The organism is Microbacterium sp. (genome assembly GCF_049650565.1).
Taxonomy (GTDB): Bacteria; Actinomycetota; Actinomycetes; order Actinomycetales; family Microbacteriaceae; genus Microbacterium.
Genome location: NZ_JBASAK010000080.1, coordinates 1 through 56,310, shown reverse-complemented (window position 1 = coordinate 56,310; position 56,310 = coordinate 1). Strand labels below are relative to the sequence as shown.

Sequence of the window (56,310 nt, the reverse complement as noted above, 5' to 3'; positions counted from 1 at the left end):
CTGTGGTGGCTGCGCACGCACCGACCCCAGGAAGTCCCCGCATGATCATCTTCCGCGACCCGGCCGGCGTTCCCGCGGACTTCGGCCCCAGCGTCGTCGCCATCGGCAAGTTCGACGGCGTGCACGTCGGGCATCGCGCGGTGCTCGAACGGCTGAAGGCGGATGCCGCTGCGGCAGGCGCTCGCTCGGTGGCGGTGACCTTCGATCGCAACCCCCTGGAGGTGCTGCGCCCCGAGCTGTGCCCGGAGAACGTCGTGGCCACCGACCGCAAGCTGGAGCTGCTGGGCGAGCTCGACCTGGACGCCACACTGCTGCTGACGTTCGACCGTGCGCTGGCAGCCCTGGAAGCCGAGGACTTCGTGCGCACGATCCTCGTCGGCGCGCTGCACGTGGTCACCGTGCTGGTGGGCCGCGACTTCCGGTTCGGGAGGGGCGGTGCGGGAAACCCGGAGCTGCTGCGCGAGCTGGGACCCGTGCACGGCTTCACCGTCGACGTGGTCGACGATGTGCACCCCGCGGGAGCCGATCGCCGCGTCTCGTCGACCTGGGTGCGCGAGCTGCTGGCCGCGGGTGACGTGGTGGAGGCGGCGAAGGCGCTCGGGCGTCCGGTCACGGTGTCCGGCGAGGTCGTGCACGGCCTCAAGCGCGGGCGCGAACTGGGCTTCCCGACGGCGAACCTGTCCGAGATGATCGACGCATTGGCTCCCGCCGACGGGATCTACGCCGGCTGGTTGGACGACCACGACACCGGCATCCGGCATCCCGCCGCGATCTCGGTCGGCACCAATCCCACCTTCGACGACGTCGACCGCCGCCAGGTGGAGGCGCACGTGCTGGACGAGTCGGGGCTGGATCTGTACGGTCATCACGTCACGGTGGAGTTCACCGACCATCTCCGCGGCATGGTCGCATTCGAGGGGATGGACGCGCTGATCGCGCAGATCGCCGCGGATGTCACCGAGGCGCGCGGGCGTCTCGGGCTCGCCTGATCGCGCTGCACGCCCCGGATGCCGTAAACTAGCGCCTGGCACCCGCCGGCAGACGCATATCGCGCAGGCGCGGAGCCACTCCGCAGGGTCCTGGCTGGCGCCACACGCGGAACCCAAGACGAATCGAAGGCCTCTTCGGCGCTTCGGCACTCACGCTCAGGAGGAGCATGCCGACCACGGCGACTGCCGCATCGCGGCGCAAGAAGACCTCTCGTCGAGACGAAGAGGCACCCCTCATCCCGATCCTCGCGCGCAAGGTGCGCGAGATCGAGGCGAAGGCACAGAGATCCAAGCTCGGCCCCACGAACCGCGTCAAGTTCCAGGTCATCGCCTTCCTCGTGCGCGAGGAGCGCGCCCGGGTGAAATCGGATGCCGAGCTCAGCGACTCCGCGCGCTCGGAGTTGCTCAAGCGGCTCGACGGCGTGGCCACGATCCTCGCCAAGACCGCCGCGCGGGACACCTCGCTGATCCAGCTGCTCGAGGCCGACCAGGCCACCTCGCCGGTGGCCAAGCGGATGCGCCGCGACTGGCTGCTGGAGTCCGGGGCAGAGCTGCCGCCGGAAGAGCTCATCATCACCGATGTCGCTCCGGTGCGCATCACGCAGGTCGTCCCGGCAGCCCTCGCCGAGAAGCAGGTCACCCCGCCGTCCGTGGAGGCCCGCGAGCTGGCGAATCCGTTCCTCGCTCCGGATCTGACGCCGCGCCCGGCCGTCGTTCCGCGTCGCCGACTGGACGGCTGGGAGCTGATGGGGCCGCTGTACAAGGCATTCGAATCCGGAGCCGGCGGCAGTGCCGCCACCATGCAGCTCCCGCCGGTTCCCGAGTACGATCACATCTCGCCCAAGGGTCGCGAGGTCATGGTGCACCAGTCGCGCTTCGTCGAGGCAGTCCGCGCCGGGCACCGCAGCTTCCTGCTGGCCGACGAGCCGGGTCTCGGCAAGACCGCGCAGTCGGTGCTGGCGGCATCCGTCGCGAACGCCTACCCGCTGCTGGTGGTCGTCCCCAACGTCGTGAAGATGAACTGGGCCCGCGAGGTGGAGCTGTGGACGCCGCAGCGCCGCGCGGCCGTGATCCAGGGCGACGGCGACGACATCGACGCCTTCGCGGACGTGTTCATCGTGAACTACGAGATCCTCGATCGGCACCTGTCCTGGCTGGGCGCCATCGGTCTTCGGGGCATGGTCGTCGACGAGGCGCACTTCATCAAGAACCTGTCCTCGCAGCGGTCGCAGAACGTGCTGGCGCTGGGCGCCCGCATCCGCGAGCGCCAGCCGAACCCGCTCATGATGGCGCTGACCGGCACCCCGCTGATCAACGACGTCGAGGACTTCGACGCCATCTGGCGCTTCCTGGGCTGGACCAATGGAGAGAAGCCCGAGCCCGCGCTGATGGAGAAGCTCGACGCCACCGGGCTCACGCCCGCCGACAAGTCGTTCTACGCCGAGGCGCGCGAGGCCGTCATCTCGATGGGCATCGTCCGCCGCAAGAAGAAGGACGTCGCAGCCGATCTGCCCGACAAGCTCGTCGCCGACCTTCCCGTGCAGCTGGACGACGATTTCGGGCGCAGCATCCGCCAGGCCGAGCACGAGCTGGGCGAGCGGATGGCCGCCAAGTACCGTGGCATCGTCGAGGCCCGTGCGGCGGCGCACGGCCCGTCGAGCGTCGCGGGCATCGACGACGACATCGTCCGCCTTGTCGCGCACAACGAGCTCGAGGAGTCCAAGGCCGCCGGCACAGGAGGGGACAACGTCTTCACCATGGTGCGTCGCATCGGCCAGGCCAAGGCGCATCTGGCCGCCGACTACGCCGTGCAGCTGCAGCGCTCGGTCGACAAGGTGGTCTTCTTCGCCAAGCACATCGACGTGATGGACCAGGCCGAGGAGCACTTCGCCGCATCCGGCATCCGGGCCGTGTCCATTCGAGGCGACCAGACCTCGACAGTGCGCCAGCAGGCCATCGACGCGTTCAACAACGACCCGTCCGTGGGCATCATCGTCTGCTCGCTGACTGCGGCCGGCGTGGGCGTCAACCTGCAGGTGTCCTCGAACGTGGTGCTGTCCGAGCTCAGCTGGACCGCCGCCGAGCAGACCCAGGCCATCGACCGCGTGCACCGCATCGGCCAGGACGAGCCGGTCACGGCCTGGCGGATCATCGCGGCGCACACCATCGACACGAAGATCGCCGAGCTCATCGACCAGAAGCAGGGGCTGGCCGCCCGCGCGCTGGACGGCGAGTCCGTCGAGGAAGGCGGAAGCGAGTCCGTGCAACTGGCGGCGCTCATGCACCTGCTGCGAGAGGCGCTCGGCGCGAGCTGATCGTCATCACCTCGAAGGAGGGCGTTAAGAACGAAAGTTCTTGGCGCCCTTTTTCGTCGGAATTCCCGAGAGCTCGCAAGATCACCGCAGATGCCGGTGATCCGGCGTCAAGATTCTCGGTTTTCGAGTGGTTCCGGATGGCATCGGCCCTGCTTCCCCAGTAGGGTCGGAGACGGGCAGCGTCGCCTCTCTTGTTCTCACCCCACCCGACACGCACGAAGGCGGCAGCATGAAGATCGGCATCCTCACCAGCGGCGGCGACTGCCCCGGACTCAACGCCGTGATCCGCGGCATCGTGCTCAAGGGCACCACCTCGTACGACCTCGAGTTCGTCGGCATCCGGGACGGCTGGCGCGGTGTGGTCGACGGCGACTTCTTCCCGCTGACCCGCCACGAGGTCAAGGGCCTCTCGCGCGTGGGAGGCACGATCCTCGGCACCAGCCGCACCAACCCGTACGAGGGCGCCCGAGGAGGAGCGGAGAACATCGCGAAGACCCTCGCCTCGCACGGCATCGACGGCATCGTGGCGATCGGCGGCGAGGGCACCCTGGCGGCGGCTGATCGTCTGTCCAAGGACGGCATCAACGTGCTGGGCGTGCCGAAGACCATCGACAACGATCTGCAGGCCACCGACTACTCGTTCGGTTTCGACACCGCGGTCAACATCGCCACCGACGCCATGGACCGGCTGCGCACCACCGGCGACTCGCATCAGCGCTGCATGGTCGCGGAGGTCATGGGCCGTCACGTCGGGTGGATCGCCCTGCATGCAGGGATGGCCGCCGGCGCCCACGCCATCTGCATCCCCGAGGTGCCGATGTCCATCGACGAGATCTGCGCGCTGGTCACCCGCGCGTTCGATCGTGGTCGAGCGCCGTTGGTCGTCGTGTCCGAGGGCTTCACCCTGACGGGAATGGACGAGGCCTACAGCGACAAGGGGCTGGATGCCTTCAACCGGCCCCGCCTGGGCGGCATCAGCGAGGTGCTGGCGCCCGAGATCGAGCGGATCACCGGCATCGAGACCCGCTCGACCGTGCTCGGCCACATCCAGCGCGGCGGATCGCCCTCGGGCTTCGACCGCGTGCTGGCCACACGCCTCGGCCTGAACGCCGCTGACGCCCTGGTGGACGGGAGCTGGGGGCAGATGGTGGCACTCCGCGGCACCGACGTCGTGCGCGTGCCGTTCGCCGAGGCCCTCGGCGAACTCAACACCGTGCCGCTGAGCCGCTACGAGGAGGCCTCGGCGCTGTTCGGCTGAAGCCCGCTGGCGCGCTGTCTCAGTCCGCCAGCCCCAGCACGTCCAGCATCCACGCGATCTCGAAGGCGCGCTCGCGCCAGGCGTTGTACCTGCCGCTCACGCCGCCGTGTCCGGCGGACATCTCGCACTTCATGATCACGTCGGGCGCTCCGGCGTGACGCAGCGCCTGCACCCACTTGGCCGGCTCCACGTACAGCACGCGGGTGTCGTTCAGCGAGGTCATGGCGAGGATGCGAGGGTACGTCGATGCATCGGCCGCGATGTTCTCGTACGGCGTGTACGACTTCATGTACGCGTAGACGTCGGGATCGTGCAGCGGGTCACCCCACTCGTCCCACTCCACGACCGTCAGTGGGAGCGACGGATCCAGGATCGACGTCAGCGGGTCCACGAACGGCACCGCCGCCAGCACCCCGGCGAACAGTTCGGGGGCGAGGTTGGCGACGGCACCCATCAGCAGACCGCCGGCGCTGCCGCCCTCTGCTACGAGCTGGGCGGGCGTCGTGACGCCGGTGTCGACCAGATGGCGTCCGGCGGCGATGAAGTCGGTGAAGGTGTTGCGCTTGTGCAGCTCCTTGCCGTCCTCGTACCACTGCCGGCCCATCTCTCCGCCGCCGCGGACGTGCGCCACGGCGAAGGTCACGCCCCGGTCCAGCATCGACAGACGCATGACCGAGAACCCGGGGTCGATGGAGTGCTCGTAGGAGCCGTAGCCGTACAGGTGCACAGGGCGCGGTTGCGCACCAGGGTCGCCGAACGAGCGCTTCCACACCAGCGAGACCGGCACCTGTGCGCCGTCCGGTGCGGTGGCCCACACGCGCCGCTGCCCGTAGTCCGCGCTGTCGTAGTCGCCGCGCACGACCTGCTGCTTGCGCACGTGCTTCTCGCCCGTGGCGAGCTCCAGCTCCAGCACCGTGGACGGCGTCACGAATGAGGTGTACCCCATCCGCAGGAACGGTGCGTGCCATTCCGCGTTGCCGCTGAAGTACGCCTCGTACAGCGGCTCGTCGAAGGTGATCTCGTCCAGCGCGCCGCTGCGGTAGTCCAACAGGGCCGCGTGCGGCATCCCGTCGCGGCGGTACTCGGCGGTCGCGAAATCGCGGAAGCAGTCCACGTCGATCAGCCGACGACCCGGGGTGTGGGGGAGCAGCACCCTGCGCTCGCCCTGCGGATCGGATGCCGCGACCTCGACCAGCTCGAAGTCCAGGGCGTTCTCGTTGTGCAGGATCAGCAGCCGGTCCTCGCCGTCGACGACGGCATGATCGGCGGAGTACTCCACGCCCTCGCGGCGGGGCCAGACCACCTGCGGAACGGCGGCGAGGTCCGACACGTCCAGCAACAACTGCTCACTGGTGATCTTCGAGCTCAGGTCGATCACGAGGTACTTCCGGCTGCGGGTGATCCCCGCGCCCAGCCAGAATCGCTCGTCCGGCTCGTGGAACAGCCGCACATCCTCCGCTGAGGCGCCGATGGCGTGCAGCCACAGGGTGTCGGGGCGCCAGGCCTCATCCCTGGTCGTGTACACGATCGTCTGCCCGTCGGGAGTGAAGAAGGCCTGTCCCGTGGCCGGGATCACATCGGCGAGCTCGTCGCCGGTGATCAGATCGCGCACGTGCACCGTGTACAGCTCATCGCCTTCGAAGTCGACCGACCACAGCATCCGTGTGCCGTCCTCGGAGATGTCGAACGCGCCCATCGAGAAGAACTCGTGACCGGATGCCTCGACGTTTCCGTCCAGCAGAACCTGCTCGCCCGGCACGGGGACGCCGGGCTCGAGCACCGGGGGAGTCCAGTCGCCGGCATCCGCCGCGGTGCGGCACTGGATGCCGTACTGCGCGCCCTCCTCGGTGCGGCCGTAGTACCACCAGTCGCCGCGCCGCGACGGGACCGACAGGTCGGTCTCCTGCACGCGGTTCCTCACCTCGGTGAAGAGCGTCTCGCGCAGCGACGCCAGGTGTGCGGTGCGCGCGTCGGCGTATGCGTTCTCGGCGTCGAGGTGCGCGATCACCTCGGCGTCCTCCTTGCCGCGCAGCCATTCGTACGGGTCCTCGAAGACGTCGCCGTGGTGCGTGCGGGTGCGGGGGCGGCGGGCTGCGGCGGGCGGCTGGATGCGGGATTCACTCACCTGATGAGGCTATCGGAGCGCATCCAGGTGGCGGCCCGATTCCGCGCGGGTTTGACCATCGTGTGGCAGGGTGGGAGGATTCCAGCGGGTTCCATATACGGAATCTGAACCCACGGTGAACTCTTCGTTCGTCACGCCGCGCAGCCGGCACCCCTCCTGACACACTCCAACGGAAGAGAACGGTGGAAACCGCAGCCCTCATCGTCGTGCTGGTGATCGCACTGGCCCTGTTCTTCGATTTCACCAACGGATTCCACGACACGGCCAACGCCATGGCGACGCCGATCGCCACCGGAGCGCTCAAGCCCAAGACTGCCGTGCTGCTGGCGGCAGGCCTGAACCTGGTGGGCGCCTTCCTGTCGACAGAGGTGTCCAAGACCGTCTCCGGCGGCATCATCAACGAGTCGGCCATCGGTCACATACTGCTGCCCGAACTGATCTTCGCCGGACTCATCGGCGCGATCACCTGGAACATGCTCACCTGGCTGCTGGGCCTGCCGTCCAGTTCCTCGCATGCGCTGTTCGGCGGCCTCATCGGTGCCACGATCGTCGGCTTCAGCGCCAGCGGGATCAACTTCGGCGTGGTCATGTCCAAGGTGATCCTGCCGGCGCTGATCGCGCCGCTCACCGCGGGCATCATCGCGTACGTCGCAACCAAGGTCGCCTACGGCATCACCCGCCGCTACGACGGCAAGCCCGACGGGCGCTCCGGCTTCCGATGGGGACAGATCTTCACCTCGTCCATGGTCGCGCTCTCGCACGGCACCAATGACGCGCAGAAGACCATGGGCGTGATCACTCTGGCCCTGATCACGGTGGGCTGGCAGACCGGAGATCCCACCAGCGCCGATTATCACAACCCGGAGTTCTGGGTGATCGTGGCCTGCGCCGGCACCATCGCGCTGGGCACGTATCTCGGCGGATGGCGCATCATCCGCACGCTCGGCAAGGGCCTCACCGAGGTCAAGCCCGCGCAGGGCTTCGCAGCCGAGAGCTCGACGGCTGCCACGATCCTGGCCTCGAGCGCCTTCGGGTTCGCGCTGTCCACCACGCAGGTGGCCTCCGGATCCGTGATCGGCTCGGGCCTGGGCCGGCGCGGCTCCACGGTGCGCTGGCGCACAGCCGGCCGCATCGCCGTCGGCTGGCTGCTGACGCTTCCGGCCGCCGGCATCGTCGGCGCGGTGGCCGCCCTGGTCGTGCGCTGGCTGGGAGGCTGGGGCGTCGTCGTCGACGCGGTGATCGCGCTGGTCGTCATCGTCGGCCTGTTCCTGCGCTCCCGCAAGGACGCCGTCACCGCCTCCAATGCCATGAGCGACGTGGCCGAGTCCGGTCACGCCGTCGAGTTGCCCGACGTCCCCGGCCCCACCCGCCGCGCCAGCCGCATCGAGCTGATGCGCGCGCTGGAGAAGGCCGAGCGCAAAGCCGATGATGCGGAGCGCGCCGCCAAGAAGGCCAAGAAGCTCAAGAAGTCCGGTGCGAAGCCCAGCGAGGTCAAGGCGGCCCGAAAGGCGGCACAGCGCGCGGCGCAGAAGTACGCCGAGGCCGAGAAGGCCGCGGCGGAGTGGGAGCAGCTCAGCGCCAGCCGCAGGGCCCGCGCGAAGCTGGCCGAGTGGGATCTCGGCGTGGACGAGCAGGAGGACGCCCGATGAGCATCGAGATCGACTGGCTGGCCTTCCTGAGCGTCTTCGCCGGCGCGATCGTCGGCGCCGTCGCCATCGTGTTCTTCTACGCGCTCGGACTGCGGATGCTGGTGCGCGCCGGCCGCGTTCCCGTGGTGACTCCCGCGGAGTTCACCGACGCCATCACCGTCATCTCCGAGAAGGAGATCAAGCGCGCCGCCAAGCAGGCGGCCAAGGCCGCCCGCAAGAGTCCGCTGACCGAGGCGCAGAAGAACCTGGCCTTCCTCGCAGCGATCGGATGCTTCCTGCTGTGCGCGCTGGCCGTCGCGGGTGGCATCTTCCTCATCGTCTCCGGCGGCCACTGATCCGAGTCGGCGGCCGCCCCTAGGCTGGACGCATGAGCGATACGCCCGCGTTCGGTCGTCATCAGCCGGCGACGCACACGATCATCCATCTCAGCGACCCGCACTTCCTCGCCGGCGGTGCCCGCCATCCCGGCGGGTCCGACAGCGACGGCAACCTCTCACACACCCTCGCCGCGGTGCGGCGCGTGCATCCGCACCCTTCGGCGATCGTCGTGACCGGCGACCTGGCCGACCTCGGCGAGCCCGATGCGTACCGCCGCCTGCGGGCGGCGCTGGAGCCGGCAGGCCGCGACCTGGGATGCCCGATCGTCTGGGTCGCGGGCAACCACGATGAGCGGCCTGTGCTGCGCGCGGAGCTGCTGGACGCGCCCGCCACGCAGGAGCCGGTCACCGGCGTCTGGGACCTGGACGGGCTGCGCCTGATCGCCCTGGACACCAGCGTGCCCGGCTGGCACCACGGAGACCTGGATCGCGGCCAGCTGGACTGGCTGACGGGGATCCTCGCGCAGCCTGCTCCGCACGGCACGCTGCTGGCCATGCATCATCCGCCGCTGCCCGCGCATGTGCCGCTGTTCGACATCCTGGAGCTGCGTCATCAGGAAGAGCTGGCCGAGGTGATCGCGGGGACGGACGTGCGCGGCATCCTCGCCGGTCATCTGCACTACTCCTCGTCCGGGATGTTCGCGGGCGTCCCCGTGAGCGTGGCGTCGTCCACCTGCTACACGATGAACCTCGCCCGGCCCGCCGACGAGGTCAACGGCATGGATGCCGCGCAGTCGTTCCAGCTCGTGCACGTGCGCCCCGATGTGATCACGCACACCGTCGTCCCGGTGGCGCAGGCGCCCACGGGTGACTACTTCAGCGCGGAGTGGACGGCGCGGATGGCCGCGCTCTCACCCGCCGATCGTCTGGAGGTCTTCTCGAGAAAGCCGCCGCGCGCTCTGGCGTAGACTGGTGTCACCCCCCGGATTTCCATTCGCACCCCACCCACAAGGAAGTGACATGGCCGTCGACGCGCCTGCCCAGACCCGTACTGAGACCGACTCCATCGGAAGCCTCGAGATCCCCGCTGACGCGTACTACGGCGTCCATACCCTCCGGGCCGAGCAGAATTTCCCGATCACGAAGCGTCCCATCTCGGTCTACCCCGACCTGATCCGCGCGCTGGCCATGGTCAAGCAGGCCTCGGCGCGCGCCAACAACGAGATCGGCGTCCTCGACGCCGAGCGCGCTGACCTCATCGACCGCGCCGCGCAGCGCGTGATCGACGGGGAGTTCCACGACCAGTTCATCGTCGGCGTCATCCAGGGAGGCGCCGGCACGTCGACGAACATGAACGCCAACGAGGTCATCACCAACATCGCGCTGGAGATGGCCGGGCACGCCAAGGGCGACTACTCGTACCTGCACCCGATCGACCACACCAACCGCAGCCAGTCCACCAACGACGTGTACCCGACCGCGGTCAAGATCGGCTTGTCGCTGAACCTGATCTCGCTGCTGGACGAGCTCGACCTGCTGCGCAAGTCCTTCCTCGGCAAGGCCGGCGAGTTCCACGACGTGCTCAAGGTCGGCCGCACCCAGCTGCAGGACGCCGTGCCGATGACCCTGGGCCAGGAGTTCCACGGCTTCGCGACGACCCTGGGCGAGGACCACAGCCGCCTTACCGAGAACGCGTCGCTGCTCACCGAGATCAACATGGGTGCGACTGCCATTGGAACCGGCATCACCACGCACCCCGACTACGCGCCGACGGTGCTCAAGCACCTGCGTGCGATCTCGGGCCTCGACCTCAGCACCGCCACGGACCTGGTGGAGGCCACCAGTGACACCGGCGCCTTCATGTCGTTCTCGTCCTCGCTCAAGCGCAATGCCATCAAGCTCTCGAAGATCTGCAATGACCTGCGTCTGCTGTCCTCCGGTCCGCAGGCGGGTCTGGGGGAGATCAACCTGCCTGCCACGCAGGCCGGCTCCAGCATCATGCCGGGCAAGGTCAATCCCGTCATCCCTGAGGCCGTGAACCAGGTCGCGTTCGCCGTCGCCGGTGCCGACGTGACCGTCACGATGGCGGTCGAGGCCGGGCAGCTGCAGCTGAATGCCTTCGAGCCCGTCATCGCGCACTCGATCTACCAGTCGATCATCTGGATGCGCCAGGCCATGTGGACGCTGCGCGTGAACTGCGTCGACGGCATCACCGCCAACCGTGAGCGCCTCGGCGCGATGGTGGGCGCCTCGGTGGGCGTCGTCACCGCGCTGACCCCGTTCATCGGTTATGCGGCCTCCGCCGCCCTTGCCAAGACCGCGCTGCTCACCAACCGCAACATCGCCGACCTGGTCGTCGAGGCGGGCCTGATGACGCGCGAGGAGGTCATGAAGCAGATCTCACCGGCGCGCCTGTCCGGTCTGGAGACGACGACGGCGGCCATCTCGGTGATCGCCGCCGAGGACCTGCCGCAGAGCTGATCCCACCTCCTCCGTCCGCGAGACGCTCGTGAACGCCGAAACCCCTCCTGATCCACCGCGGATCAGGAGGGGTTTCGGCTGTGGTGGGGGGTCTTGGCGAGTTCAGTCGACGATTCGGCAGTGCGTGGTGAGCTCGCCGATGCCCTCGATCCCGACGGTGACCGTCGAGCGGTCGCGCAGGAAGATCTGCGGGTCGCGGGAGTAGCCGGCGCCGCCCGGGCTGCCGGTGGAGATCAGCGTGCCGGGCTGCAGCGTGATGGACGACGACAGGTGCGCGACGAGGGCCGCGACGGGCCGCACCATCTGAGCCGTTGTCGCATCCTGAACGGTGTGGCCGTCGACGACGGTCCAGATGTGCAGCGCCTGCGGATCGGGGATCTCATCAGCGGTGACGACCACGGGACCGGTGGGCGTGAAGCCGTCGAACGACTTGCAGCGACACCACTGCGCCTCCGCGAACTGGATGTCGCGGGCGGTGACATCGTTGACGGCCGTGTACCCCCACACCGCGTCGAGCGCGTTCTCGACGGAGACGTTCTTCGTCGACCTGCCGATGATCACACCGAGCTCGGCCTCGTAGTCCACGGACTCGCTGAGCGAGCGCGTCCACGACGTGGTCTGGCCGTGTCCTGTGAGGGAGTTGGGCCACAGGGTGAACACCGTCGGGTCCTTGTCGGTCTTCAGCCCCAGTTCGCTGGAGTGCGCGGAGTAGTTCAGTCCGACCGCGAGGATCGCCGGTGGGTTCAGCACGGCCGATCCGAACGAGAATCCATCCAGCGGATGCCTGGGAGCCCGGCCCTCGGCCAGCGCTGCGCGCAGGCGCTCGAGCATCTCGTCACCGCCTGCGATCAGGTCCTGGAGTGTTCTCGGGCTGGGGGAGAGGAGGTCGCTGACCAGGATGGCCTCCTCGCCGTCGACGACGGCGAGCTGGAGGTCCTGGGAGTCGCGAGCGCTCAGATGGGCAAACCGCATGGTTCTACGGTACCGGCCGATCTGCCCGTGATCGCTGAGGCTCCCTCTAGGCTTTGCATATGAGCTTTGGAGGAGAGCCCCCGGCACAGCCGCAGTCACCGCGGCCGAGCGGCGAGATGCCGCCGATCGCAGCTCCTCAGCCCTACGGACAGCCGGCGCAGCCGCAGCCTGTGCAAGCAGCTCCCGCTCCGCAGCATTACGGTCAGCCGCCCCGACCGCCGTACTCCACTCAGCCCGCGTCTCAGCCATACGCTCAGCCTGTGCCGCCGACGTACGCTCAGTCGGTGCCGCCGGCGTACGCTCAGTCTGTGCCGCCGGCGTACGCTCAGCCGGCTCCTTCGCACGACGCGCAGCCGGCGTCTGCACAGGCGTATCCGGCGTACGCTCCAGCGGCTCCGCCGGCTCCCGCTCCCGCGCCTGCCGTGCCCGCCCTGCCCATGCCCGTCCGCAAGGGCCGCACGGTGTCGATCTGGGTGTTCGGGGTGCTGGGCTTCGCCCTGCTGGCGATGATCGCGTACTTCGCGCTGTTCCTGGGCACCGGGGCGTCTGTGGTCGGCCTGATCCTCGCGTTCGTGCCGCTGGGGATCGTGCTCTTCGGCGTGCACCTCATGGACCGGTGGGAGCCTGAGCCCAAGAGCATGGTCGCGTTCGCCCTGGCGTGGGGCGGTGTGGCGGCGGTCGGCATCGCACTGCTGGTCGATCTGCTGCTGACCCTGGCGGTCGGCCAGCGCAGCGGCTTCTCGAGCGCGGTGATCCAGGCGCCCATCGTGGAGGAGACCGCCAAGGGCCTGGGCGTGCTGCTGGCCTTCGTCATCGGCAAGCGCGCGTTCGACGGGCCGGTGGACGGCGTCGTGTACGGAGCCCTGGTCGGCGCGGGGTTCGCGTTCACCGAGAACATCCAGTACTTCGGCATCAGCCTCATCAACGGCGGTGCGGGCACCCTCACGCTCACGTTCATCCTGCGCGGCCTGCTGTCGCCGTTCGCGCACGCCATGTTCACGGCGCTGACCGGGCTGGCGATCGGTCTCGCCGCGCGGCGAGGTGCGGGGGTGTCCGGCGCGATCAGCACCGGGTCGCTGGGCCTGCTGGGGGCGATGGCGCTGCACGCGTTCTGGAACGGCTCGTCGATGCTGGGCGACTTCATCGTGCTGTACCTCACCACGCAGATCCCGCTCTTCATCGGCTTCATCTTCGCGATCGTCGCGCTGCGGAAGGCGGAGTCGCGGCTGACGCAGCGTCGGCTCGCGGACTATGCGCAGGCCGGCTGGTTCACGAACGAGGAGGTCGTCATGCTGGCGACCCCGGCGGGACGCAGGGCGGGGCTGCGGTGGGCGGCCGGTCTCCCCGGCGACCGGCGCCGGCTGATGCGCACCTTCATCAAGGATGCGACAGCGCTGGCGGCCGTGCGCCAGCGTGCCATCACCGGTCACGACGCGTATGCCGCCGCCGACGAGCAGGCGCTGCTGCTGCGCACCAGGGCGACCAGGGCGCAACTGCTGGCGTACTGAAGTCGGGGTGAGGCTTCGACTTGCGAAGACCGCGCAGAGCGAGCGGAGCGAGTAGAAGTGTCGCTCAGCCTTGACACGGCTCGCTTCACCGCGCTTCGCGCAGGGATCCGAGCCGTGTCAAGACTCAGCGCCCGGTGCTGCGGCGATGCCTGCAAGCGAATCCGGGCGCTGAGTTGATCTGCTTTCAGCTTGCATGACGATCCCCGCGAAGTCAAGGGTCCTCGGCGAACGGGCTCACGCCCCGGATGGAGTCCGTTCGCCGAGGAGATTACGCCCGAGAGCCGCCGCGAGCCCGGCGCCCGAGAGGCCCGCGCGCAGCAGGGCTCCGAGCTTGCCGAGAGCAGCCTCGGTGGTCATGTTCCCGCCGGGAAGGACACCGGCATCCGCCAGTGCCGACCCGACGGCGTATCGGCTCAGCTCCACGGAGCCGTCCTCGCATTGCGTCACGGCGACGACCGCGGTGCCGCGATCCACGGCGGCGCGGATCACGGGGGCCAGTCCGCCGCATCCCACTGGCGCAGTGCCCGCGCCGTAGCACTCCAGCACGACACCCGCCGGGCACTCCTCGAGCACGGCCCGCAGCTGGGTCGCGGTGAGCCCGGGGGAGACCTTCACCAGTCCGACTCGCGGCGCGGGGCGACCGATCGCGGCGCGCAGCGCGATGCGCAGCTCCTCGTCGGCGCCCTCGGCTTCCGGGGCCCGCAGACGCGGGGCGGCGAACGCGTCCAGACTCTCGCTGGATCGCTTCACAGCGCGGACAGCGGGCAGCATCCGTCCGCCGAAGGCGATGCTCACCCCGGAGACGGCACCGTGTCGCACGGCATCGAAGGCATCGGAGAAGTTCTGCTCGGCGTCGCTGTCGGGCGCTCCCAGCGGAAGCTGGGCCCCGGTGAACACGATGGGAAGGTCCAGGTCGGCGAGGGCGAATGCGGCGTGCGCTGCGCTGTAGGCCATGGTGTCCGTGCCGTGGACGACGACGACGCCTGCGGGGCTCTCGTCCTGCACGATGTCGCGGATGCTGTCGGCGAGGCGCCCCATACCCGCGGGCTGCAGCTCGGCGCTGTCGATGGCCCGCGACGTCTCGTGGTACGCCCAGCGCGGGGCGGGAGCATCGTCGTCGCGCATCCGCTCGACGAGCTTCGTCAGCTCCTCGCCGAGATGCGGGTTGGGTGCCAGGCCGCGCGGGGTGGGCGTCATGCCGAAAGTCCCGCCGGTGTACAGCACCGCGACCGGACCGGTGTTCTCGGCGGCTGCGGTCGGCGCCCAGTTCACGGCGGCCCGGGCCAGGAGACGGGAGACGTCGATCGCCCCGGACTCCTCGGAAGCGGCGGGCCCCTCGAGCAGGGGCAGTTCCGTGCAGGCGAGCAGCACCGCGTCACTGTCCAGTTCGCGGCGGAGGGACGCGAACTCGTCCTCGAGCGCGGGGGAGGTGCCGCCGGCGAGCTTCACCGCCTCGATCAGACGGTGCAGCCGCTCGGGGTCCTCGGGCAGCTCGAGCTGCACGCGGTCGCGCAGCGTGCGGTACGACGACCAGCCGTCCAGGTCCATCGTCTGCCGGGACCCCAGCAGTGCGACGCGGGTCAGCCCGCGGCGCTCGATCTCGGCCAGCGCCGCTTCGGCGGGCGTGATCAGCGCGGCCGGCAGCTGCAGGGCCCGCAGGCGGTCGGCGAAGTGGTTGAGCGTGTTGCAGGCGATGACGAAGACGTCCACCTGTCCGGCCACGCGCCGGGCCGCATCCTGCAGTGCGGCCCAGACGCGGGGCTCCTGGTGCTCGAGGTCCATCGAGTATCCCAGCTCGGGGAGCGAGACGATGACGGTCTCGGGCGCGTCGATGTCGCCGCGGTATCGACTCCCGAGCGCAGCCCGGTGCTCTTGCAGCACCTTGCGCCACAGGTCGATCCCGGCCTCCGGGCCGGAGCCTGCGATGATGCCGATGCGGTGCCGTCTCGTCTCGTCTCCCCGAGCCACGGGTCACTCCTTCTCGTCGTCGCGCACGACGAGGGGAGGCACGTCGTCCGTGATGTCGATGGTCGACGTGAGCGCGGCGGGGTCGATGCGCCCTCGGACGCGGTACCAGCCGATCACCATCAGGATGACGACGACGATGAACGCCCCCAGCGTGATGCGCCCCACTCCGGGGTCCAGCGCCATCAGAAGCACGACCAGCACCAGGAACAGCAGGGTGATCACGTTGGTCACCGGCGCCCAGGGCAGTCGGAAGCCGGGTCGCTCTCGGCCGTCCTTCTTCATCTTCCGCACGAACAGCCAGTGGCAGATGATGATCGAACCCCACACGCCCACGATGCCCAGACCCGCCAGGTTCAACACGATCTCGAACACCTGCCCGGGGACGATGAGGTTGAGGAACACGCCGACGACGCCGAGGGCGGTGGTGATCAGGATGCCGCCGTAGGGGACGCCCGCCTTGTTCATCCGCTTGGCGAACTTCGGGCCGGTGCCGGCCATGGCCAGCGAACGCAGCGTGCGGCCGGTGGAGTACAGGCCGGCGTTCAGGCTGGACATGGCGGCGGTCAGCACGACCAGGTTCATGATGTCGCCCGCGTACGGGATGCCGATGGAGTTCATGACCGTGACGAACGGGCTCTCGTCGCCCTTGTACGAGGTCCACGGCATGAGCAGCGTGAACAGCACGACGGAGCCTGCGTAGAAGAGCATGATGCGCCACATGATGGAGTTCACGGCACGGGGGATGACCTTGCGGGCGTCCTTCGCCTCGCCGGCCGCGACGCCGACCATCTCGGTGCCGCCGTAGGCGAAGACGACGCCGAGGGCGATCACGAACATGGCGCCGATCCCGTTCGGGAAGAAGCCGCCGTTGTCGGCGATCATCGCGAAGCCGGGTGTGTGACCGTCGATGGGGGTCTGCGTCACGATGAAGTAGATGCCCAGGATGCCGAAGAGCACGATGGCCCCGACCTTGATGAGCGCGAACCAGTATTCCAGCTCGCCGAACAGCACGGCGGAGGTGATGTTCATGGCCATCACGATGACCAGGGCCACCAGCGCGAGCACCCACTGCGGGATGGGCGTGAAGAACGACCAGAAGTGCGCGTAGAGCGCGATGGCCGTGATGTCGGCGATGACCGTGGTCCCCCAGTCGAGGAAGAACAGCCAGCCGACCGAGAAGGCGCCCTTCTCGCCCATGAACTCCCGGGCGTACGACACGAACGCGCCGGAGGACGGGCGGTACATGACCAGCTCGCCGAGCGCGCGCACCACGATGAAGGCGAAGAGCCCGCAGATGATGTACACCACGGCCAGTGACGGGCCTGCGATCTCCATGCGGCTTCCGGCGCCGAGGAACAGCCCCGTGCCGATCGAGCCGCCGATGGCGATCATGTTCATGTGCCGGCGTTTGAGCGACTTCCGGTAGCCGCCGTCGCCGGCGTCGACGACGGCGGAATGCGTCGCTTCTGTGGGTCGAACACCGCTGTTGCGATCCATCTGAGTCCTTTCTCGGTGTGAACTCGGGGCGTGGGTGACAGGTGCTGTCCAGCTGTCATGCTGTCCGACAGCATGACAGGTCTGGCTGCAGAGTGCAATGACTTTCCCGTGACGCTCGCCTTCCCCTCTGGCGCGGGATGCCGGAATAGGATGGCTCACGTCCCACGAAGGTCTGAGGTGAGCCGTGTCAGAGTCCACGCAGCAGGTCCCCCTGCAGCGCGTCAGCGCGGCGGAGGTCGCGTTCCAGGCGCTGAAGACGCTCATCTCCTCCGACGACATCGAGGTGGGCAGCCGGCTTCCCGGTGAGATCGAGCTGGCCAAGCGGTTCGGCGTCAGCAGATCCATCCTGCGCGAGGCGCTCGGCGCCTGCGCCACACTCGGACTGGTCGAGACCCGCAGCGGCCGCGGCACGTTCGTGGTGTCGAAGGAGGAGCATCCGCAGCTGACCTTCGGCGGCTACTCGGCGGCAGACCTGGTCGAGGCGCGGCTGAACGTCGAGATCCCCGCGGCGGGGTACGCCGCCGAACGGCGCGGCGCCGAGCAGATCGCCGTGCTGCGCGGGTATCTCACGAGCATGCAGGATGCCGAGGATCTGCACGCCTGGGTGCGGCTCGACGGCCAGTTCCACCGCGCGATCGGGCAGGCCAGCGGCAACCCGGTGCTCGCGGCCATCATCGAGTCCATGCGGCAGGCGCTGGATCCGCAGTCCGAGTTCCTCAACATCACCAGGGCCCGACGAGCGGCATCCGACCTGGAGCACGCCCGGATCGTCGACGCCATCGAGGCAGGGGATCCCGAGGGTGCGCGCGCGGCGGCCGCCGATCACATCGAGCAGGTCTCGCGCGCCCTGGCGCGGTGACGGGCGGTATCAAGGCGCCCGTGCCGTGCGGTGTGTTCGCTCTCGGCGCGCGTCGTCACGTTGACCGTCGTGATCCCGGAAGGTTTGATGGAACCATGACAGATCGCACAAAGCCCGAGTTCGACGCCCCCACCGGACCCGCCCCCACCGAACTGGTCATCCGCGACCTCATCGTGGGAGACGGCGACGAGGCGAAGCCCGGCGACACCGTCACGGTGCACTACGCCGGCGTCGAGCACGACTCCGGCGAGGAGTTCGACTCGTCCTGGGGACGCGGCGAGACCATCCAGTTCCCGTTGCGCGGCCTCATCCAGGGCTGGCAGGAGGGCATCCCGGGCATGAAGGTCGGCGGACGCCGCGAGCTGACCATCCCGCCGCACCTGGCCTACGGGCCCGCCGGCTCCGGGCACTTCCTCTCCGGCAAGACGCTCATCTTCATCATCGACCTGGTCGCCGTCGGCTGACCGCCTCCGGCTGCCCGACGGCATCCGGCATCGACCTGGTCGCCGTCGGCTGACCGCCTCCGGCTGCCCGACGGCATCCGGTTGCCCGACAGCATCCGCAGACCCCCGTCCGCACCCCGCGGGCGGGGGCTTTCTGTGAGAATGCCGAGAGCGGGAATGCATGCAATCGCATGGAAGTTATGCCTGATGCAGCGCCCACGTGGCACCAACGACTTCAAGGAGAAGCGCATATGTCGATCGAGATCCCCGGTTACCGTCCTGGCACGTACGTTCTGGACCCCGCGCACAGCGAGGTGACCTTCAGCGTCCGCCACATGATGATCTCGAAGGTGCGCGGCACGTTCGGCGTCAAGGAAGCCACCTTCACCGCCCCGGAGAACCCGCTCGAGGTCGCCGTCGACGCCAAGGTCGACGTGACCTCGATCGACACCAAGGATGAGAACCGCGACGCGCACCTGCGCTCGGCCGACTTCTTCGACACCGAGAACCACCCCACGATGCACTTCGCGTCCACCGGCGCGCGCGTCGAGGACGGCGACTTCTTCGTGGACGGCGACCTGACGATCCGCGGCATCACCAAGCCTGTCACGTTCGAGTTCGAGTTCGGCGGCTTCGGCACCGACCCGTATGGCAACTACAAGGCCGGCGCCTCGGCCAAGACCGTCATCAACCGCGAGGACTTCGGCCTGACCTGGAACGCCGCGCTGGAGACCGGCGGCGTGCTGGTCGGCAAGGAGATCACCATCGGCCTCGACCTGCAGGGCGCCCTTCAGGCCTGATCGATCCGCATCCCGAGCCCCGGGGCCCCGACGCCATGCGTCAGGCCTCGGGGCTCAGTGCGTCGTAGCCGCGGAAGCGCGGACTCAACCGCGCCAGCGTCATGGCGATCCCGATCACCAGGAACCCGCCCAGCAGTGGTGGGAACCACAGGCTCGTGAGCGTCGCCAGCACACCGGCGTACAGCGCGCCCACGCGCGGGCCGCCGGCGACGACGATGATGAAGATGCCCTGCAGCCGCCCGCGCATGGTGTCCGGCACGGCCGCCTGCATCATCGTGTTGCGGTAGATGGAGCTGATGTTGTCGGCGGCGCCCGAGAGCGCCAGCGCGATGCAGGCCGCGACGATCAGGGCGACGTGCGGCACCTGCTCGGATGCCCCGGGCAGGAACACGCCGATCAGCAGGATGCCGCCGAAGACCGCGATGGCCGCGCCGTAGGCCTGCACGGCGCGCGCGATGCCGAGTCCGTGCCACCGGTAGTGCACCAGCTGTCCCGAGAACAGGCTGCAGGAGAAGGTGCCCACGGCGACCGCGGCGGTGAGGATGCCCGTGGTGAAGGCGCCGCCGCCCAGCAGCACCGTGCCGAGGGCGGGGAACAGTGCCAGTGGCTGGCCGAAGGTCATCGCCGTGATGTCCAGCAGGTACTGCATCCGGATATTGCCCGCACGGCGCAGGAACCGCCACCCGTCCACGAGCGAGGCCAGGCCGGGCCGCACGATCGTGCCCTCCGGCAGCAGCGTGGGCAGGGTCCACAGTCCCATGAACAGTGACAGCATCAGGATGATGTCAATGGTGTAGGTCCAGCCGAAGCCGGTCAGCGCCACCAGTATGCCCGCCACGGCGGGGCCGACCATGACGGTGAGCCCGAACGAGACGCCGTTCAGGGCGGATGCTGCGGCCAGCCGGTCCAGCGGGATCAGCCGAGGCACGATGGCGGTCCGCGTCGCCATTCCGACCGAGCCTGCGGCGGCGATGAGCATGCTGAGTCCGTACAGCCACCAGATCGACTCGGTGCGCGTCCAGGTCAGCGCCGCCAGCAGAGCGGTGGCGGCGAAGGCGACGGTGGCGGAGATCAGCGCCACGCGACGGCGGTCGAAGGCATCCGCCAGCATTCCGCCGTACAGCCCTGCCAGGATCATCGGCACCAGCCCCGCCACCGCGATCATGGACACGGCGAACGTGCTGCCGGTCAGGGCGAACACGTGCAGCATCACCGTCACCACGGTCAGCTGGCTGCCGATGCCCGCCAGAGCCGATCCGATCCACATGCGCGCGAACGCCGGACTGATCTTCAGCGGGGAGAGGTCGATGAGGAGACCGCGGGGGAACTGCACATCTCGAGGCTAGCGGCCCGGGCGCGGCGCGGACGCGGATGCTGGTAGGCTGTTGTGGTTGCCGTTCGATCGGCCGCGGATAAAGAGAGCCCGCACATTCAGTGCCGGGCGCCGCGCAACAAGCAGAGAGGGGATCGAATCTATGGCACTGGAAGCAGACGTCAAGAAGGCGATCATCGAAGAGTACGCGACGCACCCCGGCGACACCGGATCCCCCGAGGTGCAGGTCGCGATGCTGACGCAGCGCATCAAGGACCTCACCGAGCACCTCAAGGAGCACAAGCACGACCACCACTCGCGTCGTGGCCTGTTCCTGCTCGTCGGTCAGCGCCGTCGCCTGCTGGGTTACCTGCAGGACATCGACATCAACCGGTACCGCTCGCTCATCGAGCGCCTCGGTCTTCGTCGATAAGCACCGCTGCCGCGTATATCGCGCCGAACATTCTTGGAGAGCCGCCCTACCGGTGTAGGGCGGCTCTCGCTTCGCGTCTGCGCTCAGGCGTTCTCGCCGACCAGATCAGGGTGGTGGATCGCGGCGACGTCCGGATGCGCGCGCAACCGTGACTTCAGCGCGTTCTCGCCGTACAGGCTGTGGATCGGGTTCGACGGATCCTGCGTCACACCTCGTGCCTGCGCCGCCAGCTCCGGCGGCAGCTCGATGAGCGGCAGCCGCGCGTCCAGCGCGGGGTTGAAGAAGAACGGGATGGAGAGCCGGTCATCGGGCGCCGTGGGGGAGATCACCCGGTGGTTGGTGGCCTTCAGGTAGCCGCCGGTGGCGTACTCCAGCAGCTCGCCGATGTTGACCACGAACGCGCCGTCGACGGGAGGTGCGTCCACCCACTCGCCGTCGCGCTCCACCTGCAGCCCGCCGCGCCCCGGTTCCACCCACAGCAGCGTCAGCACGCCGCTGTCGCGATGCGCGCCGACGCCTTGCTGGGGGAGCAGCTCGTGCGTTCCCGGGTAGCGCACGATCTTGATGAGCGTGGACGGCTCCCCGAAGTGATCGTCGAAGTACGACTCCTCGGCACCCAGCGCCAGTGCCCAGGCGCGCAGCAGCCGACGCGAGATGCCCGACAGCGCCGCGTGCCATTCGTCCACGACCTCGCGCAGTTCCGGCTGCGTCTTCGGCCACAGGTTCGGGCCGATCAGCCGGGTGAATGCGGGGCCGCCGGTCACGGGATCCCGCTCGGGGCCGATGTCGATCTGCTCGCGCCAGTCCACCTCGCCCTGCGTCCGCTCGCCGCCGACGCGCGTGTATCCGCGGAAGTGCGGGCTGTGCACGTTCTCGATGGCGAGCTTGTCGGCCTCGGGCAGCGCGAAGAAGTCGCGAGCCGCGCGGTGCAGCCGCTGCTCGAGCTCGGCGGGGATCCCGGTCCCGGTCAGGTAGAAGAAGCCCACGTCGTGCGTGGCGGTGCGCAGGTCGGCGCAGAACGCGGCAGCCTCCGCCTCGCCGGCATCGAGTCGGGACAGGTCCAGGATCGGAAGGTTCAGGTCTGGCATGCATCGACGGTAGTGCGGATGCCGGTGGAGCCGGCGGAATGTTGCCTTCTCTTACCCTGCCTCGGGGCGGGGTGGGCGGAGAGCATCCTGCTAGGGTTGGTTAGGTAAGGCATCCCTTACTACTGATCGACACACGGAGAAGTCCCGCTCGTGCTCGCAGCAATGCTCCCCGCCCTCCTCATCGGCCTGCGCGAAGGCCTCGAGGCGGCCCTCGTCGTCGGCATCCTGGTCGCCTACATCCGCCGCCTCGGTCGCGCGGACGTGCTGGGCCGCATGTGGATCGGCATCGCACTCGCCATCGCCCTCGCGCTGGGCACCGGCGCTGCGCTGACCTTCGGCACCTACGCGCTCGCACCGGGGGCGCAGGAGATCATCGGCGGTTCGCTGTCGCTGGTGGCCGTCGTGATGGTGACCTGGATGATCTTCTGGATCCAGAAGGCCGGCCGCACGATGAAGTCCAGCCTGCAGGGCGGAATCGACCGCGCCCTGGCCGACGGCGGCCTGTGGGCCCTGATCGCGGTGGGCTTCGTGTCCGTCGCACGTGAGGGCATCGAGACCACGCTGCTGCTCTGGTCGATGGTGCAGTCCTCCGGAAGGGCGCCCCTGGCGCTGCCCGGCGCGCTGGTGGGCCTCGGCATCGCCGTCGTGATCGGATGGCTGCTGGCACGCGGCGCCGTGCGACTGGATCTGCGGCGATTCTTCTCCTGGACCGGCGGTTTCCTGGTGATCGTCGCCGCCGGCGTGCTGGCCTACGCCGTGATGGACCTGCAGGAGGCCGGCGTGCTTCCCGGTCCCTTCTCCGCGCTGGCGCCCACCGACCCCGCCACCGGCGCCGTGCTGTCCGGCGCCGCGGGCTTCCCGCTCGGCTGGGCCTTCGATGCGAGCGCCGTCGTGGCGCCTGGCGGCGCATTGGCGTCGATCCTGCAGGCGACGGTGGGATTCATGCCGCACATGACCTGGCTGCAGGTCATCGCCTGGGCGGCGTACCTCGTCGTCGTGGGCTCGTTCTTCGTCCGCGGCGTCCGCTCCGGCGGCGCTCGCAGGCGCGCGGCAGCTCAGGTCGCTCCGCGCACCGCCCCGTTCACCTCGACGTCCTCTGGAGCAGCATGATCATCACAGCCCGCACTGTCGGCGCCCTCGCGGCACTCACGGCATCCGTCATCGCCCTCACCGGCTGCGTCGCGAAGTCCGCCGCCGACCCGTCGGCGTCGTTCGCCGTGAGCTCCACCGCGGATGCGTGCACGGTGTCGGCATCGACGGCCAAGAGCGGCCCGCTGACGTTCGACATCACCAACAGCGGCGACCAGGTGACCGAGTTCTACCTGCTGGCCTCGGACGGCCTGCGCATCGTCGGCGAGGTCGAGAACATCGCGCCCGCGGCCTCCCGAACCATGACGGTCGTCGCCCAGCCCGGCGACTACTTCACGGTCTGCAAGCCCGGCATGGTCGGCGACGGGGTCGGGAAGGCCGCGTTCAGCGTGAGCGGCGCCAAGGTCGCCATCGACGGACCGGATGCCGAGCAGAAGCAGAAGGCCGTCGATCTGTACGCCGCTTTCGTGAAGGATCAGGTCGGGCAGCTGGTGCCCGCCGTCGCCGAGCTCGTCGCGGCGTACCAGGCCGGTGACGACGCGAAGGCCCGTGAACTGTTCCCGCAGGCGCGCGCGTACTACGAGCGGATCGAGCCGGTGGCCGAATCCCTCGGCGACCTGGACCCGCGTATCGACTTCCGTGAGGTGGATGCCGTCGCCGACGGCCTGGACTGGACCGGTTTCCACCGCCTCGAGAAAGACCTGTGGGTGCCCGCGAGGGATGCGCTGAACTCCGATGACGAGACCTCCGCCTGGAAGGACTGGGCGCCCTCGAATGCCCAGCAGCGCGGGGAGTTCGGAGACCGGTTGATCGCCGACGTGCAGGAGCTGTACGACTACGTGCATTCCGAGAAGTTCACCACCGCACTGGGCGACCAGGGCATCGCCGGCATCTCCAACGGCGCCGTCGCGCTGCTGGACGAGGTCGCCACCGGCAAGATCACGGGCGAGGAGGACTGGTGGTCGCACACCGACCTCTACGACTTCGCCGCCAACGTCGAAGGCTCGAAGATGGCCTTCGAGCTGGTGAAGGACTACGTCGCCGGCAAGAACGCCGACGGGGAGAAGCTGGTGGCGTCGATCTCCACCGGTTACGCCGACCTCGAGGCGGCTCTCGACGAGCACGGTTCGCTGGATGCCGGATTCGCGTCGTTCACAGACCTCGGTGATGCCGACCGTCGCAGCCTCATCGATCTCATCAACGCCCTGGCCGAGCCGCTCTCGAAGCTCACCTCGACCGCTTTGGCCTGAGCGGGGACGCGGATGACCGAAGAGGCGGGAGCCGCTCCGCATCTTGGCTTGAGCAGGCGCGGACTGCTGGGCCTGGCCGCGGGCGGTTCCGCGGCGGCGATCGCCCTGGCCGGCGGCGCATTCGCCCTCGGCGCCGCGCAGCGGCAGGACGGCGAGGCCGCTGTCGTGCACCCGTTCTTCGGTGCGCACCAGTCCGGCATCACGACCGAAGTGCAGGAGCACCTGCACTTCGCCGCGTTCGACATGATGCCGCGCGGCGACCGGGACGATCTCATCGAGTTGTTGAAGGACTGGTCCTACGCGGCATCGCGCATGACGGCGGGTCTCGAGGTCAGCGCGACGGGCGCCGTCGGCGGTCCCCCGGAGGCGCCGCCGGATGACACCGGAGAGGCCCTAGGGCTGCCGGCCGGCGCGCTGAGCATCACCATCGGGTTCGGGCCCACGCTGTTCGAGAACGAGGACGGCGACCGCTACGGCATCCGGGATCGGCGTCCGGCCAAGCTGCGGCGCCTGCCGGCGTTCCTCGGCGAGGACCTCGACCCTGCGCAGTCTGGCGGCGACCTGTGCATCCAGGTGTGCGCAGACGACCCGCAGGTGGCCGTCCACGCCATCCGCAACCTCAGTCGGATCGCCTTCGGGCGTGCGAAGCTGCGCTGGTCGCAGCTGGGCTTCGGCAAGACCTCCCGCACCACCGCCGACCAGCAGACCCCGCGCAACCTGTTCGGCTTCAAGGACGGCACGGCCAACATCCTCGCCGACGACGCCGCGGCCCTCGACGAGCATGTGTGGGTGGCGGAGGATGACGGGCCGGCGTGGCTGGCCGGCGGCTCGTACCTCGTCGCGCGCAAGATCGCCATGCTCATCGAGACCTGGGATCGCGTGCAGCTGAGCGAGCAGGAGCGCATCTTCGGGCGCGACAAGGGCGAGGGCGCGCCGCTCAGCGGCGGCACCGAGCAGACCGCGCCGAGGCTCTCCGGGCTCGACGCGCACAGTCATGTGCGGCTCGCCAACCCCGGTTCCAACGACGGCACCCGCATCCTGCGCCGCGGCTTCAATTACGTCGGCGGCAACAACAGCCTGGGCAGGCTCGACGCGGGGCTGTTCTTCCTGGCCTACCAGCGCGATCCCGCGCAGTTCATCGCGCTGCAGCGCAAGCTGTCGACGGATCTGCTGAACGAGTACATCAGGCACACCGGCTCGGGGATCTGGGCGATCCCCCCGGGCGCCGCCGAGGGCGGGTACGTCGGGCAGCCGCTGTTCTCCTGAGCGCGCTCAGCGGCTGCGGCGCGACCCGGTCGGGTCGCTGCGGTGGTCGGAGCCCGACGCCAGCGCCGGGTCCGTGAACATCCAGCGCGGGCGGGGCTCGATGAGCGGACGGAACAGCCGCCGCACGGGCCTGGACGCCGTCACGAAGGCGATGGCGACGGCCAGCACGGTGATCAGCGGCAGCCAGAACCACGTGGGATCCAGTCCGCGCAGCGCCCCGGACTCGCGGAACGGGTACAGCACGAAGGAGTGCAGCAGGTAGACGTACATCGTGTACTGCCCCAGCGTCGTCCACCACAGCCCGCCGCGGGGGACGAGGATGAAGAACGACGCGCACAGGATCAGCGACAGCCCCATCAGACCCAGGCGGATGCCGCCCGCCCACCACTGGTCCGCCGTGAGATCGGCGTAGGAGTCGTCGTAGAAGAACCAGAACCGCAGATCGATGTCGTCCCAGAACGGCAGCCAGCGCCAGCATGCGAACCCCCACGCCGCGAACGCCGCCACCGCGCACACCCGCAGCCACCAGGGCCGGAAGTCGATCAGCCGGAACCTGCGCACGATGTCGTGCTCGCGCAGCCACCACCCCAGCGTGAAGTAGAACATCAGGCCCAGCGTGCGCGAGAGCGAGAACGTGCTGTCGACGTTGCCCAGGTAGCCGACGCCGATCGAGATGCCCAGCGTCCACAGCAGGGGCCAGCGCAGCAGCGACAGGTACGGCAGCACCAGCCGGAAGATGCCCAGGGCCAGCAGGAACCACAGCGTCCACGACGGCTCGGTGAGATTGGGGTTGGCGTGGCCCTCCACGAGCCACTTCATCAGCGTCCACAGTCCCTCGAAGATCACGTAGGGCACGAGGATGTCGGTGATCACCCGTGCCATCTGACGGCGCGTGGGGCTGGCGGATTTGGAGAAGTACCCGGAGATGATCGCGAAGGCCGGCATATGGAACGCGTAGATCAGCAGGTAGAACGCGTAGGAGATGTCGGAGTCGTAGATCAGCCGCTGCGTGCCGTGCCCGACGACCACCAGAGCGACGCAGATGAAGCGGGCGTTGTCCCAGAACGGGACGCGCCGGCGTGGCCGGGGGATCACCCCCGTCGATGCGGTCTCGGGCGGATGCTGATCGGCACTGCTCATCGTTCGAGGCTACCCTCGGAGAGCTCTCGAAGCCGGAGGGAATAACCTTGCGGCGCGTGCGTTTCACCAAGTACATTCAGTTGAATAGAAGCGGATGCCACCGCATCCCGAGTGGAGATGAACATGGACGCGCACAACAGCGACAAGTCCGGTATGCAGTTCGGCATCATGTCGGTCAGCGACATCACGCAGGACCCGACCACGGGCATCACGCCCAGCGAGGGGGAGCGGATCAAGGCCGCCGTCGCCATCGCCGAGCACGCCGAGGAGGCGGGACTCGACGTCTTCGCCATCGGCGAGCACCACAACCCGCCGTTCTTCTCCTCCAGCCCGACCACGCTGCTCGCGTACATCGTGGCGCGGACGGAGCGCCTGATCGTCTCGACGGGCACCACGCTGATCACCACGAACGACCCGGTGCGCATCGCCGAGGAGTACGCGATGCTGCAGCACCTGTCCGGCGGCCGCATGGACCTCATGATGGGCCGGGGCAACACCGGTCCGGTGTACCCGTGGTTCGGCAAGGACATCCGCCAGGGCCTGCCGCTGGCCATCGAGAACTACGCGCTGCTGAACGAGCTGTGGACCAAGGATGTCGTGGACTGGGAGGGCAAGTTCCGCACCTCGCTGCAGGGCTTCACCGCCACGCCCCGGCCGCTGGACGGCGTCAAGCCCTTCGTCTGGCACGGCTCCATCCGCACTCCGGAGATCGCCGAGCAGGCCGCGTACTACGGCGACGGATTCTTCGCCAACAACATCTTCTGGCCCAAGGAGCACTACCAGCGCCTGATCGAGCTGTACCGCCAGCGCTGGAGCCACTACGGCCACGGCGCACCGGAGACGGCCATCGTGGGCCTGGGCGGTCAGGTGTTCATGGCGAAGAACTCCCAGGACGCCGTGAACGCGTTCCGGCCGTACTTCGACAACGCGCCGGTGTACGGCCACGGCCCCTCGATGGAGGACTTCACCGAGATGACGCCGTTGACCGTCGGGTCGCCGCAGCAGGTCATCGACCGCTACGCCGCCATGCGCGACCACTTCGGCGACTACCAGCGCCAGCTGTTCCTCGTGGATCACGCAGGCCTGCCGCTGAAGGCGGTGCTCGAGCAGATCGATCTGCTCGGCAGCGAGGTCGTGCCCGTGCTGCGCCGCGAGCTCGCGCAGAACCGTCCGGCGAACGTTCCGGATGCCCCCACCCACGCCGCACGCGTCAAGGCGGTCTACGGCGACGGGCCCACGCGCCAGGCGCGCCCCGGCGCCAACCGCGGTGACAACCTCACCGCCGGATCCCCGTACCAGGACGGCGGCTCGGGGAGTGGGTCCCTGAGCCTGTCGAAGGGGGCGGCGTTCGGCCTGGCTCGGAAGGAGGCCTGACGATGACCGAGCGCCGGATCGCCGTGATCTCCTCCGGCCTGTCCAACCCGTCCTCCACCCGGATGCTGGCCGATCGCATGGTCGCCGAGACCGTGAAGGCGCTGGCCGAGCGCGGCGTGCAGGTGAAGGTCGACGTGATCGAGCTGCGCGACCTCGCGCACGACATCACCAACAACCTGCTCACCGGTTTCGCGCCCGCCCCGTTGGAGGAGGCCATCAACCGGGTGGTCTCCGCCGACGCGCTCATCGCCGTCACGCCGATCTTCTCCACGAGCTACGCGGGGCTGTTCAAGTCGTTCATCGACGTGATCGACCCGGACGCCCTGAGCGGCAAGCCGGTGCTGATCGGCGCGAACGCGGGGACCGCGCGCCACTCGCTGGCCATCGACTATGCCATCCGGCCGCTGTTCACCTACCTGCATGCCGAGCCCGTCTCCACAGGGGTGTTCGCCGCCTCCAGCGACTGGGGCGACGCCGCCGACGAGGTGGCTCCGCTGAGCTCGCGCGTCGAGCGCGGCGCGAGGGAGCTGTCCGAAGCGATCCTCCGGCGTGATCCGGCTACCGGCGAAGACCCGTTCGATCCGGACAGCTACCTCGGCAAGGGCAAGTCCTTCGGTCACCTGCTCGGCGGTCTGGCAGGCGAGTAGGACCTTCACGACGAAGGCGGGCCCGCCATGCGCATGCACGACGGGCCCGCCTTCTCGTGGATCGTGGTCTCAGCCGCTCTTGCGGCGGAACTCCCGCTTCATCTGCGGGGCGTGAGTCGCATGCACGGCCGAATCGCCGTCGAGGTGCGACTGCCCGCTCCGGTTCTGCGAGTTCTTCCGCTCGAGCGCCTCCTTGAACTTGCGCTTCATCTCCTCGGGGGAGACTGCCTTGTCATCGCTCATGTCCGTCAGCCTAGCTGCATCGTCGCCCGCTGCCGAGGGTGATTCAGACGGCCGGATCCGCGCTGATAGGCTGGAAGAGGATGCCTGTGGCATCTGCACGAACTCGCGCGCCACACGGGTGTGCGAGCCTAAACAAAGAAGGAGAGACCTCTTGGAAGGTCCTGAAATCACCGCAACCGAGGCCGTTCTCGACAACGGCCGGTTCGGCACCCGCACCGTCCGGTTCGAGACCGGACGCCTCGCCCAGCAGGCACAGGGCTCTGTCGCCGCCTACCTGGACGATGAGACCATGCTCCTGTCGGCCACCAGCGCGGGCAAGCACCCGCGCGAGGGGTTCGACTTCTTCCCGCTGACCGTCGACGTCGAGGAGCGCTCGTACGCCGCCGGCAAGATCCCCGGTTCGTTCTTCCGCCGCGAGGGCCGTCCTTCTACGGACGCGATCCTGGTCTGCCGCCTGATCGACCGCCCGCTGCGCCCGTCGTTCGTGACCGGTCTGCGCAACGAGGTCCAGATCGTCATCACCGTGCTGTCGATCGCACCGGGGGAGTACTACGACGCCCTCGCGATCAACGCGGCATCCGCCTCGACGCAGATCTCCGGCCTGCCGTTCTCCGGCCCCATCGCCGGCGTGCGCCTGGCCTTCATCCCCGGTCACGGCGAGCACGCCGACCAGTGGGTCGTGTTCCCGAACGCGGAGCAGGTCGAGCAGGCCGTCTTCGACCTCGTCGTCGCCGGTCGCATCGTGACCAAGAAGGACGGCTCCGAGGACGTCGCGATCATGATGGTCGAGGCCGAGGCCACCGAGAACAGCTGGAACCTGATCAAGGCCGGCGCCACCAAGCCCAGCGAGGACATCGTCGCGCAGGGCCTCGAGGCCGCCAAGCCCTTCATCGCCCAGCTCGTCAAGGCGCAGGCCGAGCTCGCCTCGCACGCATCCAAGGAGCCGGGCGTCTACCCGGTGTTCCTGCCGTACGCCGACGAGACGTTCGCGTTCGTCAACGAGCGCGCCTACTCCGAGCTGGCCTCGGTGTACCAGATCGCCGACAAGATCGAGCGCCAGGACGCCGACGACGCCCTCAAGGAGCGCGTCAGGGGCGAGCTGACCGCCGCGGTCGAGGCGGGTGCGCTGCCCGAGTCCGCGCTGTCGGAGTTCTCAGCGGCGTACAAGGGCGTCACGAAGAAGATCGTGCGCGGCCGCATCCTCACCGACGGCGTCCGCATCGACGGCCGGGGTCTTGCCGACATCCGTCCGCTGGACGCAGAGGTGCAGGTGATCCCGCGCGTGCACGGCTCGGCGATCTTCCAGCGCGGTGAGACCCAGATCCTGGGCGTCACCACGCTGAACATGCTCAAGATGGAGCAGCAGATCGACTCGCTCTCGCCCACCACGAGCAAGCGCTACATGCACCACTACAACTTCCCGCCCTACTCCACCGGCGAGACCGGTCGCGTGGGGTCGCCGAAGCGTCGCGAGATCGGGCACGGCTTCCTGGCCGAGCGCGCGCTCGTGCCGGTGCTGCCCAGCCGCGAGGAGTTCCCCTATGCGATCCGTCAGGTCTCCGAGGCGCTCGGCTCCAACGGCTCCACGTCGATGGGCTCGGTCTGCGCGTCGACCCTGTCGCTGCTGAACGCCGGTGTGCCGCTGCGCGCGCCCGTCGCCGGGATCGCCATGGGCCTGGTCTCCGACGAGGTCGATGGTGAGACCCGCTACGCGGCGCTCACCGACATCCTCGGGGCTGAGGACGCGTTGGGCGACATGGACTTCAAGGTCGCGGGCACCAGCGAGTTCGTCACGGCCATTCAGCTGGACACCAAGCTCGACGGCATCCCGTCGTCCGTGCTGGCCGGCGCCCTGACGCAGGCCCGCGACGCGCGCCTGACGATCCTCGGCGTGCTGAACGCCGCGATCGACACGCCCGACGAGATGGCGCCCACCGCGCCGCGCGTCATCAGCGTGCAGATCCCGGTCGACAAGATCGGCGAACTGATCGGGCCCAAGGGCAAGACGATCAACGCCATCCAGGACGAGACCGGCGCGCAGATCTCCATCGAGGAGGACGGCACCGTCTACATCGGCGCCGTCGACGGCCCGTCGGCCGAGGCCGCACGTGCGCAGGTCAACGCCATCGCCAACCCCACCAACCCGGAGGTCGGCGAGCAGTTCCTGGGCACCATCGTGAAGATCGCCAGCTTCGGCGCCTTCATCTCGCTGCTGCCCGGCAAGGACGGCCTGCTGCACGTCACCGAGGTGCGCAAGCTCGCCGGTGGCAAGCGCGTGGAGGACGTCGGAGACGTGCTCTCGGTCGGCCAGAAGCTGCTGGTGCGCATCACGAAGATCGACGACCGCGGCAAGCTGTCCCTCGAGCCGGTGCTCGAGGAGACCCCGGCCGAGGCCGAGAAGGCCGCGGAGCCTGCCGAGGCGTGATCCGAGCGGATGCCGGTGACCCGGCATCCGGCCGACAGGGCCCGGTGGCATGCGAGATCGCATGCCACCGGGCCCTTTCGCATTGGACGTGACCGGATCGTTACGAGAAGTTGTGACGCACGCCCCGGTCACGGCCGATACCGTGTGCGGCGTCGCTTAGCCTGTCAGTACGCACGGGGTGCGTGATCGCAGGATTCTCACGGGGGTGAGGAATGAGGCTCTTCTCCAACGGCACGGCCGAACGGAAGCCGCGCCCTGAGGTTGCCCTCGACGAGCATCCGTCCGCCCCGATCCCCGTGATCGGACCCGGTGTGGGGGAGAGCATCCGCGTGCCGCTGGGCGAGACCGGCTTCTCGGTGTTCCCGCTCATGCTGGGCGCAGCCGAGTTCGGCTGGAACGTCGACCTGCCCACGAGCCACGCGCTGCTGGATCGCTACCTGGAATACGGAGGCAACGCGATCCACACCGCGGACGGCTTCTCCGGCGGCCGCAGCGAGCACATCATCGGCCAGTGGCTGCGATCCCGCGGCACCCGCGATCGGGTCGTGCTGAGCGTGCGAGTGGGGTCGCACGCCGACAACCCCGGTCTCGGATCGGTCAACCTCGTGCGCGCCGTGGAGGGCTCGCTGACCAGACTGGGCGCCGACCGGATCGACGTGCTGTACCTGGATGCGTCCCTGGATGACGACGCGACCAACCTGGAGGACACGCTGGCCACCGTGGAGTGGCTGCGGGACGCCGGCAAGATCTCAGCCGTGGGCGGCTTCCGCTTCGCACCGGAGCGGCTGGTCGAGGCCCGCATCCTGGCATCCGCAGGCTACCCGCGCCTGGACGTGCTCGACGAGCCGTACAACCTCGTGCGGCGCCAGGGATTCGAGGGCGACCTGCGTCTCGTCGCCGACGCGCAGAGCCTCGCCGTGACGCCCTCCCATGCCCTGGAGCACGGGTTCCTGTCCGGCCGGCACCGCAGCAGAGCGGCCGTCGCGGGCGTGCGCGGCCAGCAGCTGCGGAGCCAGCTCAACCGCCGCGGCATCCGCGTGCTGCGCGCGCTGGACCTCGTCGCCGCGGAGCTCGCGGTGCCCGTCGCGGCCGTGTCCATCGGGTGGCTGCTCGCGCAGCGCACGATCGTCGCGCCCATCGTGAACGCCTTCGCCGAGGCGCATGTGGAGGAGTTGATGCAGGGGGCGGGAATCACGCTCAGTCGCACCCAGCTCGCCGAATTGAGCCGCGCAGGCGCCTGAGCACACGGCATCCGTTGGACGTGACGTCGGCAGGGTGTCCTAAGCTGGAGGCGTCGCGGTGCCGCGGCATGAAGCGAGCAGGGTTGTGACGCACTACATATATCTGGTCAGACATGGTGAACATCAGGATGCCGAGCACGGCATCGATGACGGACCCCTCTCACCACGAGGACAGCGTCAGGCCGAGCACATCGCGGACCGGCTGTCCGGCCTTCCGCTGGACGCCGTCTGGCACTCGCCGTTGCTGCGCGCGACCGAGACGGCGCGTGCGATCGCGGAGCGCCTTCCGTCGGTGGATCCGCAGCCATCGGCCCTGCTGTTCGACTGCGTGCCGACGGGCATGACCGAAGACACGCCCGCCGCGTACGAACCGTTCTTCGGCTCCGTCAGCGACGCGGAGATCGAGGCCGGGCGAGCGCAGATGGCGGATGCCACAGGGGAGTTCCTGCGGCGTCGTCACGGTGAGGTGCATGAGGTGCTCATCACGCACAACTTCGTCATCTCCTGGTTCGTGCGCGAGGTGCTGGGTGCACCGGACTGGCGCTGGATGACGCTGAACCAGGCGCACTGCGGGCTGACCGTGATCGCGCAGAAGCAGGGCCGACCGTGGTCGCTGCTCAGTCACAACGATCTCGGCCATCTGCCCATGGAGCTTCGCACCGGGCTTCCCGATTACGCCTCGGTGTGAACGGCGCCGTCATGCGGCCTGGCCCCGGCGTCGGCGAATCTAGACTGGATGCATGACGACTCAGGTGGCCCTCGTCGGCGGAACAGGCAAGCTCGGCCGCATCATCCATGGTGTGATCGATGACCTCGACGGGTTCGAGGTGCGCAATGTGCTCGGCTCGGCCAGCGGCCTCGGCGAACTCGACGGCGCGGATCTGATCGTGGACGCCTCCACGCCGGCAGTCAGCGTGGAGGTCGTGCGCGTCGCGCTGGAGCGCGGTATCAACATCCTCATCGGCACGTCCGGCTGGTCGCAGGAGCGCATCTCGCTGGTGCGCCCGCTGCAGGCATCGGCGGGCACCGGAGTGGTGTTCATCCCCAACTTCTCCATCGGCTCCGCATTGGGCACGGCACTGGCGGCCACCGCCGCCCGGTTCTTCCCGTTCGCGGAGATCGTCGAGACGCATCGCGACACGAAGATCGACTCGCCCAGCGGCACCGCGGTGCGCACGGCCGAGCTGATGGCCGACGCCCGCGAGGCCGAGGGACCGTTCCACGCGCCGCACGTCGATCAGCGGGCTCGGGGTCAGCAGGTGTCGGGCATCCCCGTGCACTCGCTGCGCCGCCCCGGCGTGATCGCCCGGCAGGAGGCCATCCTGTCCGGTGCGGGCGAGACGCTCACGATCGTGCACGACACCGTCGACTCCGCGGCGGCCTATGCGCCCGGCATCCGCCTGGCGCTGCCCTTCGCCCGGGACACGCACGAACTGGTCGTCGGCCTGGAGAACGTCATCGATCTCGGCGTGCGCTCGTGACCTCGCGCATCGGCGTCGCCGTGATGGGCGCCGCACTGCTGCTGTACATCGTCGTCGCCGTGTGGTTCGCCGTGCTGTTCCTCCGCGGCGGCACCGGAGTGTCGATCGGGATGGGCGTGGCGCTCATCGTGATCGCGCCGATCGGCGCGTGGGCGATGATCCGCGAACTGGCGTTCGGGTACGCGGCCGACCGGCTGGGAAGACAGCTGGACGGCGAGGGCGGCATGCCGGAGGCTCCCGCACAGCTCACGCCCAGCGGGCGACTGCGCCGCGAGGACGTGGAGCCGATGATCGAGCAGTACACGACCGCCGCGCAGGCGGACGTCGACGACTGGCGCGCACGCTATCGGCTGGGTGTCGTACAGGACGCAGCAGGGCGGCGCAAGGACGCCAGGGTCAGCATCCGCCAGGCCATCCGTCTCGCCCGCGTGCGTCCCTAGAACCCTTCTCCGTCGCGCGAAGCGCCCCGGATTCGCGGGAATCGGGACGCTTCGCGTCATGTAGCGGGGCCGGATCAGGCCAGGCTGGCTTCGAGGGTGATCTCGATTCCGGCGAGGGCCTGCGACACCGGGCATCCGACCTTGGCGCCCTCGGCGATCTCCTGGAACTTCTCCGGGGTGATGCCGGGCACGGTCGCGTTGACGTTGAGGTGACTGCCGGTGATGCCGGTGCCGGGCTTGAACGTGACGGATGCCGAGGCGTTGACGCGCTCCGGCGGAGTGCCGTTCTCGGCCAGCGCGTGCGACAGCGCCATGCTGAAGCACGAGGCGTGCGCGGCGGCGATCATCTCCTCGGGCGTCGTGGTGGTGTCGGAGCCCTCGCTGCGCGCCTTCCAGTCGATGGGGAAGGTGCCCAGGTTGGAGCTCGAGAACGCGACGGTGCCCGAGCCTTCCATCAGTGATCCGGTCCAGGTGGCGGCGGCTTCGCTGGTGATGGCCATGGTTCCTCCAGAGGTGGCTTTCTGCGGGGCGCGGGTTCGCGTCGCTCCGCAAGCCTACCCACGCGGAAGGTCCTCCGGTACTGTGCTCAGGATGCCGGAGCGGCGCGGCCGACCAGGCCGGCGCGCTGCAGCAGCAGGTACAGCTGGCAGCCCAGGCAGAAGCCGAAGGCGGCGTTCAGGAAGGCGGCGATGAACGCCATGGCCGTGGCGATGGGAAGCGCCAGCGGCACGCCGACCAGGTGCAGGATCAGCCCCGCGGCGACGACGAACAGGCCGACTCCCTGCGCGAACCGCGGCGGACGCGGGTCCTCCAGCTCGGCCGGAGGATCCAGGCGCGGGCGCACGACCCTGCGGAACAGCACGCCCCACGGCGCGGTCGAGGGAGAGAGCACACCCCACAGGAACAGTGCGGCGATGACGAGAGTCAACCAGAATGCCGCGCTGAAGCGGAAACCGCCGACCTCGACCAGACCGAGGAATGTGGCTGCCAGCAGCAGCGCCGAGGTGATCCAGGCGCCGAAGCGCGGAGCGCGCGGGTCGATGCCGCGGACGGGTGCGTTCTCGGTCATGATGCCTCCTGAAGGGCGGGGAGCTCGGACAGCACTGCCTCGACGTCGGCGCGGCGCGGAGCCCCGGTGAAACGAGCGACGAGCACAGCGTCCGCACTGATCACGAACGTCGTCGGGGTGCTCAGAACGTGGTGCCGTGCGGTGAGGTCCGGGCGGTGGGTGAGGTCGACGTCGACGTGCTCGACGCCGGGATGAGCGGAGGCGATGCCGCGCAGCATCCTGCGCACCTGCGGGCAGCGCGTGCAGGTCTCGGTGCTGAACTGCACGAGCGTGACGCGGCCGACGGTGACGCCGAGGTCGGTCAGATCCACGGCATCCGACCCGCGACGGCGGCGGCCGTCTCGGGCACGCCAGATCGCCCCGGCCACGACGGTGACCGCGATCAGTGCGGCCAGCGCGATCAGGGCGGAGGAGAAGGCCATGCACCCACGATAGGTCCGCCTGCCGGGGGTGGGCCCGGATGTGACGGAGCATGACGATCCACGCCCTGTCGCGCTGTCGCAGGTATCGTTGCAGGCATGAGCGCCGCCGTCCCCACGCCCTATGAAGACCTGCTCCGCGACGTGCTGGAGCACGGCACGCACAAGGACGATCGCACCGGTACCGGAACCACCAGCGTGTTCGGCCGGCAGATCCGGTTCGATCTATCGGCGGGCTTCCCGCTGATCACCACCAAGCGCGTGCACTTCAAGTCCATCGCGTACGAGCTGCTGTGGTTCCTGCGGGGCGACTCCAACGTGCGCTGGCTGCAGGAGCACGGCGTCACCATCTGGGACGAGTGGGCGGATGCCGATGGCGACCTCGGCCCGGTGTACGGCGTGCAGTGGCGTTCGTGGCCGACTCCGGATGGCGGGCGCATCGATCAGCTCTCGCAGGTGATCGACCAGATCCGCGCCACGCCCGACTCCCGCCGGCTGATCGTGTCGGCGTGGAACCCCGCCGACATCCCGGACATGGCGCTGGCTCCCTGCCACGCGCTGTTCCAGTTCTACGTCGCCGACGGCAGGCTGTCGTGCCAGCTGTACCAGCGCAGCGCCGACCTGTTCCTGGGCGTGCCGTTCAACATCGCCTCCTATGCGCTGCTGACGCTGATGGTGGCGCAGCAGACCGGCCTCGAACCCGGCGACTTCGTCTGGACGGGCGGCGACTGCCACATCTACGACAACCACGTCGACCAGGTGCGCGAGCAGCTCACCCGCGAGCCGTACCCGTACCCGGCGCTGACGTTCGCTCGCACGCCGGACACGATCCTGGACTACGCCTACGAGGACTTCTCCGTCGAGGGCTATCAGCACCACCCGGCCATCCGCGCGGCGGTCGCGGTATGACGCTCGGCCTCGTCTGGGCGGAGGCGCACGGCGGGGTCATCGGCGCCGGCGGCGGGATGCCGTGGCACGTGCCCGAGGACCTCGCGCACTTCAAGCGGATCACCCTCGGCGCCCCGGTCGTCATGGGCAGGCGCACCTGGGACTCGCTGCCCGAGAGATTCCGCCCGCTGCCGGGCCGGGCGAACATCGTCATCACGCGGCAGGCCGACTGGGCCGCCGACGGCGCGCGCCGCGCCGCGAGCGTGGCGGATGCGCTGGCGGGCCTGGACGACGGCTGGGTGATCGGCGGTTCTCAGATCTTCGGCGAGGTGATCGATCGCGCCGATCGGCTCGAGGTCACCGAGCTCGACCTGGAGGTCGATGACGGCGACGCCTTCGCTCCGTCGCGGGCGGGCTGGCACCTGGTCGACGAGGGGGACTGGCAGCTCTCCCGCACCGGCATCCGCTTCCGGTTCCTGGGATACCAGCGCTGATGCCCACCGCACTGATCACTGGAGCAAGCGCCGGACTGGGCGCCGAATTCGCCCGTCAGCTGGCGGCGAAGGGCGCCGACCTCGTGCTGGTCGCCCGTGGTGCGGAGGCCCTGGAGACCCTCGCCGCGGAGCTGCGCACGCGGCACGGCGTGGCCGTCGAGGTGCTCACCGCCGACCTGTCGGTCGAGGCCGAGGTCGCCCGCGTCGCCGAACGCGTCTCGGATGCCGGGCATCCGATCGACATGCTGGTGAACAACGCCGGATTCGGACTGCCGCTGCAGTTCGCCGACAACGACATTGATGACGAGGTGCGTCATCTCCGCGTGCACGTGGAGGCGTCCATGCGGCTCATGCACGCCGGCATCCGCTCGATGCGCGGACGGGGCGGGCGCATCGTCAACGTGGCGTCCGTCGCCGGTTTCATCTCGCGCTCGACGTACTCGGCCTGCAAGGGCTGGCTGATCGGCTTCAGCCGCTGGGCGAACAGCGAGTACTCCCGGGATGGAGTGACCGTCACCGCCGTGTGCCCCGGTTTCACGCACACCGCTTTCCACTCCCGGATGGGGCTGGAACCCGGGCGCGAGGGCGTCCCCGCGCTGATGTGGCTGGACGCCCCGCTGGTCGTGCGCGAGGGGCTGCGGGACGCCGCGCGCGGGAAGGCGGTGTCGATCCCGTCGCTGCGGTACAAGGTCATCGTCGCTCTCACGCGCGTGCTGCCGGGCTCTCTCACGGCGGGCGTGGCCCGCCGTGGACGGGTCTGAGACGGATTCTCGCGGTCACCGGCTCATCACGGCGCCCTCAACGGGATAATCTGGATGCCATGACGCACACGGACAACCCCTTCGGGCAGGTCATCGTCGCGCTGGTCACTCCGATGACCGCCGACGGCGAGGTCGACTGGCCTGCCGTCGAGAAGCACATGGACGACGTGATCACCGCGGGCGTCGACGGCATCCTGGTCACCGGAACCACCGGCGAGACCTCCACGCTGACCGACCCGGAGAAGATCCGCCTGGTCGAGGTCGGCAAGGACGTCGCCGCAGGGCGGGCCAAGATCATCACCGGCGGCGGGTCCAACGAGACCGCGCACGCCATCCAGCTGTACCGTGACAGCGCCAAGGCCGGCGCCGACGCCATCCTCGTCGTCACGCCGTACTACAACAAGCCGACGCAGGCCGGCATCCTCACCCACTTCCGCATGGTGGCGGATGCCACGGACCTGCCGATGATGCTCTACGACATCCCCGGCCGCACCGGCGTGCCGATCGAGTACGAGACCATGCTGCGCCTGGCCAAGCACCCGAACATCCTCGCCGTCAAGGACGCGAAGGGGAAGTTCAGCGAGGTCAGCCGGGTGCTGAACCAGACGGACCTGATGTACTTCTCCGGCGACGACGCCAACGTGCTCCCGCACCTGGCCATCGGCGCGACGGGCCTGGTGGGCGTGACGGCCAACATCGCTGCGGCCCCGTACCGCACCATCGTCGACGCCGTGAACCGCGGCGACCTCGCCGCGGCCACCGCCGAGCACCAGCGCCTGGAGCCGCTGGTGCGCGCGGTCATGACGCACATCCCGGGCACCGTCTCGACCAAGTACATCCTGCACGGCCTCGGCCGGATCGGCAGCCCGCGCGTGCGGCTGCCGCTGGTGGGCCCGGAGGAGTGGGAGGCGGCGATCATCGAGGATGAGCTGTCACTGGTCCACGACGTCCCCGGCGCTGATTTCTCGAACTTCCGCCCCGACCGCAACGCGGCCGCCGGCGGCGCACTGCCGAAGGTGCCAGGCACCACACGATGAGCGCACGACTGCGCTGAACTGCACTGTCGGGCACGGGGTGTCCGGCCTAGGAGACTGAATGTCCATCCCCATTTCCGCCCCCGCACCGCTCGCCAAGGGTACGCTCCGCGTGTTCCCGCTGGGCGGGCTCGGCGAGGTCGGCCGCAACATGACCGTCTACGAATTCGACGGGAAGCTGCTGATCGTCGACTGCGGCGTTCTGTTCCCCGAGGAGTACCAGCCGGGCGTCGACCTGATCCTGCCCGACTTCGAGCCCATCAAGGACCGGCTCGACGACGTCGTGGGCGTCGTGCTCACGCACGGCCACGAGGACCACATCGGCGCGGTGCCGTACCTGCTGCGCCTGAAGAACGACATCCCGCTGATCGGCTCCGGGCTCACGCTCGCACTGGTGGAGGCCAAGCTCAAGGAGCACCGCATCAAGCCCTTCACCCTCACGGTGAAGGAGGGCCAGCGCGAGAAGACCGGACCGTTCGACCTCGAGTTCATCGCGGTCAACCACTCCATCCCGGATGCTCTGGCCGTCGCCATCCGCACGCCCGCGGGCCTCGTTCTCGCCACCGGCGACTTCAAGATGGACCAGCTGCCGCTGGACGGACGCATCACCGACCTGCGCGCGTTCGCACGCCTCGGCGACGAGGGCGTCGACCTGTTCCTCGTCGACTCCACCAACGCCGACGTGCCGGGCTTCACGCCCACCGAGCGCTCCATCGGGCCGGTGCTGGACCAGGTCATCGCGAAGGCGCCGCGCCGCGTGATCGTGGCGAGCTTCTCCAGTCACGTGCACCGCGTGCAGCAGGTCATCGACGCCGCGGCCGCCCACGGGCGCCGGGTCGCGTTCCTGGGCCGCAGCATGGTGCGCAACATGACCATCGCCGAGCAGCTGGGCTACCTGCACGTGCCCGACGGCGTGCTCATCGACTACAAGAAGGCCCGCGACCTGCCCGACGACCAGATCGTGTACATGTCCACGGGCTCGCAGGGCGAGCCGATGGCCGTGCTCAGCCGCATGGCCAACCTCGACCACGCCATCGAGCCGGGCCCCGGCGACACCGTCATCCTGGCCTCCAGCCTCATCCCCGGCAACGAGAACGCCGTCTATCGCGTGATCGACGGACTGACCAAGCTCGGCGCGCATGTCGTGCACAAGGCCAACGCCAAGGTGCACGTCTCCGGCCACGCCGCCGCCGGCGAGCTGCTGTACTGCTACAACATCCTCACGCCCAAGAACGTGCTGCCCGTGCACGGCGAGTACCGCCACCTGTTCGCCAACGCGCGGCTGGCCCAGAGCACCGGCATCCCGGAGGAGAACACGATCATCGGCTCCAACGGCACCGTGGTCGACCTGAAGGACGGCAGGGCGACTGTGGTCGGTCAGCTCGACATCGGTTTCGTGTACGTCGACGGCTCCTCCGTCGGCGGCGTGACGGATGCCGATCTGAAGGACCGTCGCATCCTCGGCGAGGAGGGCTTCGTGTCCGTCATCGTCGTGGTCGACTCCGCCACCGGGCGCATCATCTCCGGCCCGGAGATCCACGCCCGCGGCGTCGCAGAGGACGACAGCGTCTTCGACGACGTCACCCCGAAGATCGTCGCCGCGCTCAAGGAGGCCGCCGGCAACGGCGTGCGCGACAATCACGCCCTCTCGCAGATCGTGCGCCGCACGATCGGCCGCTGGGTCAACCAGAAGCTGCGTCGTCGCCCGATGATCGTCCCGCTGGTCATCGAGGCCTGAGCGACGACCGCTGGAGGCCCGTCGGCCTGATGGCCGGCGGGCCCTTCTGCGTGCTGCTGGGTCGCTGAGCCCGTCGCCTGTACTGAGTGGGCGCCGGCGAGTCGAAGTGAACCGCGCGGAAACCCGCGTCATTGCGGGCGAATGTCGGCACCTGGCCGTACCGTGGACACATGGCCAGGAGCACCACGAAGTCTGAGCGCGCGTCGACGACGCCCGCGTCGCGATCCAAGCGGCAGACGACCTCGCGCGCCGCCAAGCCCAAGTCCGCCCCCGCCCCGAAGAAGTACGTCGACGCCGCCGACAAGCCGCCGGTCATCGTGCGCATGTGGCTCGGACTCGCCCATGTCGTGGGGGGTCTGTTCCGCGCATTCGGCCCGGAGGCGCTCGAGAAGGATCAGCGGCGCGACGGCTTCCCGTTCTTCCTGGTGCTGCTGGCCTGCGCGGGCGCGGTCGTGGAGTGGTTCTTCATCGGCGAGAAGATCGCCCAGGCCATCAGCGCGTACACCTTCGGACTGATCGTCGGCCGGGTGGCCTTCGTGCTGCCCGTGCTGCTGCTGCTCCTGGCCGGCTGGCTGTTCCGGCATCCGGCATCCGTGAACGACAACGGGCGGATCGGGATCGGCTTCGGGTTCTTCACACTGGCGATGGCGGGCTTCTGCCACGTCGCCTCCGGCGCCGTCGGTGCGGCCGGCGATCTCGTGCGTCCGCAGCCCAAAGACGGGATGCCCGCACTCAGCGCCGCCGGTGGCCTGTTCGGCTGGCTGCTGGGGGAGCCGCTGGCGCGCCTGACGCCGGTGGTCGCATACATCGTGCTGGCCGTGCTGACGGTGCTCAGCATCCTCATCCTCACCAAGACACCGCCGAACCGCATCGGCCAGCGGCTCGGAGACCTGTACGCCTGGATGTTCGGCGCGGAGCGCCCGCTGCGCGCGGCTGCCGTCGACGAGGCGCCGCAGGACGACGAGGACGACAAGGACTCGCTGCCCTGGTGGCGGCGCAACAGAACCGGCCGCGAGGAGGATCCCGACGAGGGGGCCTCATCGCAGGCCATCACCGCGCTGTTCGAGGAGGCCACCGGAGAGGGCGCCTACGACCAGGCCGTGCTCGTCGATGACGATGTGCACGACGCGGCCACCGAGGTGCTCACCGACATCAGCGCGCTCACCGGAGGCCTCGGTGAGCAGAACACGACGGCACTGCTGGACGACGACGGCTCCACGGGCGAACTGCCGGGTCTGGACGGCTTCGGCACGAACGGCCCCGGTGCCGGTGGTCCGCAGCCTCCGGCAGCGCCTTATGTGCTGCCCCCGACCACGATCCTCAAGGCGGGTCCGCCGCCGGTGACGCGGTCGGATGCCACCGATCACACCATCGCGCAGATCACCAGCGTGCTCGAGCAGTTCAAGGTGGATGCCAAGGTCACCGGATTCTCGCGCGGCCCGACGGTCACGCAGTACGAGGTCGAGGTGGGTCTGGGCGTCAAGGTCGAGAAGATCCTGCAGCTCAGCAACAACTTCGCTTACGCCGTGGCATCCAACGACGTGCGCATCCTCTCGCCGATCCCCGGCAAGAGCGCCATCGGCATCGAGATCCCCAACGTCGACAAAGAGACCGTGGCCCTCGGCGACGTGCTGCGCTCGCCCGCGGCGCAGAAGAGCACGCATCCGCTGACCATCGGCGTCGGCAAGGACGTCGGCGGCAAGATCGTCGTCGCCAACCTCGCCAAGATGCCGCACCTGCTGGTCGCCGGCTCCACAGGATCGGGCAAGTCCAGCTTCGTGAACTCGATGATCACGAGCCTGCTGGTGCGCGCCCGTCCGGCGGATGTGCGGATGGTGCTCATCGACCCGAAGCGCGTGGAGCTCACCAGCTACGCGGGCGTGCCGCACCTGATCACCCCGATCATCACGAGTCCCAAGAAGGCCGCCGAGGCGCTGCAGTGGGTCGTGAAGGAGATGGACATGCGGTACGACGACCTCGCGTCGTTCGGGTACCGCCACATCGACGACTTCAACAAGGCCGTGCGCAACGGCGAGATCCAGCTGCCGGCCGGCAGCGAGCGGGTGCTCAAGCCGTATCCCTACCTGTTGGTGGTGGTCGATGAGCTGGCCGACCTGATGATGGTGGCTCCGCGCGACGTCGAGGACTCGATCGTCCGCATCACGCAGCTGGCCCGAGCCTCCGGCATCCACCTCGTGCTGGCGACCCAGCGACCCAGCGTCGACGTCGTCACCGGTCTGATCAAGGCCAACGTGCCGTCACGACTGGCCTTCGCCGTCACCAGCGTCACCGACAGCCGCGTCATCCTGGACTCGCCGGGTGCGGACAAGCTCATCGGCCAGGGTGACGCCCTGTTCTCGCCGATGGGGTCGTCCAAGCCGTTCCGACTGCAGGGCGCGTGGGTCGAGGAGAGCGAGATCGCGGCCGTCGTCAAGCACGTCACTCACCAGGCGCGTCCCGAGTACCGTGCCGATGTGCAGGAGTCCGCCGAAGCGAAGAAGAAGCACGTCGATGAGGACATCGGAGACGATCTCGAGCTGCTGTTGGCCGCCGCCGAGCTCATCGTCTCATCGCAGTTCGGCTCGACCTCGATGCTGCAGCGCAAACTGCGCGTCGGCTTCGCCAAGGCCGGTCGCCTGATGGACCTGCTGGAGTCCCGCGAGATCGTCGGGCCGTCCGAGGGATCGAAGGCCCGCGACGTGCTGGTGACCGCCGAGCAGCTGCCCATGGTCATCGCCAAGCTCCGTGGCGACGATGTTCCCGCGCAGAAGCCGGCCGCGCCGGCAGTGCCTGCCGCTGCCGAGCACGACCCGTACGGGCACGACCCCGTCGAGCAGCAGTTCGAGGGTCTGCCTGTCGTGGAGAGCGAGGACGACGGCGACGAGGACGCCTGGGGCCTGACGGGCCGCGACTGATGGCGATCCCCCGGCAGCTCCCGAACGCGATCACGATCGCCCGCATCCCGCTGGCGATCGTGTTCTTCGTCCTTCTGCTCCTGGCGGGGACGAACGGCGCGACAGACCTGGCCATGCGATGGGTCGCCGGTGCGCTGTTCGTGCTCGCGATCTCCACGGACTGGGTCGACGGCTACCTCGCGCGCAAGCACGAGATCGTCAGCGACTTCGGCAAGCTGTGGGACCCCATCGCCGACAAGCTGCTCACGGGCGCCGGTTTCCTCGGGCTCGCGATCCTCGGCGAGGTGAGCTGGTGGATCGTCGTCGTCATCCTGATCCGCGAGTGGGGCATCACCGTCCACCGGCTGATGATCGTGCACGAGCACGTGGTGGCGGCGGCCTGGATGGGCAAGATCAAGACCACCGTGCAGGGCATCGCCCTCGGCTGGGCGCTGCTGCCGCTGCACGTGTGGATCGGGATGCCGGTCTGGACGGTCGTGACGCTGATCCTGATGATCGCGGCGCTCGTGCTGACCGTGCTCAGCGGCATCGACTACATCGTCGCGCAGGTGCGCGGCCGGCGGAGCACGGCATGAGTGAGGCGGCGGAGCTCATCGCCGCACTGCGGCAGCGAGGGTGGACGCTCGGCGTCGCCGAATCCCTGACCGGGGGAGCGGTTGCAGCCGAGATCGTGTCGGTCGCCGGCGCCTCCGCCGCACTGTGGGGCGCGGTGGTCGCGTACGCGACGCCGGTCAAGCACACGGTGCTGGGCGTGGATGCCGATCTGCTGGCCGAGTTCGGGCCTGTGCACGCGGAGGTCGCCGTGCAGATGGCCGACGGCATCCGCCGGGTCGTCGCGGTCGACGGACGTGCGGCCGACGTCGGGATCTCCACCACGGGCATCGCCGGCCCCGATTCCCCTGACGGGCAGCCTGTCGGCACGGTCCACGTCGGCGTGGTCACGCCGCACGAGCGCATCTCGCGGCTGCATGTGTTCGCCGGCTCTCGTGCCGAGGTCCGGCAGCAGGCGACGGATGCCGTGATCGCCCTCGCGCTGGCCGCCGTGCGGGAATAGCCGGTGCGAATCGGCGGTTGCAGACGATGTGCGCATTCGACGACACACCAGGTCCACTGCCGAAAATTCCCTCACAACTGAAGCACAGCGTGAAACAGTAGATTCAACATCGTCCAGTCGGGTTAGACTGGCGATCCACTCGGGCGGAGCTCCGAGGGGAAACGGGGAGAGGAGGTTCCGATGATCCTTGTCAGACAGGAGATCGGCGATGTGCTGCGGGACTTCCGCCTGCAGAAGGGGCGCACGCTGCGCCAGGTTGCCAGCAAGGCGTCCGTCGCCCTCGGCTACCTGAGCGAGGTGGAGCGCGGCCAGAAGGAGGCCTCCAGCGAGATCCTCGCCTCCGTGGCGGATGCTCTGGATGTTCCCATCTCGACGATCATGCGCGAGGTCGGCGACCGCATCTCGGTGCTCGAGGGCATCAGCGGCTTCCCGGACGTCGTCCCCGACGACCTGGTCGCCTCGGTCGAGCCCGAGCTGTCGCTGCACTGATCGGCGGCTCACGCGAATGAGACGCAGCGAGTTCCTGCGTGCCGTCGACGACGAGTTCGGCGCGCGCGCGATCTCGCTCACGCACGACCTGATCCTCAGCGGTCTCGGAGTGACAGCGCTGGAGGCATTGGATGCCGGCGTGCCGCCGAGGGACATCTGGCTGGCACTGTGCGAGGACGCGGAGGTGCCTGCCGAGCGCCGCTACGGCGTGGGACAGCTCGAGCCACGGCGCCGCTGATCGAATCTCCCGCATTCGGATCCGGCGTGTCGTCGAAGATGCGTTCGATGAGCGCGTATCGTTCTGCACAAGTGGCCGATGTGCGATTTCTCTCCACAGCGGGCGGTTCCGCCGACGCGATGTCGGTGGCACCTCCTACCGTGAAGGACGTGGCACAAGCCATGCGCCTTGTCGCAGAGTCGCCCCATCCCGGAGCGGCCGCGACAGCCTACAGGCGGCAGCATTCGAGACATTGAGGAGCACGTCATGCCATCCACCGACGACCGCGAGAAGGCACTGGATTCGGCACTCGCGCACATCGAGCGCCAGTTCGGCAAGGGATCGATCATGCGACTGGGCAGCGACGAGCGCGCTCCCGTCGAGGTCATCCCCACCGGTTCCATCGCGCTGGACTCCGCCCTCGGCATCGGCGGCCTGCCGCGCGGCCGCATCATCGAGATCTACGGTCCCGAGTCCTCGGGAAAGACCACGCTCACGCTGCACGCCATCGCCAACGCCCAGCGCGCCGGCGGCATCGCAGCCTTCATCGACGCGGAGCACGCGCTCGACCCCGAGTACGCCCGCAAGCTCGGCGTCGACATCGACCAGCTGCTTGTCTCCCAGCCCGACACGGGCGAGCAGGCGCTGGAGATCGCCGACATGCTGATCCGCTCCGGCGCGATCGATCTGGTCGTGATCGACTCCGTCGCAGCGCTGGTGCCCGAGGCGGAGATCAAGGGCGAGATGGGCGACTCGCACGTCGGCCTGCAGGCTCGACTCATGTCCCAGGCGCTGCGCAAGCTCACGGGTGGCCTGAACCAGACCAAGACCACCGCCATCTTCATCAACCAGCTGCGCGAGAAGATCGGCGTCTTCTTCGGCTCGCCGGAGACCACCGCCGGTGGAAAGGCGCTGAAGTTCTACGCGTCGGTGCGTCTGGACATCCGTCGCATCGAGACGCTGAAGGACGGCGCCGAGGCGGTCGGAAACCGCACCCGTGTGAAGGTCGTCAAGAACAAGATGGCCCCGCCGTTCAAGCAGGCCGAGTTCGACATCCTGTACGGCATCGGCATCTCCCGCGAGGGCAGTCTGATCGACTTCGGCGTCGAGCACGGAATCGTCAAGAAGTCCGGCTCCTGGTACACCTACGACGGCGACCAGCTCGGTCAGGGCAAGGAGAACGCCCGCAACTTCCTGATCAAGAACCCGGACATCGCCCTCGACATCGAGACGCAGATCAAGCAGAAGCTCGGCATCGGGGTGCTGGCGGCCGTCGAGGCGCCGGCCGACGAGCTCGCCGAGCGTCGCCCGGCGTGATGTCTCGGCAGGAAGACGGGGGCGAGGAGCACCTCGCCCCCGTGATCCCGCTCTTCGGCGGCGATCGTCGTGGCCCTTCGCCGGCCCACCCCGCCCGTGCCGCGAACCGGGGCGCCCAGCGGGGTGAGGCCGAGGCCGCTCAATGGCGTTCTGCGCTGATGGACGGTTCGCATCGCCCGGGGCCCGCTCGCGCCCAACCCCGCCCGTCGAAGGCCGGCCCTGAGACAGGGGAGCCGCCGGTTGCGGAGCGCGACTCAGGGGAGCTCCGCGCCCGAGCCGAGGAGGTGCTGGTGCGCAAGCTGCGCGGCAAGCAGCTCTCCGTCTCGGAGGCGCGCACCGTGCTCCGCATGACCGACGTCGACCGCGATGTCGCAGAGTCGATCATCGATGAGTTCCTGCACCGCGGCTACCTCGACGATCGCACCCTGGCCGAGCTGCTCGTCACCTCCGGCGTCGAGCGCAAGGGGCAGGGGAGGATCGCGCTGTCCAGGTCGCTGTCGCAGCGCGGCATCCCGCGTGACATCGTCGACGACGTGCTCGGCGAACTGCCCGACGACGACGCCGAGCGCGCGCTGGACTACGCGCGCAGCAAGGCATCGAGCATGTCCGGGCTCGAGCCGGACACCGCGCTGCGGCGTCTGCTGGGTCAGCTCGCCCGGCGCGGCTACGGCGGATCGGTCGCGATGAATGCGGCCCGCACGGCGCTCCGCGAGGCCGGAAGCGGTCGCGGCAGCGTGCGGTTCGTCGACTCGGACTGAACAGCATCCGTTCGGCCGCCGCCGGAGAGCCCTGGCACTCTCCGCGGATCGTAGAATGGCTGGATCATGTCTCTTCTCTCCTCCGAACCGACGATCATCGCGGCCTCACCGGCAGCGATCGATGCCGACGGTCGCCGACGCTCCTACGAGGTCCGCACCTTCGGCTGCCAGATGAACGTGCACGACTCCGAGCGGCTGGCCGGGTCGCTGGAGAGCGCGGGCTATGTAGCCGCGCGTGACGGCGAGGACGCCGACATCGTCATCATCAACACCTGCGCCGTCCGCGACAACGCCGCCGGCAAGCTGTACGGCACGCTGGGGCACCTGAAGTCGCGCAAGGACAAGCATGCGGGCATGCAGATCGCCGTCGGCGGCTGCCTGGCTCAGATGGACCAGCAGGCTGTGCTCGATAAGGCGCCGTGGGTGGATGTGGTCTTCGGCACGCACAACATGGGCTCGCTTCCCGGCCTGCTAGAGCGCTCGCGTCACAACCATGAGGCCCAGCTGGAGATCCTCGAATCACTTGAGGTGTTCCCCTCCACCCTCCCCACCAAGCGCGACTCCGCGCACAGCGGCTGGGTGTCCATCTCGGTCGGCTGCAACAACACCTGCACGTTCTGCATCGTGCCCAGCCTGCGCGGCAAGGAGAAGGACCGCCGCCCTGGCGACATCCTGAACGAGATCCGGCTGCTGGTCGAGGACGGCGCCCTCGAGGTCACGCTGCTCGGCCAGAACGTGAACTCCTACGGCGTCGAGTTCGGCGACCGCCAGGCGTTCGGCAAGCTGCTGCGCGCCACCGGCGAGATCGACGGGCTCGAGCGCGTGCGCTTCACCAGCCCGCATCCCGCCGCCTTCACCGATGACGTCATCGCTGCGATGGCCGAGACCCCGAACGTCATGCCTCAGCTGCACATGCCGCTGCAGTCCGGCAGCGATCGCATTCTCAAGGCCATGCGCCGCTCCTATCGCAGCGCGCGGTTCCTCGGCATCCTCGATCGCGTTCGCGAGCGCATCCCGGACGCCGCCATCACCACCGACATCATCGTGGGCTTCCCCGGCGAGACCGACGAGGACTTCGAGGACACTCTGCGCGTCGTCGAGCAGGCCCGCTTCTCGGGCGCCTTCACCTTCCAGTACTCCATCCGCGAGGGCACGCCCGCCGCGACCATGGCGGACCAGGTGCCCAAGGAGGTCGTGCAGGAGCGCTACGACCGCCTGATCGCCCTGCAGGAGCGCATCTCGCTGGAGGAGAACGAGAAGCAGGTCGGCCGCGAGGTCGAGGTGCTGGTCTCCGTCGGCGAGGGCAAGAAGGACGCCGAGACGCATCGCCTCACTGGGCGAGCACGGGACAACCGCCTGGTGCACTTCGAGGTGACGCCGGGCTCCGAGCTGCCGCGTCCCGGCGACATGGTCACGGTCACCATCACGCACGGCGCACCGTTCCACCTGCTGGCCGACGATCCCACCGGTGCCCCTCTGCGCATCCGCCGCACCCGTGGCGGCGACGCCTGGGAGCGCGCGCAGGCGGCCAGCTGCGGCGTGCCCGCGCACGGCGACTCCGGTGCCGGGCGTCCGGTCTCGCTGGGCCTGCCGACCCTGCGCGCCGGGGTGTGAGCTCGTCCAGCGACTCGACCCGCCTCTGGGCGGTCGTCGGAGCGACGGGGACCGGCAAGAGCGAGCTCGCGCTGCAGCTCGCCGAGGTTCTGCGGGCGCAGGGGAACCCTGCGGAGATCGTCAATGCGGATGCCATGCAGCTGTACCGCGGCATGGACATCGGCACCGCCAAGCTCAGTGTGCCCGAGCGCCGCGGCATCCCCCATCATCTGCTCGACGTGCGGGAGGTGACTCAGGAGGCGGCTGTGGCGTGGTATCAGCCGTGGGCGCGCGAAGCGATCGCCGGGATCCACGCCCGCGGCGGCGACGCCATCCTCGTCGGAGGATCGGGTCTGTACGTCTCGAGCGTGATCTTCGACTTCCGCTTCCCACCGAGGGATGCCGCCGTGCGGGCGCGTCTGGAGGCGGAGCTCGAGGAGTCCGGTGCGGGTGCGCTGTTCGAGCGGCTGAAGACGCTGGACCCTGCGACGGCCGCACGCATCGACGCGCGCAACGGCCGGCGCGTGGTCCGCGCGCTGGAGGTGCTGGAGGCCGGCGGAGCCACCCACGGCGCCGCCCTCCCCGAGAAGCCCGACCTCTGGCATCCGGCCACCGCCATCATCGGCATGAGCACGGCTCGGGACGTGCTCGTGGAGCGCCTGGACCGACGCGTCGAGGGCATGTGGCGCACCGGGATGCTGGACGAGGTCGCCGCCCTCCGCGAGCAGGGCCTGGAGCGCGGCGTCACCGCATCCCGGGCCATCGGCTACGCGCAGGCGCTGGCGCAGCTGCGGGGCGACGTCACCGAGCGGCAGGCCATCGCCGAGACCCAGGCGCTCACCCGCCGGTATGCGCGCCGGCAGGTGTCCTGGTTCAAGCGGTATCCGGACATCCGATGGGTCGAGAGCAGCAGGGCGGATGCCGGAGCGATCCTCACCCGCTCATGAGGGTGCGGCCGATGTCGGTGGCCGCCTGCACCATGGAGTGATGACCACCTGCTACTACACCGCCTCCAGCCTGGACGGGTTCATCGCGACCGTCGACGAGTCGCTGGAGTGGCTGCTCACGCAGGACATCGACGAGGAAGGGGCCATGGCGTATCCGGGGTTCCGCGAAGGACTGGGCGCGATGGCGATGGGCGCGCACACCTACGAGTGGATCGTGCACCACGGCGACGGCTGGGACTACACGCTGCCGACCTGGGTGTTCTCACATCGCGATCTCGAGCTGCCGGAGGGTGCCGATATCCGACTCACGCAGGCCGATGTGCGGCAGGTGCACGCCGAGATGACCGAGCGTGCGGCGGGGAAGGACCTGTGGATCGCCGGCGGGGGAGAGCTGGTCGGATCGTTCGCGGATGCCGGGCTGCTGGACGAGGTGTGGATCCAGTACGCGCCGGTCACCCTCGGCGCAGGCGCTCCCGTGCTTCCGCGCGCACTCGATCTGGAGCTCATCGACGTGGCGCGCAACCGCAGCTTCCTGTGCGGCCGCTACCGGGTCACGGGCGCCCTGACCGCCGGGGAGGACGTCGTCGTCTGAGGGCCGGTGATCGTGCCGATCCGTAGAATGATCCCATGGTCGCATTCACCAAGGGGCACGGCACCGGCAACGACTTCGTGATCATCGAGGATGCCGACGGCGCTCTCGACCTGGCGCCCGAGCAGGTGCGCGCGCTGTGCGACCGCAACTTCGGCGTCGGCGCCGACGGTGTGCTGCGCGTGGTGCGCTCCACGGCGACCGCCGAGGGCGCCGCGGCACTGGCCGAGGAACCCGGCGCCGAGTGGTTCATGGACTATCGCAACGCCGACGGCTCCGTGTCGGAGATGTGCGGCAACGGTGTCCGCGTGTTCGCGCATTACCTGCTGCGCTCGGGGCTGGCGACGCTGGAGCCCGGTTCGACCCTGCCGATCGGCACACGCGCCGGGGTGCGCGACGTGCTGCGCAGCCAGACCGGCTACCAGGTGGACATGGGCCGATGGCGTCTGGCCGGCGGCGAGCCGCTGGCTCGCGCCGCTGGACTGTCCGTCGCACGCCCGGGTCTCGGCATCGACGTCGGCAATCCGCACGTCGTGGTCGCTCTGGCATCCGAGGATGAGCTGGAGGGCCTCGACCTGAACCCGACTCCGATCCTCGAGCCGGCACCCGCCGACGGCGCCAACGTCGAGTTCGTCGTGCCCGGTGAGCCTCTGGTGCGAGACGGCGTCGGGCGCGTGCGCATGCGCGTGCACGAGCGCGGCTCGGGGGAGACCCTCAGCTGCGGCACGGGCGCTGTCGCCTCGGCACTGGCCGTGCGGCACTGGGCGGGTGAGCGCGCACCGCACGAGTGGCGCGTGGAGGTTCCGGGCGGCACGCTGGGCGTTCGGATGTTCCCGGCCGAGGACGGCGAGCACGTGGCGCTCTCCGGGCCCGCACAGCTGGTGTTCCGCGGCGAGATTGACCTCGCCTGAGACCTCTCGGCGGACGCCCGCGCTACTCGGCGATGACGATGGGCGCGGTCGGCGGGTTGCCGTGCCTGCGCACCTTCAGCACCCGGTAGCCGCGCCCCGTGGCGGCACGATGCACGCTGAAGCTCGAATCGAACGTCGCCGCCATCCAGCGCTGCAAGGAGTCCGATCCGAGATTGCGCTGCACGACCATCCACGCGTCACTGCGCTCGTCGAGCCGGGGGATCCAGCGCTGCAGCATGTCGTGCAGGATGCTCTTCCCGACGCGGATCGGAGGGTTCGAACGGATCGTGCGGAACAGCACGTCATCGGGAACATCGTCGGGCGTCACAGCGTTGACGTTGTCAAGGCCCAGCGACGCGGCATTGCGTCGGACGAGATCCAGGGCCCGCTCGTTGACATCGACGGCCCAGACCGCGGCGTGGGGGGATGAGAGTGCCATGGTGAGGGTGATCGGACCCCAGCCGCAGCCGAGGTCGAGGAAATCGCCGCTGGGAGGCAGGGGAGGCATGTTGGACAGCAGCACGGCCGTTCCGGCATCCAGGCGGTCGGGACTGAAGATTCCACTTGCCGTGGTGACTTCCAGCTCACGTCCCGCGAGGGTGACGTTGATGGTGCGCAGATTCTCTGCACTTGCCGGGGCCGCGCTGAAGTAGTGGTCGGACGGCATGCAGTGAGCGTACCGGACAGCGGCGCTAGTGTTAAGGCGCCTTGACCAGATTCCGCTGAGGAAAAGGACTAGATGACGAAGACCAACGACCGGGGCACCGCATCGGATGCCGTGGATCGGGTGCTCGCGCACGCCGAAACCCACACGGAGGCGAGAGTGTTCAGCGCCGCCCAGGCCCTGCAGGATGAGGCGACGGTCTCGCACGCCGCGACCGACGGTGATCAGTGGGATCTGGATGACCGCCACGCGCTGCGCCGGGTGGCGGGACTGTCCACCGAGCTGCAGGACGTCACCGAAGTCGAGTACCGGCAGCTCCGGCTGGAGAACGTGGTGCTGGTGGGTGTCTACCCCCAGGGGGCGCAGGACGATGCCGAGAACTCACTGCGCGAGCTGGCGGCCCTCGCCGAGACGGCGGGAGCGGCCGTCCTCGACGGGCTGCTGCAGCGCAGGCCGCATCCGGATCCCGCGACCTATCTCGGCCGGGGCAAGGCCCAGGAGCTGAAGGACATCGTCGCCGCGGTCGGCGCCGACACCGTGATCGCCGACACCGAGCTCGCGGCCAGCCAGCGCCGTGCGCTGGAGGACGTCGTGAAGGTGAAGGTGATCGACCGCACCACGGTGATCCTCGATATCTTCAGCCAGCATGCCAAGAGCCGCGAGGGCAAGGCGCAGGTCGAGCTCGCGCAGCTGGAGTACCTGCTCCCGCGCCTGCGGGGCTGGGGCGAGTCGATGAGCCGGCAGGCCGGCGGCCAGGTCGGCGCAGGGGGAGCGGGCATGGGCTCGCGCGGACCCGGTGAGACCAAGATCGAGCTGGACCGCCGCCGCATCCGCACTCGCATGGCGCAGCTGCGCCGTCAGATCCGCGAGTTCGCGCCGGCGCGCGATGCGAAGCGCGCCGAGCGCAAGCGGAACACGATCCCTTCGGTGGCCATCGCCGGCTACACCAACGCGGGCAAGTCCAGCCTGCTGAACGCGCTCACCAGCGCCGGCGTGCTGGTGGAGAACGCGCTGTTCGCGACGTTGGACGCCACCGTGCGCCGCGCCGAGGCGCACGACGGGCGGGTGTACACGCTCACCGACACCGTCGGGTTCGTGCGCAACCTGCCGCACCAGCTCGTCGAGGCGTTCCGCTCCACGCTCGAGGAGGTCGGCCAGGCCGACCTGATCGTGCATGTCGTGGACGGCTCCCACCCCGACCCGTCCGCGCAGCTGCAGACCGTCCGTGATGTGGTGGGCGACGTGGGCGCGCGGGACATCCCCGAGATCGTCGTGTTCAACAAGGCCGATCTGGTCGACGAGGATGAGCGCCTCGTGCTGCGCGGGCTGGTGCCCGACGCGCACTTCGTCTCCTCACGCACCGGCGAGGGCATCGACGAGCTGCGCGAGGCCATCGAGCGGATGCTGCCGCTGCCGGCCGTCGAGATCACCGCGCTCGTGCCCTATGACCGCGGAGACCTGGTCTCCGCCGTGCACGAGACCGGGGTGCTGCTCTCGTCCGAGCACGAGGAGACCGGCACGCTCGTGCACGCGCACGTGTCCGAGCGTCTGGCCGCGGAACTCGCGCCCTACGCCGTCCGCTGACCGGCCTCCGCCCCAGGTCCGCCGGCTCTGGGATCGGGCCCCTGAGCGTGTCGAAGGGCCGCTGAGCGCCCACACGACGGTTTCGTGTCAGCTGGCGGCGAAGCGCCCCTCCACGGCTGCGGAGACGGTGATCTCCTCGCCCTGGAGCTCCAGCGACGGGCCGGAGTCCATCGGCAGGGCAGCGCTGCGCGCCATCATCATCTTGGGCATGATCGGTACGCTTTCGGAGATGAGCCCGCGGTCGGCGATCTCCCGTGGTGCGACGGTGGACAGCCCCAGTGCCTCGGCGTAGGCGCGTGCTCGCGAGACGGCGACGCCCACCGCCTGCGTGGCGACCTCCCTCTCGACCTCCGCCTCCGTCTCGGGCGTGAGGTGCCAGTCGACGGCGCCGATGCTCACGCCGTCCTGCACGGTGAGTTCGGTGACCCACACCGAGAGCTCGGAGAAGTCGGCGAACGTGCCGGTGAAGTCGATCGAGGCGCGGTACACCGGGGCGAGACGTCGACCGTCGCTGTTCCACGGCCTGTCCGCGTACACGCTCAGGCGCCGACTGGTCCACTCGGTGACCGCGGCCGAGGCCTTGCGAGCCTCCAGCCCGGTTCTGACCGGTTCTGCCGCTGCCAGCGTCCGCTCCACGACATCCGCCCGCTCGGGGCCGTCGAAGGTCACCGACAGGTGGACGGTGGCGCGCTCGGGAGCGAGGCGCAGCTCGTGCTCGCCACGGACGGTGATGATGACTTCGCTCATGGGTGCGACTGTACGTCACGGCGCGGGCACCGGTCGTGGAATGGCGCGGAGCGGGAATCCGTTGTAACCTGTGATGCTCGGGTGCGTCAGCATCCGATCTGGTAATTCCACAGAGTGACAACGGCTCCTTCGCAAGAAGGTGCACGGGGCTGATCGGTTTCGACGGCGTCTGTGTATCGACGGGAAGCGGGCCGAGGATGCAGGGTTATCTCGTGAACGCCCCCTGCGAAAAAATAGTTGCCAATGCAAAGCGCAACGACTTCGCCCTCGCTGCCTAAGCGAGCCCGATAGTCCGTCAGACCGTATGTGATTCCGGTACGGATCCTGGCGTCATCTAGGAATCTTGCTGCGTGACGGCGTCTGGACGTCACGTGGGACTCTTCCCAGGCTGGGCTCGTCGACTTGGGTGTCTGTGACAAAGGTCGGAGCCGAGCAGAACGCTTTCACAGAATGCGCCCGGAGAAGACGTGGATGAGCAGCGTCGGACGGGGGTTCGATTCCCCCCAGCTCCACCAGCCGTTGTCACGGAGATCAACCCCCGCATTCCCTTACGAGAGTAGGGGAGCGCGGGGGTTTTTCTATGCCTGGGCGGCCTGTGGATAACCCAGGCTTGCCCACGTTTTGCCCACATCCGCAGCCCTAGCGCGCTCGTCGAGGCGTGCAGCGACGTTGTCGAGGTCGTCATCGAACAGGTCGGCGTACGTGTCGAGGGTCATCGCTGCGGACTTGTGGCCGAGCATCCTCTGCACGGCCTTGGGGTTCGCGCCCGAGCTGATCGCCAGGGACGCGGCAGTGTGCCGCAGATCGTGTGGGGTGATCCTGTCGAGGCCGGCGCGTGCGGTGGCTGCTGCGAGCCATGACCCGTCGACCTCGGTGGTCTTCGCACGGCGCAGGTAGTTCCCGGCGGTGTCGGTGAAGACGAGGTCCGTCCTGCCCTTCCCGTCGCATTGCCGCTCGAGCGCTGCCGCGAGGAATGCCGGGTACGGGACGGTGCGCTTCTCCCAGGTCTTCGGGGCTCCGACCTCGATGACCCCGTCGACTTCGACGGCGGCACGGTTCACGTGCAGGCGCTTGCGCAGCTGGTTCACGTCGGCGACCCGTAGTCCGATCGCTTCCGACCAGCGGAGGCCGCAGTACGCGAGGACGAGGATCAGGGTCGCGTGCGTGTGGTTTCTCGTCGCAGTCGCAAGTCGTACGACCTCGTCGTCGGTGAGGTAGCGGCGCTCCTTCTTCGAGACCTTCCGTGGCAGGTTCCGTGCACCCCGGGCGGGGTTCTTCGGGATGCGCCGGTCACGCACAGCACCGTCGAGGATCCCGGCGAGCACGCCGAGCGCACGGAGCACGACGGATGCGGATCGGGGCCCGCGCGTGTTCTTCCTGTCGCGTTGCCGGTCTGTGATCGCGGTGCCTGCGGTGATCTCAGCGATCCATGTCTCGACGTGGGAGGGCTTGATGTCGCCGACCTCGGTATCGCCCCAGCGGGGCTTCACGTAGACGTTCCAGGATGTGTCC

54 protein-coding genes and 1 other RNA gene (1 of these 55 only partly in view) are annotated in these 56,310 nt (G+C 69.0%); 41 read left to right on the top strand and 14 right to left on the bottom strand.

Annotation, left to right across the window (positions count from 1 at the left end):
* The 4 genes from WA967_RS13030 to WA967_RS13015 all read left to right on the top strand — a co-directional run.
* Nucleotides 1-45 carry the 3' portion of a hypothetical protein gene (locus tag WA967_RS13030; protein ID WP_424423359.1) on the top strand. Its footprint begins 348 nt before the window's first position, so the window shows 45 of its 393 coding nt (coding positions 349-393); the start codon falls outside the window, past its left edge; the stop codon is at nt 43-45.
* On the top strand, nt 42-989 hold the full coding sequence (locus WA967_RS13025) for a bifunctional riboflavin kinase/FAD synthetase (RefSeq protein WP_424423324.1): 948 nt from the start codon (nt 42-44) through the stop codon (nt 987-989). The genes WA967_RS13030 and WA967_RS13025 overlap by 4 nt, the downstream gene beginning before the upstream one ends.
* Nucleotides 990-1,156: 167 nt before the next feature.
* On the top strand, nt 1,157-3,304 hold the full coding sequence (locus WA967_RS13020; protein ID WP_424423322.1) for a DEAD/DEAH box helicase: 2,148 nt from the start codon (nt 1,157-1,159) through the stop codon (nt 3,302-3,304).
* Nucleotides 3,305-3,533: 229 nt separating this feature from the next.
* On the top strand, nt 3,534-4,562 hold the full coding sequence (locus WA967_RS13015; protein WP_424423319.1) for an ATP-dependent 6-phosphofructokinase: 1,029 nt from the start codon (nt 3,534-3,536) through the stop codon (nt 4,560-4,562).
* A gap of 19 nt (nt 4,563-4,581) precedes the next feature.
* Here the strand turns inward: WA967_RS13015 and WA967_RS13010 are convergent, their stop codons facing one another.
* Nucleotides 4,582-6,687: a S9 family peptidase gene (locus WA967_RS13010; RefSeq protein ID WP_424423317.1), complete on the bottom strand. Its 2,106-nt coding sequence runs from the start codon at nt 6,685-6,687 to the stop codon at nt 4,582-4,584.
* 182 nt (nt 6,688-6,869) lie between these two features.
* Here WA967_RS13010 and WA967_RS13005 point away from each other — a divergent pair, with 182 nt between their 5' ends.
* From WA967_RS13005 to WA967_RS12990, 4 genes are read left to right on the top strand one after another with little or no spacing between them, the layout of a single operon-like run.
* Nucleotides 6,870-8,336, top strand: coding sequence for an anion permease (locus WA967_RS13005; RefSeq protein ID WP_424423314.1), 1,467 nt, complete (start codon nt 6,870-6,872; stop codon nt 8,334-8,336).
* Nucleotides 8,333-8,671: a peptidase gene (locus tag WA967_RS13000; RefSeq protein WP_424423312.1), complete on the top strand. Its 339-nt coding sequence runs from the start codon at nt 8,333-8,335 to the stop codon at nt 8,669-8,671. The genes WA967_RS13005 and WA967_RS13000 overlap by 4 nt, the downstream gene beginning before the upstream one ends.
* Nucleotides 8,672-8,703: 32 nt before the next feature.
* Nucleotides 8,704-9,621, top strand: coding sequence for a phosphodiesterase (locus tag WA967_RS12995; RefSeq protein ID WP_424423309.1), 918 nt, complete (start codon nt 8,704-8,706; stop codon nt 9,619-9,621).
* Nucleotides 9,622-9,673: 52 nt separating this feature from the next.
* Entirely contained in the window at nt 9,674-11,134 is a 1,461-nt protein-coding gene (locus tag WA967_RS12990; RefSeq protein ID WP_424423307.1) for an aspartate ammonia-lyase, read from the top strand.
* Between the two features lie 102 nt (nt 11,135-11,236).
* Here WA967_RS12990 and WA967_RS12985 read toward each other — a convergent pair whose 3' ends face one another.
* On the bottom strand, nt 11,237-12,106 hold the full coding sequence (locus tag WA967_RS12985; RefSeq protein WP_424423305.1) for a fumarylacetoacetate hydrolase family protein: 870 nt from the start codon (nt 12,104-12,106) through the stop codon (nt 11,237-11,239).
* 308 nt (nt 12,107-12,414) lie between these two features.
* Here WA967_RS12985 and WA967_RS12980 point away from each other — a divergent pair, with 308 nt between their 5' ends.
* A complete protein-coding gene (locus WA967_RS12980) occupies nt 12,415-13,614 on the top strand; it encodes a PrsW family intramembrane metalloprotease (RefSeq protein WP_424423302.1) in 1,200 nt (399 codons plus the stop codon).
* Between the two features lie 234 nt (nt 13,615-13,848).
* On the opposite strand, the gene WA967_RS12975 is transcribed toward WA967_RS12980, so the two are convergent.
* The gene (locus WA967_RS12975) at nt 13,849-15,582 is read right to left on the bottom strand and encodes an asparaginase domain-containing protein (RefSeq protein WP_424423299.1); all 1,734 of its coding nucleotides are present in this window, start codon (nt 15,580-15,582) and stop codon (nt 13,849-13,851) included.
* A 3-nt stretch (nt 15,583-15,585) separates the two neighbouring features.
* Nucleotides 15,586-17,079: an amino acid permease gene (locus tag WA967_RS12970; protein ID WP_424423297.1), complete on the bottom strand. Its 1,494-nt coding sequence runs from the start codon at nt 17,077-17,079 to the stop codon at nt 15,586-15,588.
* 184 nt (nt 17,080-17,263) lie between these two features.
* On the opposite strand from WA967_RS12970, the gene WA967_RS12965 reads away from it, so the two are divergent.
* The 3 genes from WA967_RS12965 to WA967_RS12955 all read left to right on the top strand — a co-directional run bounded on the left by WA967_RS12965 (nt 17,264) and on the right by WA967_RS12955 (nt 19,181).
* Nucleotides 17,264-17,938 (top strand): FadR/GntR family transcriptional regulator, encoded by a 675-nt coding sequence (locus WA967_RS12965; RefSeq protein WP_424423295.1) that lies wholly within the window; start codon nt 17,264-17,266, stop codon nt 17,936-17,938.
* Nucleotides 17,939-18,033: 95 nt separating this feature from the next.
* Nucleotides 18,034-18,402 carry an FKBP-type peptidyl-prolyl cis-trans isomerase gene (locus tag WA967_RS12960; RefSeq protein ID WP_424423292.1) on the top strand — a complete coding sequence of 123 codons (369 nt, stop codon included), beginning with the start codon at nt 18,034-18,036 and terminating at the stop codon, nt 18,400-18,402.
* 230 nt (nt 18,403-18,632) lie between these two features.
* Entirely contained in the window at nt 18,633-19,181 is a 549-nt protein-coding gene (locus WA967_RS12955; protein WP_298867530.1) for a YceI family protein, read from the top strand.
* 40 nt (nt 19,182-19,221) lie between these two features.
* On the opposite strand, the gene WA967_RS12950 is transcribed toward WA967_RS12955, so the two are convergent.
* Nucleotides 19,222-20,514, bottom strand: a complete 1,293-nt coding sequence (locus WA967_RS12950) for an MFS transporter (RefSeq protein WP_424423289.1) — start codon at nt 20,512-20,514, stop codon at nt 19,222-19,224.
* A gap of 142 nt (nt 20,515-20,656) precedes the next feature.
* Between WA967_RS12950 and rpsO the strand changes: the two genes are divergently transcribed.
* Entirely contained in the window at nt 20,657-20,926 is a 270-nt protein-coding gene (gene rpsO, locus WA967_RS12945) for a 30S ribosomal protein S15 (RefSeq protein WP_005048780.1), read from the top strand.
* Between the two features lie 83 nt (nt 20,927-21,009).
* Here rpsO and WA967_RS12940 read toward each other — a convergent pair whose 3' ends face one another.
* Nucleotides 21,010-22,014: an isopenicillin N synthase family dioxygenase gene (locus WA967_RS12940; protein WP_424423283.1), complete on the bottom strand. Its 1,005-nt coding sequence runs from the start codon at nt 22,012-22,014 to the stop codon at nt 21,010-21,012.
* 162 nt (nt 22,015-22,176) lie between these two features.
* On the opposite strand from WA967_RS12940, the gene efeU reads away from it, so the two are divergent.
* The 3 genes from efeU to efeB are packed head-to-tail and all read left to right on the top strand — an operon-like array spanning nt 22,177 to nt 25,619.
* Complete coding sequence (efeU, locus tag WA967_RS12935) at nt 22,177-23,124, top strand: iron uptake transporter permease EfeU (protein ID WP_424423356.1); 948 nt, start codon at nt 22,177-22,179, stop codon at nt 23,122-23,124.
* Nucleotides 23,121-24,353: an iron uptake system protein EfeO gene (efeO, locus tag WA967_RS12930; protein WP_424423280.1), complete on the top strand. Its 1,233-nt coding sequence runs from the start codon at nt 23,121-23,123 to the stop codon at nt 24,351-24,353. Before efeU ends, efeO begins: the two co-directional genes overlap by 4 nt.
* A 12-nt stretch (nt 24,354-24,365) precedes the next feature.
* Complete coding sequence (gene efeB, locus WA967_RS12925; protein WP_424423278.1) at nt 24,366-25,619, top strand: iron uptake transporter deferrochelatase/peroxidase subunit; 1,254 nt, start codon at nt 24,366-24,368, stop codon at nt 25,617-25,619.
* A gap of 6 nt (nt 25,620-25,625) precedes the next feature.
* On the opposite strand, the gene WA967_RS12920 is transcribed toward efeB, so the two are convergent.
* Nucleotides 25,626-26,759 (bottom strand): acyltransferase family protein, encoded by a 1,134-nt coding sequence (locus WA967_RS12920; protein ID WP_424423275.1) that lies wholly within the window; start codon nt 26,757-26,759, stop codon nt 25,626-25,628.
* 153 nt (nt 26,760-26,912) lie between these two features.
* On the opposite strand from WA967_RS12920, the gene WA967_RS12915 reads away from it, so the two are divergent.
* Together WA967_RS12915 and WA967_RS12910 are read left to right on the top strand one after the other, a co-directional pair.
* Nucleotides 26,913-28,133, top strand: a complete 1,221-nt coding sequence (locus tag WA967_RS12915; protein ID WP_424423353.1) for an LLM class flavin-dependent oxidoreductase — start codon at nt 26,913-26,915, stop codon at nt 28,131-28,133.
* 2 nt (nt 28,134-28,135) lie between these two features.
* Nucleotides 28,136-28,780: an FMN reductase gene (locus tag WA967_RS12910; RefSeq protein ID WP_424423272.1), complete on the top strand. Its 645-nt coding sequence runs from the start codon at nt 28,136-28,138 to the stop codon at nt 28,778-28,780.
* A gap of 69 nt (nt 28,781-28,849) precedes the next feature.
* On the opposite strand, the gene WA967_RS12905 is transcribed toward WA967_RS12910, so the two are convergent.
* Complete coding sequence (locus WA967_RS12905; RefSeq protein WP_298861689.1) at nt 28,850-29,023, bottom strand: DUF5302 domain-containing protein; 174 nt, start codon at nt 29,021-29,023, stop codon at nt 28,850-28,852.
* Nucleotides 29,024-29,174: 151 nt separating this feature from the next.
* Between WA967_RS12905 and WA967_RS12900 the strand changes: the two genes are divergently transcribed.
* From WA967_RS12900 to WA967_RS12880, 5 genes are all read left to right on the top strand, one after another.
* A complete protein-coding gene (locus WA967_RS12900) occupies nt 29,175-31,448 on the top strand; it encodes a polyribonucleotide nucleotidyltransferase (RefSeq protein ID WP_424423269.1) in 2,274 nt (757 codons plus the stop codon).
* A 212-nt stretch (nt 31,449-31,660) separates the two neighbouring features.
* Nucleotides 31,661-32,689: an aldo/keto reductase gene (locus WA967_RS12895; RefSeq protein ID WP_424423267.1), complete on the top strand. Its 1,029-nt coding sequence runs from the start codon at nt 31,661-31,663 to the stop codon at nt 32,687-32,689.
* An 85-nt stretch (nt 32,690-32,774) separates the two neighbouring features.
* On the top strand, nt 32,775-33,377 hold the full coding sequence (locus WA967_RS12890) for a histidine phosphatase family protein (protein WP_424423264.1): 603 nt from the start codon (nt 32,775-32,777) through the stop codon (nt 33,375-33,377).
* Nucleotides 33,378-33,429: 52 nt separating this feature from the next.
* Complete coding sequence (gene dapB, locus WA967_RS12885; RefSeq protein ID WP_424423262.1) at nt 33,430-34,170, top strand: 4-hydroxy-tetrahydrodipicolinate reductase; 741 nt, start codon at nt 33,430-33,432, stop codon at nt 34,168-34,170.
* The gene (locus tag WA967_RS12880) at nt 34,167-34,610 is read left to right on the top strand and encodes a tetratricopeptide repeat protein (RefSeq protein ID WP_424423261.1); all 444 of its coding nucleotides are present in this window, start codon (nt 34,167-34,169) and stop codon (nt 34,608-34,610) included. The genes dapB and WA967_RS12880 overlap by 4 nt, the downstream gene beginning before the upstream one ends.
* Nucleotides 34,611-34,684: 74 nt before the next feature.
* On the opposite strand, the gene WA967_RS12875 is transcribed toward WA967_RS12880, so the two are convergent.
* The 3 genes from WA967_RS12875 to WA967_RS12865 form a co-directional block, all read right to left on the bottom strand.
* A complete protein-coding gene (locus WA967_RS12875; RefSeq protein WP_424423258.1) occupies nt 34,685-35,110 on the bottom strand; it encodes an OsmC family peroxiredoxin in 426 nt (141 codons plus the stop codon).
* 86 nt (nt 35,111-35,196) lie between these two features.
* On the bottom strand, nt 35,197-35,679 hold the full coding sequence (locus WA967_RS12870; RefSeq protein WP_424423256.1) for a DUF4395 domain-containing protein: 483 nt from the start codon (nt 35,677-35,679) through the stop codon (nt 35,197-35,199).
* Complete coding sequence (locus WA967_RS12865) at nt 35,676-36,101, bottom strand: thioredoxin family protein (RefSeq protein ID WP_424423253.1); 426 nt, start codon at nt 36,099-36,101, stop codon at nt 35,676-35,678. The genes WA967_RS12870 and WA967_RS12865 overlap by 4 nt, the downstream gene beginning before the upstream one ends.
* A 96-nt stretch (nt 36,102-36,197) precedes the next feature.
* Here WA967_RS12865 and WA967_RS12860 point away from each other — a divergent pair, with 96 nt between their 5' ends.
* From WA967_RS12860 to dapF, 16 genes are all read left to right on the top strand, one after another.
* The gene (locus tag WA967_RS12860) at nt 36,198-37,007 is read left to right on the top strand and encodes a thymidylate synthase (protein WP_424423251.1); all 810 of its coding nucleotides are present in this window, start codon (nt 36,198-36,200) and stop codon (nt 37,005-37,007) included.
* Nucleotides 37,004-37,480: a dihydrofolate reductase gene (locus WA967_RS12855; protein ID WP_424423249.1), complete on the top strand. Its 477-nt coding sequence runs from the start codon at nt 37,004-37,006 to the stop codon at nt 37,478-37,480. Before WA967_RS12860 ends, WA967_RS12855 begins: the two co-directional genes overlap by 4 nt.
* Entirely contained in the window at nt 37,480-38,241 is a 762-nt protein-coding gene (locus WA967_RS12850) for an SDR family NAD(P)-dependent oxidoreductase (RefSeq protein ID WP_424423246.1), read from the top strand. The genes WA967_RS12855 and WA967_RS12850 overlap by 1 nt, the downstream gene beginning before the upstream one ends.
* 59 nt (nt 38,242-38,300) lie before the next feature.
* Nucleotides 38,301-39,278, top strand: coding sequence for a 4-hydroxy-tetrahydrodipicolinate synthase (dapA, locus tag WA967_RS12845; RefSeq protein ID WP_424423243.1), 978 nt, complete (start codon nt 38,301-38,303; stop codon nt 39,276-39,278).
* 58 nt (nt 39,279-39,336) lie between these two features.
* Nucleotides 39,337-41,013: a ribonuclease J gene (locus WA967_RS12840; RefSeq protein WP_424423241.1), complete on the top strand. Its 1,677-nt coding sequence runs from the start codon at nt 39,337-39,339 to the stop codon at nt 41,011-41,013.
* Between the two features lie 170 nt (nt 41,014-41,183).
* A complete protein-coding gene (locus WA967_RS12835; protein WP_424423240.1) occupies nt 41,184-43,928 on the top strand; it encodes a DNA translocase FtsK in 2,745 nt (914 codons plus the stop codon).
* Complete coding sequence (gene pgsA / locus WA967_RS12830; protein WP_424423238.1) at nt 43,928-44,503, top strand: CDP-diacylglycerol--glycerol-3-phosphate 3-phosphatidyltransferase; 576 nt, start codon at nt 43,928-43,930, stop codon at nt 44,501-44,503. Before WA967_RS12835 ends, pgsA begins: the two co-directional genes overlap by 1 nt.
* Entirely contained in the window at nt 44,500-44,982 is a 483-nt protein-coding gene (locus tag WA967_RS12825; protein ID WP_424423237.1) for a CinA family protein, read from the top strand. Before pgsA ends, WA967_RS12825 begins: the two co-directional genes overlap by 4 nt.
* A gap of 180 nt (nt 44,983-45,162) precedes the next feature.
* Complete coding sequence (locus WA967_RS12820) at nt 45,163-45,471, top strand: helix-turn-helix domain-containing protein (RefSeq protein WP_298868625.1); 309 nt, start codon at nt 45,163-45,165, stop codon at nt 45,469-45,471.
* 16 nt (nt 45,472-45,487) lie between these two features.
* Nucleotides 45,488-45,709 (top strand): DUF3046 domain-containing protein, encoded by a 222-nt coding sequence (locus tag WA967_RS12815; RefSeq protein ID WP_424423235.1) that lies wholly within the window; start codon nt 45,488-45,490, stop codon nt 45,707-45,709.
* A gap of 246 nt (nt 45,710-45,955) precedes the next feature.
* A complete protein-coding gene (gene recA / locus WA967_RS12810) occupies nt 45,956-47,005 on the top strand; it encodes a recombinase RecA (RefSeq protein ID WP_424423234.1) in 1,050 nt (349 codons plus the stop codon).
* A gap of 290 nt (nt 47,006-47,295) precedes the next feature.
* On the top strand, nt 47,296-47,763 hold the full coding sequence (locus WA967_RS12805) for a regulatory protein RecX (RefSeq protein ID WP_424423232.1): 468 nt from the start codon (nt 47,296-47,298) through the stop codon (nt 47,761-47,763).
* Between the two features lie 66 nt (nt 47,764-47,829).
* Entirely contained in the window at nt 47,830-49,377 is a 1,548-nt protein-coding gene (miaB, locus tag WA967_RS12800) for a tRNA (N6-isopentenyl adenosine(37)-C2)-methylthiotransferase MiaB (RefSeq protein WP_424423230.1), read from the top strand.
* Nucleotides 49,374-50,303, top strand: a complete 930-nt coding sequence (gene miaA, locus WA967_RS12795) for a tRNA (adenosine(37)-N6)-dimethylallyltransferase MiaA (protein ID WP_424423228.1) — start codon at nt 49,374-49,376, stop codon at nt 50,301-50,303. The genes miaB and miaA overlap by 4 nt, the downstream gene beginning before the upstream one ends.
* Nucleotides 50,304-50,343: 40 nt before the next feature.
* On the top strand, nt 50,344-50,895 hold the full coding sequence (locus WA967_RS12790; RefSeq protein WP_424423226.1) for a dihydrofolate reductase family protein: 552 nt from the start codon (nt 50,344-50,346) through the stop codon (nt 50,893-50,895).
* 35 nt (nt 50,896-50,930) lie between these two features.
* Nucleotides 50,931-51,803: a diaminopimelate epimerase gene (dapF, locus tag WA967_RS12785; RefSeq protein WP_424423224.1), complete on the top strand. Its 873-nt coding sequence runs from the start codon at nt 50,931-50,933 to the stop codon at nt 51,801-51,803.
* Between the two features lie 22 nt (nt 51,804-51,825).
* Here the strand turns inward: dapF and WA967_RS12780 are convergent, their stop codons facing one another.
* Nucleotides 51,826-52,470, bottom strand: coding sequence for a class I SAM-dependent methyltransferase (locus WA967_RS12780; RefSeq protein ID WP_424423221.1), 645 nt, complete (start codon nt 52,468-52,470; stop codon nt 51,826-51,828).
* Nucleotides 52,471-52,542: 72 nt separating this feature from the next.
* Between WA967_RS12780 and hflX the strand changes: the two genes are divergently transcribed.
* Entirely contained in the window at nt 52,543-54,051 is a 1,509-nt protein-coding gene (gene hflX / locus WA967_RS12775; RefSeq protein WP_424423218.1) for a GTPase HflX, read from the top strand.
* An 87-nt stretch (nt 54,052-54,138) separates the two neighbouring features.
* On the opposite strand, the gene WA967_RS12770 is transcribed toward hflX, so the two are convergent.
* Nucleotides 54,139-54,798 (bottom strand): SIMPL domain-containing protein, encoded by a 660-nt coding sequence (locus WA967_RS12770; protein WP_424423215.1) that lies wholly within the window; start codon nt 54,796-54,798, stop codon nt 54,139-54,141.
* 145 nt (nt 54,799-54,943) lie between these two features.
* Between WA967_RS12770 and ssrA the strand changes: the two genes are divergently transcribed.
* Nucleotides 54,944-55,313: a transfer-messenger RNA gene (ssrA, locus tag WA967_RS12765) on the top strand.
* 63 nt (nt 55,314-55,376) lie between these two features.
* Here the strand turns inward: ssrA and WA967_RS12760 are convergent.
* The coding region (locus WA967_RS12760) for a tyrosine-type recombinase/integrase (protein WP_424423213.1) at nt 55,377-56,310 on the bottom strand (934 nt) is incomplete at its 5' end.

Excerpts from the sequence above, each read along its gene's own strand:
- WA967_RS13025 (WP_424423324.1), top strand. The coding sequence starts at position 42 with ATGATCATCTTCCGCGACCCGGCCGGCGTTCCCGCGGACTTCGGCCCC.
- WA967_RS13020 (WP_424423322.1), top strand. The coding sequence starts at position 1,157 with ATGCCGACCACGGCGACTGCCGCATCGCGGCGCAAGAAGACCTCTCGT.
- WA967_RS13015 (WP_424423319.1), top strand. The coding sequence starts at position 3,534 with ATGAAGATCGGCATCCTCACCAGCGGCGGCGACTGCCCCGGACTCAAC.
- WA967_RS13000 (WP_424423312.1), top strand. The coding sequence starts at position 8,333 with ATGAGCATCGAGATCGACTGGCTGGCCTTCCTGAGCGTCTTCGCCGGC.
- WA967_RS12995 (WP_424423309.1), top strand. The coding sequence starts at position 8,704 with ATGAGCGATACGCCCGCGTTCGGTCGTCATCAGCCGGCGACGCACACG.
- WA967_RS12990 (WP_424423307.1), top strand. The coding sequence starts at position 9,674 with ATGGCCGTCGACGCGCCTGCCCAGACCCGTACTGAGACCGACTCCATC.
- WA967_RS12985 (WP_424423305.1), bottom strand. The coding sequence starts at position 12,106 with ATGCGGTTTGCCCATCTGAGCGCTCGCGACTCCCAGGACCTCCAGCTC.
- WA967_RS12970 (WP_424423297.1), bottom strand. The coding sequence starts at position 17,079 with ATGGATCGCAACAGCGGTGTTCGACCCACAGAAGCGACGCATTCCGCC.
- WA967_RS12960 (WP_424423292.1), top strand. The coding sequence starts at position 18,034 with ATGACAGATCGCACAAAGCCCGAGTTCGACGCCCCCACCGGACCCGCC.
- WA967_RS12955 (WP_298867530.1), top strand. The coding sequence starts at position 18,633 with ATGTCGATCGAGATCCCCGGTTACCGTCCTGGCACGTACGTTCTGGAC.
- rpsO (WP_005048780.1), top strand. The coding sequence starts at position 20,657 with ATGGCACTGGAAGCAGACGTCAAGAAGGCGATCATCGAAGAGTACGCG.
- WA967_RS12940 (WP_424423283.1), bottom strand. The coding sequence starts at position 22,014 with ATGCCAGACCTGAACCTTCCGATCCTGGACCTGTCCCGACTCGATGCC.
- efeU (WP_424423356.1), top strand. The coding sequence starts at position 22,177 with ATGCTCCCCGCCCTCCTCATCGGCCTGCGCGAAGGCCTCGAGGCGGCC.
- efeO (WP_424423280.1), top strand. The coding sequence starts at position 23,121 with ATGATCATCACAGCCCGCACTGTCGGCGCCCTCGCGGCACTCACGGCA.
- efeB (WP_424423278.1), top strand. The coding sequence starts at position 24,366 with ATGACCGAAGAGGCGGGAGCCGCTCCGCATCTTGGCTTGAGCAGGCGC.
- WA967_RS12920 (WP_424423275.1), bottom strand. The coding sequence starts at position 26,759 with ATGAGCAGTGCCGATCAGCATCCGCCCGAGACCGCATCGACGGGGGTG.
- WA967_RS12915 (WP_424423353.1), top strand. The coding sequence starts at position 26,913 with ATGCAGTTCGGCATCATGTCGGTCAGCGACATCACGCAGGACCCGACC.
- WA967_RS12910 (WP_424423272.1), top strand. The coding sequence starts at position 28,136 with ATGACCGAGCGCCGGATCGCCGTGATCTCCTCCGGCCTGTCCAACCCG.
- WA967_RS12905 (WP_298861689.1), bottom strand. The coding sequence starts at position 29,023 with ATGAGCGATGACAAGGCAGTCTCCCCCGAGGAGATGAAGCGCAAGTTC.
- WA967_RS12895 (WP_424423267.1), top strand. The coding sequence starts at position 31,661 with ATGAGGCTCTTCTCCAACGGCACGGCCGAACGGAAGCCGCGCCCTGAG.
- dapB (WP_424423262.1), top strand. The coding sequence starts at position 33,430 with ATGACGACTCAGGTGGCCCTCGTCGGCGGAACAGGCAAGCTCGGCCGC.
- WA967_RS12875 (WP_424423258.1), bottom strand. The coding sequence starts at position 35,110 with ATGGCCATCACCAGCGAAGCCGCCGCCACCTGGACCGGATCACTGATG.
- WA967_RS12870 (WP_424423256.1), bottom strand. The coding sequence starts at position 35,679 with ATGACCGAGAACGCACCCGTCCGCGGCATCGACCCGCGCGCTCCGCGC.
- WA967_RS12865 (WP_424423253.1), bottom strand. The coding sequence starts at position 36,101 with ATGGCCTTCTCCTCCGCCCTGATCGCGCTGGCCGCACTGATCGCGGTC.
- WA967_RS12860 (WP_424423251.1), top strand. The coding sequence starts at position 36,198 with ATGAGCGCCGCCGTCCCCACGCCCTATGAAGACCTGCTCCGCGACGTG.
- WA967_RS12855 (WP_424423249.1), top strand. The coding sequence starts at position 37,004 with ATGACGCTCGGCCTCGTCTGGGCGGAGGCGCACGGCGGGGTCATCGGC.
- WA967_RS12850 (WP_424423246.1), top strand. The coding sequence starts at position 37,480 with ATGCCCACCGCACTGATCACTGGAGCAAGCGCCGGACTGGGCGCCGAA.
- dapA (WP_424423243.1), top strand. The coding sequence starts at position 38,301 with ATGACGCACACGGACAACCCCTTCGGGCAGGTCATCGTCGCGCTGGTC.
- WA967_RS12840 (WP_424423241.1), top strand. The coding sequence starts at position 39,337 with ATGTCCATCCCCATTTCCGCCCCCGCACCGCTCGCCAAGGGTACGCTC.
- WA967_RS12835 (WP_424423240.1), top strand. The coding sequence starts at position 41,184 with ATGGCCAGGAGCACCACGAAGTCTGAGCGCGCGTCGACGACGCCCGCG.
- pgsA (WP_424423238.1), top strand. The coding sequence starts at position 43,928 with ATGGCGATCCCCCGGCAGCTCCCGAACGCGATCACGATCGCCCGCATC.
- WA967_RS12825 (WP_424423237.1), top strand. The coding sequence starts at position 44,500 with ATGAGTGAGGCGGCGGAGCTCATCGCCGCACTGCGGCAGCGAGGGTGG.
- WA967_RS12820 (WP_298868625.1), top strand. The coding sequence starts at position 45,163 with ATGATCCTTGTCAGACAGGAGATCGGCGATGTGCTGCGGGACTTCCGC.
- WA967_RS12815 (WP_424423235.1), top strand. The coding sequence starts at position 45,488 with ATGAGACGCAGCGAGTTCCTGCGTGCCGTCGACGACGAGTTCGGCGCG.
- recA (WP_424423234.1), top strand. The coding sequence starts at position 45,956 with ATGCCATCCACCGACGACCGCGAGAAGGCACTGGATTCGGCACTCGCG.
- miaB (WP_424423230.1), top strand. The coding sequence starts at position 47,830 with ATGTCTCTTCTCTCCTCCGAACCGACGATCATCGCGGCCTCACCGGCA.
- WA967_RS12790 (WP_424423226.1), top strand. The coding sequence starts at position 50,344 with ATGACCACCTGCTACTACACCGCCTCCAGCCTGGACGGGTTCATCGCG.
- dapF (WP_424423224.1), top strand. The coding sequence starts at position 50,931 with ATGGTCGCATTCACCAAGGGGCACGGCACCGGCAACGACTTCGTGATC.
- WA967_RS12780 (WP_424423221.1), bottom strand. The coding sequence starts at position 52,470 with ATGCCGTCCGACCACTACTTCAGCGCGGCCCCGGCAAGTGCAGAGAAT.
- hflX (WP_424423218.1), top strand. The coding sequence starts at position 52,543 with ATGACGAAGACCAACGACCGGGGCACCGCATCGGATGCCGTGGATCGG.
- WA967_RS12770 (WP_424423215.1), bottom strand. The coding sequence starts at position 54,798 with ATGAGCGAAGTCATCATCACCGTCCGTGGCGAGCACGAGCTGCGCCTC.